We start from the raw sequence: 57,671 nt of genomic DNA, 5'->3' as shown, positions 1-57,671 counted from the left end.
AGGGCCAGACGGACAGCATGGTACCGCAGGGCCTCAATGAAAATCTCTCTGGCTGAGGCCACAGAGGCATTGACTGTCCCGCGAAACAGGCACGATTCCCGTATCAGCATATTTTTCGTATTAAACATCATAAGATGAAGCTCTTCCTGTTCCATATGGCGCATATCTTCCATATAGAAGGCGGCGATGGATTCCGGGCCGTCAAAAGACTTGATTTCTTTCTGCGCAAGGGTTTTCCAGATACGTCTGGAAAGCTCGCCGATGCACAGAAGCTGAAGCCCTTTCACCCTGCCGATTCCCTTCACCGCCGTAAGCTCCGGCAGCGTCAGGTGCAGGAGCCCTAAAATCCCCTGGGGTTCATTTAAGGCCAGAATTCTCTGGGCCAGAGAGAGGGAATGCTCTCCTCTGGCTCCTGTGCGGATAATAATAGAGAGAAGTTCCGCGTCTGTCAGAGCTTCAGGCCCCAGACGCTCGCATCTCTCATAGGGCCTGTCCGGCCCCGGAATTTCTTTCATGGTTTGATAGTCCATATCTGCCACTCCTTTCTGCTCGTGCCTCTCCAGGTACAACGGGACTGACAGAATGCCTCCCGTCAAAGCAGACGGTAGGCTATGATGGCGACTGCTACGCCAATGATGCTGGCCATGGTAATGCGGATCGTAAGGCCGAAGGTGATGACAAGGATGCCGAAGTTCAGCACAATCGGCTCCTTCACTCCAAAGGATTCCCCGAAATTCAGCCAGGCAAGGGCGGGAAAGCCGGACGCCACCTCACCGATAAAGCCTCCCAGCACAATCCCCGCCATTAAAAGTAAAAGAAGAATCCAAAAATTTTTCGCTCTGCCCATAGATAAGCCTCCTGCACACGTACACACCGCAGATACAGCGGCCGGACGAAACAGCATCTCTATCCCACCTATTTTAACATAATCACTGCGGTGTGTATATATGAGAATTTCTATTTTTTTCTAAAACATTTCTTAAAAAAGTGGAAAAATTTTCCCGATTCTCCCGCTAAATTGTCGTAATTCCTGCGTCGATCAGCCTCTGAAGTGACATGAGGATTCCCAGCTTTGCATGGTACCAGGTCAGACCGCCCTGGAAGAATACGGAATACGGCGGCTTAATGGGGCCGTCTGCGGAAAGTTCGATGGAAGAGCCCTGGATAAAGGCTCCGGCAGCCATAATTACCTGGGAATCATATCCCGGCATATCCCACGGCTCCGGCGTCACAAAGCTGTCCACAGGAGCTGCCGCCTGGATGCCCTCACAGAAGGCGATCACGCCCTCCGGCTTTCCGAAGGTAACTGCCTGGATAATGTCATGACGGGACTCAGTGCTGTTTGGAACCACGTCAAAGCCCAGCTTCTCGTAGATGGCCGCAGCAAAAATTGCCCCCTTGAGAGCGCCTGCAGTAACAGTCGGAGCCAGGAAGAGTCCCTGGAACAGAGACTGGTTCACGCCGAGGCTGGCCCCAACCTCTCTTCCAAGTCCAGGTGCCCCCAGACGGTAGGAGGCATTCTCAACACACTCCTTCGTACCCGCAATATAGCCGCCGATAGGAGCCAGGCCGCCTCCTGGATTTTTGATCAGAGAGCCTACCACCATGTCTGCTCCCACATCACTGGGCTCGATGGTCTCCACAAACTCTCCATAGCAGTTGTCAACCATGCAGATAACATCCGGCTTTATGCTCTTCACAAAAGAGATTAGCTCCCCGATGCGGGCTACAGACAGCGTGGGTCTGGTCGCATATCCCTTGGAGCGCTGGATGGTCACCAGCTTCGTCCTGTCATTTATGGCCTCGCGGATGCCCTCAAAGTCAAAGCTGCCGTCCGGCAGGAGATCTACCTGTCTGTAGGTGATGCCGTATTCCCGGAGAGAGCCGTTGGATTTTCTGATCCCAATTACTTCCTCCAGGGTGTCGTAGGGCTTTCCCACAGGGGAGAGCAGCTCATCGCCTGGGCGAAGGTTTCCTGCCAGCGCAGTGTAAAGAGCATGGGTTCCGCAGGTAATCTGCGGGCGCACCAGAGCATCCTCTGTATGGAATACGCTGGCGTATACCTTTTCCAGCGTTTCCCTTCCCAGATCATTGTAGCCGTATCCCGTAGTTCCCGAAAAGTGGATATCGCTCAGCCTGTTCTCCTGCATGGCGGAAATTACCTTGAGCTGGTTAAACTCCGCATTCTCGTCGATCGCCCTGAACCGCTCTCTTAAGCTCTCCTCTATCTTTTTTCCGAACTCAAGCACCTCTCTGCTGATTCCGAGTTTTTCATACATTCCCGTTAATTCCATTTTGTATTCCTTTCTGCCTTATCTTATTCTATCTTTCCCTTGTCCTGCTCTGTTCCTTCCTCATTTTTCCTGTCAGCAGAACGGATCTGCCTGTGTGGAAAGGTCCTGCGGCAGTCGTCAAGCACCGCTTTAAGCATTCGCTCCCTGTCGTTTCCAAAGGCCTCCAGATTCAGCCATCTCACGTCCCTCTCTCTCTTAAACCAGGTAATCTGCCGTTTGGCGAAGTGGCGGGTATCCCGCTTTATAATATAAACGGCCTCGTCAAGAGAGCACTCTCCGTTCAGATAGTCCAGAATTTCCTTGTACCCCAGTCCCTGCATGGAAACCATATCCCTGGTATAGCCCATGTCTCTGAGAGTTTTTACTTCCTCCACCAGTCCTGCTTCAAGCATCCGGCTTACCCGCTCGTCGATCCGGCTGTAGAGAACTGGGCGGGGCAGGTCAATTACATAATATAAAAACTCATAGGGCGAAAACTTTTGCCTTTCTTCCCTGTTGTGTTCCGAGATCTTCCGCCCGGTCTGCCGGTAAAATTCGATGGCCCGGATCACCCTTTTTACATTATTTTCATGTATCGCATCTGCAGACTCGGGATCCACCTCCCGCAGCAGTTCATGGAGAGCCCTGGGTCCCTTCTCCCTGGCGGTCTGCTCCAGCTCTCTCCTGATTTCTGTGCTCTCGTCTGTCTCTGTGAAGTCGATGTCATAGAGGAGAGCCTGAATGTAAAATCCGGTTCCTCCTGCCACAATAGGAATATGCCCGCGGCTGTAAATTTCTTCCATGGCCTTTTTCGCCATGGACTGAAACTTCACTACATTGAAGTCCTCCGACGGCTCCAGCACATCGATCAGATGATGGGGAACTCCATCCATCTCCTCCTCTGTCACTTTGGCGGATCCGATGTCCATATGGCGGTAGACCTGCATGGAATCTGCGCTTATAATCTCTCCCCCGATTCTCTTGGCCAGCTCAATGGAGAGAGCCGTCTTTCCCGACGCCGTAGGACCTGTGATAATAATAAGAGGACGTTTCTGTTCCATGTCTTAAATCTCCTTTCCCGCCTGCGCCGCAGGCAGGCTCATTCACTGTCTCACTCAATACCCTATACTATCCGCTTAAATTTCTTTTCCAGCTCATAGCGGCTCATAGAGATGATCGTGGGCCGGCCGTGAGGGCAGGCATAGGGATTTTCCAGCTCCAGAAGCTCGTCGATCAGGGCCCTGGCCTCCGCCTCAGATAAACGGTGGTTTCCCTTGACAGCCGCCTTGCAGCTCATGCTGGCGATCTTCTCATTGAGCAGATCGGAATTTCCCCTGTCCATCTCGTCAGACAGTCCGTCTATCATCTCCATGAGAAGCTCCTTTTTGGCGATGGAAAAGAGGTTTGCAGGGACCGCCCGCACTGCATACTCCCTGCCGCCAAAAGGTTCTATCTCAAAGCCGATTCCCGTAAAATGCTCCATATATTTTTCTAAGAGGAGTTTCTCACTGCTGTTCAGGGTGAGAATGATAGGAGGGTTAATCATCTGGGAGGTGTATTCCCGGCTCTTCAGAGAGGCCACTGTCTTTTCGTACAGAACCTTCTCGTGGGCCGCATGCTGGTCGATAATATACAGGCTGTCCCTGTACTCTACCAGCCAGTAGGTGTCAAACAGCTGGCCGATGATCCGGTGTTCCTCCCTGGCCTCCCGGCTCAGAAGCTTAGGCTCAAACAGGCTGAGCTGCCCCTTAGCCTTAGCAGCCTGCACCCTGGCAGCTCTCCCGCTTTCATCCTCATCAGAAGCCCCCGGGGAACGCACCCCAAGCGATTCCTGCTCTTTTGCAGGAGCATGGATCATTCCCATCCCGGGGCCTTTTCCTGCCTCTGAAAGGTGAGAACCGTATGCTGAAGTATTTTCCCTGAGAAGTCCGCTTCCCGGAAGGGGCCGTGCCTTTTCTGTATCCCTTTCCATATTCTTTTCCGTATTTTTTTCCATATCCTTTTGGGGCACATCTTCCCTTGCGGGCCCTCCAGACTCTGTCCCTGGGTTTTTATCCGGCTGACTGTCCTGCCGGAGCGCTTCCCTTTCTATTGGAATTTCCGGAGAGAGAAGGGCCTTTCTCTTCCTCTCAAAGGGCTCCGGCCGGTCAAAGCGCACCGGCTTCAGAGCCGGACGGTTTTCTCCGTATCCTGCCGGACCTGAACCGGTCTTCCCGGACAGCTCCTGCGACCTGTTCTCTCCCCTCTCTGTCCTCTCAGAGCCAATCCCTACCTCCGGGATCAGCTCCCTTCCTGCCAGGGCCATAGACACCGTGTGGTAGACCATTTTGTAGATCATCTCCCCGTCGCGGAAGCGAAGCTCCATTTTGGCCGGATGTACGTTGACATCCAGGAAGGAGGACTCGATGGCAAAATGCAGCATGGTAAAAGGATACTTATGCTGCATCATAAACGGCTTATAGGCATCCTCGATGGCCTTGTTTATAAGGCTGCTCTTAATGTACCTGCCGTTGATAAAATAATTTTCAAAATTTCTGTTTCCCCTGGCAATCAGCGGCTTTCCGATAAAGCCTGTCACACGCACCGGATCCTCCCCCATATCTACAGGGAGTAGATTTGAGGCGATCTCCCTTCCGTAGATGGTATAGATAATGTCTCTCAGGCTGTGGTTTCCCGAGGTATGCAGGCGGCTCTGCCCGTTCTGGATAAAACGGATGGAAACCTCCGGGTGGGAGAGGGAAATCTTCTCTACCAGATCCGCAATGTGGGCCCCTTCCGTGGCCGGCGTTTTTAAAAACTTCCTTCTGGCCGGCGTATTGTAGAAAAGGTTTCTCACCAAAAAGGTTGTTCCCTCCGGTGCCCCCACCTCCTCAATGCTCTTCTCCTCCCCTCCGTCGATGCAGTACCTTGTCCCGGACATGCTGTCCTCTGTCTTTGTGATCAGCTCCACCTGAGCCACGGAGGCGATGCTGGACAGCGCCTCGCCCCGAAAGCCCAGGGAGGCCACGGTAAACAGATCCTCCACCGTCCTGATTTTGCTGGTGGCGTGGCGCAGAAAGGCGGTGGGAATCTCCTCCCTTGGAATGCCGCAGCCGTTGTCTGTCACCCGGATCAGGCCGATTCCCCCTTCCTTGATTTCAATGGTCACCGCCGTAGCCCTGGCGTCAATGGCGTTTTCCAAAAGCTCCTTCACCACAGAGGCAGGCCGCTCAATCACCTCTCCCGCCGCAATCTGGTTGATCGTATTCTGGTCAAGTACCCTGATATTTGCCAATCCCTCTTCCTCCTTGCTCGCAACTGACAGACGGCCGGCCGCCGGCCTCCTGCCTATTTATCTGCTTCCCATCGGTTTTTAAGCCGTGACTGGAACTTGTCAAGAGTCACCAGAGCCTCCACCGGAGACAGGCGGCTGATATCGATCTCCATCAGCTCCCTGATGATATCCTCCTCCCGCACGGTGTCAAAGATGGACATCTGCTGAAGATCCACTTCGTCCGGCCTCTCCACGCTCTTTTTCGGCTGTACGGTACGGCTGCCGGACGCAATCTCCTTGGCCCTCGCCGTAATATCCGCGTCAGACAGCTCCTCCACCAGCTCCTTGGCCCTTGTGATCACCTGTTCCGGAACACCGGCCAGCTTGGCCACCTGGATGCCGTAGCTCTTGTCTGCCCCTCCCTTTACGATCTTTCGCAGGAACACAATATTGTCCCCTTGCTCCTTCACTGCGATGCAGTAATTGTTGACGCCGCTTATGGCGCCCTCCAGCTCCGTCAGCTCATGGTAGTGGGTGGCGAACAGTGTCTTGGCACCCAGCGTCTTCGTGTTGCTGATATACTCCACCACCGCCCAGGCGATGGACAGGCCGTCGAAGGTGCTGGTTCCCCTTCCGATCTCATCCAGGATCAGAAGGCTGTTTCTCGTGGCATTGCGGAGGATGTTGGCCACTTCCGTCATCTCCACCATAAAGGTACTCTGTCCCGAAGCCAGATCGTCTGAGGCTCCGACTCTGGTGAAAATCCGGTCGCAGAGACCGATGTTGGCCTCGTCTGCAGGCACAAAGCTGCCAATCTGAGCCATCAGTGTGATCAGGGCAGTCTGCCTCATATAGGTGGACTTTCCGGCCATATTTGGCCCGGTGATAATGGAAATGCGGTTCTTCCCGTTGTCCAGATAGGTGTCATTGGACACAAACATGTCATCCCGCATCATCTGCTCCACCACCGGATGGCGGCCGTTCTTAATGTGGATGACTCCCCTCTCGTTGATCTTTGGCTTCACATAATTATGCCTGGTGGCCACTGTGGACAGAGAGATCAGCACATCCAGAAGGGCGATGGCCTTGGCCGTCTGCTGAATCTTTTCCACCTGGGCTCCTGCCGTGTCCCTGACCTGGCAGAACAGATCGTATTCCAGGGAAAACAGCCTGTCTTCCGCTCCCAGAATGGTCCCCTCCAGCTCCTTCAGCCGGTCTGTGGTAAAGCGCTCCGCATTGGTGAGGGTCTGCCGGCGCACAAAGTAGTCAGGCACCTGGTCCTTAAAGGAGTTCGTCACCTCGAAATAGTAGCCGAACACCTTGTTGAACTTGATTTTCAGATTTTTAATTCCCGTCTTCTCCCTCTCCTCGGCCTCCAGAGCAGCCAGCCAGTCCTTCCCCTCTGTCTTGGCATGGCGCAGGCGGTCAGCCTCCTCGCTGTAGCCGTCCTTGATGATGCCTCCATCCCGGACAGAGATCGGCGGATCGTCCACAATTGCATGTTCAATCAGCGCCGTCAGCTCCTCCAGGGTGTCCATGCCGGAATCCACCTCCCGCAGCAGGTCTGCTCCAAACTCCCCTAAAATTTTCTTGATGTGCGGCAGCATGGCAAGGGAATTTTTAAAGGCAATCAGGTCCCTCGGGTTGGCCGTCTTGTAGCTGATCCGGCCAATCAGCCGTTCCAGGTCGTAAATGGCGTTCAGGTACTCTGCCATCTCCTCCCTGGAAATATAATTCATATTCAGCTCCTCAATGGCATTCTGCCTTGCAAGGATTCCTTCCCTGTCAATCAGCGGCTGCTCCACGAAGGAGCGCAGCATCCTGGCTCCCATGGCCGTCTTCGTCTTATCCAGCACCCAGAGCAGCGTCCCTCTCTTCTGCTTCTCCCGGAGGGTCTCCGTCAGCTCCAGATTTCTTCTGGTGGAGGTGTCAAGCATCATATACTGCCCTGTGGTGTAAGGTGTGATGGCAGTCAGATGATCGAGGGTGCTCTTCTGGGTTTCATAGAGATAGGAGAGCACGGCTCCGGCTGCGATAGTCCCGGCCTCGTACTCGGAAAGCCCCAGTCCGTCCAGGTGGTTTACATGGAAGTGCTCCCTGAGGAGTCTCCGGCAGGAATCATCAGAAAAGAACCTGTTTTCAAGGGCCGTCACCACCACATGCAGGCGGTTCTTCAGCTCCTCCAGGTCGACACCGGACATATAAAACGCTTCATTGCAGATAATCTCCGACGGGGCAAACTTGAATATCTCGTCGAGAAGCGTCCGCTCCGACTTTACCTCTGTCACCAGATAATCTCCTGTACTGATGTCAACAGATGAGATGCCGAACATCCCGTCCATATACACAATTCCCATCAGGTAATTATTCTTTGACTCCTCAAGGGCCTGGGAATTCGTGATCGTTCCGGGCGTCACCACGCGGATAACCTCCCGCTTTACAAGGCCCTTGGCTGTCTTTGGATCCTCCACCTGCTCGGCGATGGCCACCTTATACCCCTTCTGCACCAGCTTGTTCAGGTAGCTTTCCACCGCGTGATAGGGAACTCCGCACATGGGGGCGCGCTCCTCCAGACCGCACTCCTTGCCGGTCAGGGTGATCTCAAGCTCCCTTGAGGCCGTCTTGGCGTCCTCGAAGAACATCTCGTAGAAATCGCCCAGCCTGTAAAAAAGGATGCAGTCGGGATACTGTTTTTTCGTTTCCAGATAATGAGTCATCATTGGTGATAATTGTGCCACTGTCTGTCCTCTCTTCTATCTTCTCTATAGTATAACGGCCGCCGCCCGGCCGTCCCTTACAGGGAGGCCGGGCCGCAGCTTTTCTTATTTCATTCTCTTTATGGTTTCTCTGTCTAATCTTCCGCACAGATGGGCTAGCGCTGAATGGACGGGTCCGTCGGATCCCAGTTCTGGCTGTTTGAGATAGGAATCAGATCCGGCTTGTCAAATGGAGAAGCCACATTTGAATCCTCGTAAATCTCAACTGTAGTTCCAAGTGCGCAGTTGTCATACACCCACTTGGCATTTTCGCAGGTCAGGCGCACGCATCCCAGAGAACGGGAAACGCCCAGCCCATTGTATCCTTCTGTGTTGAGCTTGTAAATATCCGGCTCCGCATAGGTGATGGAGTGGAACAGGAAGCCCTGGGTAATTCTTGTAGCCCACTGAGTGTAGGTGTCATTTACCATAAGTCTCCATCTGTACTTCTCCGGTGTCTTGAAGGTTCCAAGCGGCGTGTCATCGCCCACAGAGGTCAGCATAGCCTTAACCGGGATAATATAGCCGTTGTCTCCATCCTTTGCATAGATGGTAGAGCAGTTGAGCGCTTTATTTACCTTGATCACATAGCTGCTCTGCTTGCCGATCAGGCTGTCCACATCCTGCACCAGACGGCCGGACGGCTCAAAGTAGAATTTCAGGCCGTCGATATACTGCCAGCCGGAAACTGATTTTCCATCCTTAAAATAGAACTTTTCATGGTCGTAGGAAACCCAGCCATTGTACGGCGTTCCATTATGGTTTGTCATCGTGCTGCCCTCAGGCGCAATCCTGATGTAATTGGTCAGTTCATTTAAGTAACGGCCTGCAACAGAGACAGGTCCCGGCTGTCCCTTCGGCACAAGCATCACCTCAATGCTGACCAGGTGCTCGCCCAGATTGCTGGTACCTGCTATCTCCCCGTTCTTGGCCCAGCCCATCTTTCCCTGTCCGCTGGAAATAACGCAGTAGTAAATATCATAGTCTCTCTCTGCGTCTCCGGTGAGGACAATCTCGACGGCCTCCACGTAAGTAGAAGCCTCTGTGCCGCCGGAGGGGCCTCCGTCGTGATTCCACCAGATAAATCCGCCGTTGTTTACATATGGGCGGTAGGATACCCCGCCGATTCCGTTGTAGTTATTGAGGGTCATGGACAGATTTGTCACCTCTGTGCCCACTCCCTGAGTGTAGGATACGCTGACATAGGGGGCTGTGGAGGCCTGCTCCTCCTGCTGCGTCTCTTGGCCCGTATCGGAAGGTGCCGTCCCGTCTGTCCCCGTCTGCCCCTGATCGGCAGGAGTTTCTGCACCCTGTCCGCCGGCATTCTGGCCGCCTTCCTCTGCTCCCGACGGCGCACCCTGATTCTGCTGCTCTTTCTGCTCGATTTCCAGTCCTGGACCGGTAGCAGTCTCCTCTGCGGCAAAGGCTGTGCTTCCTCCCCCTACTGTCATGGCTGCTGCCAGAAGAAGCGCGGCGGCTCTTAAGTTTCGCTTTTTCATATGTATATCCTCCTTAACGGTTACATAATTTTCCCATATAATAAAAACCCTTTGATTCTTCCAAATAGACATCCACGATTTTTCCAATCAGCTCCCTGCTGCCCTCAAAATGGACAGTAATGTTGTTGGACAGTCTTCCGGTCACCATCCCTTCCGCGTGGGTGTCAGGCTCCTCCACGAGAACTTTCTGAACGGTGTGGACATCCCTTCCGCTGATCTCATTTGAGATTCTCTGCACCTCACTTAACAGACGGTCAAACCGCTCCTTAATCACGTCCTCCGGCACCTGGTTTTCCATCACTGCCGCCGGAGTTCCCGTGCGCTTTGAGTAGATGAAGGTAAAGGCGCTGTCATAGCGCACCTTTCTCACCACATCCAGGGTTTCCTCGAAGTCCTCTTTCGTTTCCCCGGGAAATCCCACAATAATATCCGTGGTCAGGGAGATGTCAGGGATAGCTGTCTTAATCTTTTCTGCCAGCGCCAGATACTGCTCCTTTGTGTATCGCCGGTTCATCTGTCCCAGGATCCGGCTGCTGCCCGACTGAAGCGGCAGATGAAGGTGGCGGCAGATCTTTTTGGAATCACGCATCACCTCTATCAGCTCATCTGACAGATCCTTGGGATGGGACGTCATAAAGCGGATTCGCTCAAGCCCTTCGATCTGCTCCACCCGGCGCAGAAGCTCTGCAAAGGTAATGGGCTCCGGCAGATTCTTCCCGTAGGAATTCACATTCTGGCCAAGGAGCATCACCTCCACCACGCCGTCTGCCACCAGGCCTTCAATCTCCTTTATGATATCCTCCGGCCTTCTGCTGCGCTCCCTGCCTCTCACATAGGGAACAATACAGTAGCTGCAGAAGTTGTTGCAGCCGAACATGATGTTGACTCCCGATTTAAACGGATATTTTCTCTCGCTGGGAAGATCCTCCACAATCTTGTCTGTATCCTTCCAGATGTCGATAACCATCTTTCCCGTGTGCAGGCGGGCAAACAGAAGCTCTGCCAGCTTGTAGATATTGTGGGTTCCGAAAATCACATCCACAAAGCGGTACGTCTTCTTGATTTTTTCAACCACCTGATCTTCCTGCATCATGCAGCCGCAAAGGCCGATGAGCATGCGGGGATTTTTCTTTTTCAGGCTGTTCAGATAGCCCAGACGGCCATATACCCTCTGATTTGCATTTTCGCGGACTGTACAGGTATTATAGAGGACCAGATCGGCCTCCTCCGTATCTGTCTTTACAAAGCCCGCCTCCAGAAGAATCCCCTCCAGCTTTTCTGAATCGTGAGCGTTCATCTGGCAGCCGAAAGTCTCAATGTGGAAGGTGACAGCTTCCTTTCCCTCCTCCGCCTTCCAGGCTTCCACAGCCTCCCGGCAGCGCTCCATAAAATAATTCTGGCGCTCCGGCTCCGCAGACGGGGCAAGGTTCCATCCCTCCGTGTATGTTATATTTTTTAAATCCATTCACAGGTTCCTTTCCGTATCAAAGTTCCGCCCCTTATCCTGGGGCGTCCTGGCAGCAGAATGGACGTTTTCCTCCAGACCTGGCCAGCATCTACAGATTATAACATAAATGCCTGCCAATGGAAATACCAAAAAATCTGTTAATTTCTTACAGAATTATAACAGATCGGCTGTTCCTTTGCAAAAAGACAGCAAAACGGCCGGTAATCCTTTCTGCCTTTTTTGCAAAGGCAGAAGCGCTCCGGCCGTTTCAAATACTGTTCGGATTTCTGATCGTCTGTCTCCCGTTTTTTGTTCCTACTCCCTGATCTGTCCGTTCCCGTAGATGATATACTTTGTCGTCGTAAGTTCCTTAAGCCCCATGGGCCCTCTGGCGTGGAGTTTCTGGGTGCTGATTCCAATCTCTGCTCCAAAGCCGAATTCAAAGCCGTCCGTAAACCGGGTGGAGGCATTCACATACACGGCCGCCGCATCGATCTCATTTAAAAACCGCTGAGCATGTTCATAGTCCCTTGTGACAATCGCTTCAGAGTGTCCTGTATTATACGTGTTGATGTGTTCAATGGCCTCGTCTAAGGAATCTACCAGCTTCAGAGAGAGGATGTAATCCAGATACTCCCTGCCCCAGTCCTCCGGCTCAGCCTCCTTCCACTCCGGCATAATGGCCCTGGCCTCCCGGTCTGCCCGGATTTCTACCTGCTTCCTGTCCAGCCTCTCCTTCAGCCTCGGCAGAAACTCCTCTGCGATCCCCTTGTGTACCACCAGCGACTCGCAGGCGTTGCACACGCCGATCCGCTGCGTCTTTGCATTAAAAATAATATCCAGAGCCATATTAAGATCCGCACTCTCATCCACATAGATGTGGCAGTTGCCCGTCCCGGTCTCGATAACAGGAACCGTGCTGTTCTCCACCACAGTCCGTATTAATCCTGCCCCGCCTCTGGGAATCAGGACGTCCACATACTCATTCAGACGCATAAACTGCCTTGTGACCTCCCTGTCGGTGTCTGTGATAAGCTGAACCGCGTCCGCGGGAAGTCCGGCCTCTGAAAGTCCCTTTCTCAGCCATTTTACGATGGCCTGGTTGGAACAGAGGGCATCACTGCCGCCTTTGAGAATCACCGCGTTTCCCGTCTTAAAGCACAGCCCGAAGGCATCGGCCGTCACATTCGGCCTCGCCTCATAGATGATTCCCACAACGCCCAGGGGAACTCTCTTCTGTCCGATTAAAAGTCCGTTTGGACGGGGCTTCATGGAGATTACCTCCCCGATTGGATCCTCCAGCCCTGCAATCTGGCGGATTCCCTCCACCATAGCCGACAGGCGGGCCGGATTCAGTTCCAGACGATCGATCAGGCCCTGGCTCATACCGTTTTCCGCCGCGCGGATCACATCGTCCTGGTTGGCCGCAAGGATCTCCTCCTCTCCCTCCAAAAGAGACTGGGCCGCCGCCAGAAGTCCTCTGTTTTTTTCCGTTGAGCCCAGATTATTTAAAAGCCTCGCGGCCGCCTTTGCCTTCTTTCCAGTTTCAATCAGCATCCTTTGCCTCTCCTTTCTCTTTCCGTCCCCCTATTTTCTTTTCAGGCATCTGTCCGGTGTGACGATGCAGTCCATCCTCACATCGTGTTCCTCGGATAAAACCGCATCTGTCAGCTGAAACTCATAGCAGATGGCTGCCTTCCAGTGCACAGGCTCCCTCTCGAAAAACCGGTCGTAGAAGCCTCCGCCATAGCCAATCCTGAAAAAATCTCTTCCAAAAACAAGTCCCGGAACAATAACCGGCGCAGTCTGCTTCTCTGCCGGACGGCAGGCAGGGCCCGGTTCCGGGATATTCATAAAGCCAGGCTCTATATCATCAGGCCCCCCGATATAGTAAAAGAACATTTCCTTCCCTTCCACTCTCGGAAGCGCCACGCGGACTCCCCTTGAAAGGAGGTCTCTGATGAGAAGCTCAGTGCCCGCTTCATTCCTCACATCCGCATAGCAGTATACGGTATCCGCCTCCAGAATCTCCGGCAGAGCCAACAGGCGCTCCCGGATCCTGCTGTCCCAGACAAGGCGCTCCTCCCCGTTCAGTGCTTTCCGGGCAGACAGTATCCTGCTTCGCAGTTCCCCCTTTGAAAGCCCTGAAAGAGCGGGCAGGTGAACAGATAGTTTCCGTCTTTCCATAGCCTTTCCCTGTGTTCTTTTCCCGTTTTCTCAGCTCTTTACCGTTCCCACATTTCCGTATTTCCTGCCGAGATCGGTGATGCTTCCGTCCTTTTCCTTAACCTGAATGCTGTTTAAGGTTCCGCGAAGATTTTTCCGAATCGCCTCTATATACTCTTTTCTCAGAGCGGCCTGCTCCTCCTGCTCCTCCGGTGAAAGCCCTACAGACTGGCTTTTGTGGTAGAGGGCATTAATCCTGTCTATTTTTTCCTGATTCATCTTTGTCATCTCCTGCTGTTATTGCATTTTATCTTCCGCCTGTTACCTGTTTTCCAGGTAGTCACTCAGGCTGAAATTTTCATCTTTTTTTTCTACAAACAGAGTTCCCCTGTCTTCTCCGTCCAGGATCTCATAGATCACATCCAGGCGTTCCGCATTGGCAATCACCATGTCTGAACCGCTTCCCATGGCAATCTGGGCTGCCATGAGCTTGGCGGACATTCCTCCGGTGCCTACGCTGCTGCCCGCGCCCTTTCCCATGGCTAGAAGCTCCGGAGTCAGTTCCCTCACGACCGGGATAAACTGGGCCTTTGGATTCTTGTTGGGATCGTCTGTGTAAAGTCCGTCAATATCGGACAGAAGAAGGAGAACATCTGCTCCTATCAGCGCCGAAACAAGGGCTGATAGGCGGTCGTTGTCTCCGAACTGAATCTCATAGGTGGATACCGTGTCATTCTCATTGACAATCGGCACAGTCCCCAGCTTTAAAAGCTCGTCAAACGTATTTCTCGCGTTAAAGCGGGATTCCTCGTTGGTCATGGTGTTCTTCGTCATAAGGATCTGAGCTGCCGTCTGGTTGTACTCGGCGAAGAGCTTCTGATAAACCATCATCAGCCTGGCCTGACCCACAGCCGCAAAGGCCTGCTTTTCAGAAATCTTCCTTGGCCGCTCCGTAAAACCCAGGGCCTGCCGTCCCGCTGCAATCGCACCTGAGGAAACCAGAACTACCTCCTTTCCCTGTCCCCGCAGATCACTGATTACCCGAACCAGCTTTTCAATTTTCTGAAGGTTCAGATCTCCAGTCTCCGGGTGCGTCAGGGACGATGATCCAATCTTAATCACAATCCTCTTTTTCTCTCTCAGTGCTTCTCTCTCTGCCGTCATCCTCTTATCCCCTTTCTGCGCTGCTCCATCCTGCGTTTCGAAATATGCCGAAGCATTTTCTGAAAGTTTACACCAAACGGCGCGGTTCGTCAAATTCTTTTTCAGAGCCCATCAGTTCTCGGGCCTCTGAAAGCGCCTGACAATGGCTTCCGCCACCTTAATTCCGTCCATAGCCGCCGAAGTGATGCCTCCCGCATATCCGGCCCCCTCCCCGCAGGGATAGAGCCCTCCAATGCTTCCCTCCAGAGTTTCCCCTCTGCCGATGCGCAGCGGGGAGGAGGTTCTGCTCTCTACGCCTGCCAGAATAGCGTCCGGCCGGTCAAAGCCGCGGATCATTTTTCCGAAGGCCTCCATGCCCTCCCTGAGGGAGGCACAGAGGGCGGCAGGAAGCACCTGATTGAGGTCTGCAAAGGCGGTTCCTCCCATAAAGGCCGGCTCTACATCCCCAAAAGATCGGCTTACCCTGCCGTCCCTGAAATCGCCGTAAAGCTGTACCGGAATATTTCCGCCTCCGGCCCTGAAGGCCGCCTCTTCCAGCTGCCTCTGGAAGGCGATTCCCCCCATGGCCGTGGCCTCCGGGAAATCATCCGCCGTAACGGTCACAATCAGAGCGCTGTTTGCATTCACTCCCTCCCTGCTGTGATAGCTCATGCCGTTGACTGCAAGCCTTCCCGGCTCCGAGGACGCGTTGACCACATAGCCGCCGGGGCACATACAGAAGGAGTAGACGCCGCGGCCGTTTGATGTCTGTCTCGTCACCTTGTAGGGAGCGGCTCCGAGCTCTCCCGGCTCCTCCATGCCGTACTGGGCGAGATTGATCTGCTTTTGGGGGTGCTGGATGCGAAGTCCCACAGCAAAGGCTTTGGCTTCCATCTCAATCCCCTTCTTATACAGAACCTCAAAGGTGTCACGGGCGCTGTGCCCCACTGCCAGGACAACCGCCTCGGCCGGAATCACCTCTCTTCCCCGCACAGGATGTTCTGTCTCAACGAAAGCAGCCTTTCCTCCGCGGATGCCAATATCTGCTGCCTTCGTCTGAAAGCGCACCTCCCCTCCCAGGGATGTGATCTCCGTCCGGATATGCTTCACCACCCGGGCCAGCACATCAGTTCCCACATGGGGCTTGCTGGAGTAGAGTATGGAAGGGTCTGCCCCTGCCTCAGTCAGAATTCTGAGCACCTCCCCATTTCTGCCGGAAACATCCTTTACCAGAGTATTCAGCTTTCCGTCAGAAAATGTTCCTGCTCCTCCCTCTCCAAACTGTACGTTGGATTCAGGGTCGAGAATTCCCTCCTCCCAGAACCGTTTCACCTGGGCCGTCCTTGTGTCCACGTCGGCTCCCCTCTCTAAAATCACAGGGCAGTAGCCGGCCCTGGCAAGCATCAGGCCGCAGAACAGTCCCGCAGGGCCGCAGCCGATAATCACCGGGCGCTCCTTCAGCCTCGGTGCCTCCCTGCCCGCCTCCGGAAACTGGTAGCGTTTCTCCTTTGATATGGCAATATTGACATTTTTTGCCCGCCTCACAGCAGACTCCTCATCTCCCTCAAACTCCACGTCCACCGCGTAGATATAGAAGAGTTCTCCCTTCTTTCTCGCATCAATGGACTGGCGCCGGATATGGAGAGAGCGAATCCTTGTCTCCGGCTGACGCAGCAGCTTTGCCGCTTTCTTCTGCAGATCCTGTCTTTTGTGATTCACCGGCAGCTTTAACTGATTGATCCGTATCATCCCATTGTCCCTGCGTGGATTCCGGCCACCGCACCGGTGCTCCACGCCCATTGCAGATTATATCCTCCGCAGATACCATCTACATCCAACAGCTCTCCTGTCAGATAAAGGCCTTTCTTTATTTTTGATTCCATCGTGTAAGGGTTTATGTCCCGCACATCCACTCCCCCGCAGCACACCTGGGCGTTTTCAAAGGGATTGGTGGACACAACCTCTGTTTCAAATTCTTTAAGAAGCCGGGCCAGAGCCGAAAGCTCCCGCTCCGTAAAGCTCTCCGTCTGGCGCTCAGGACGGATACCTGCCATGCGCAGAAACAGAAGGGCCAGCTTCTTATTTAACCACCCGTTAAAAAAGCCTTCCCCGCTCCGCTCTGCCAGAAGCTCTCTCCTCTCCCTGAGGAAACGGCCTGTTTCTTTTTTTCCCATATCCGGACAGAAATCGATCACTGCCGTAACCTGCTTTTTTTCGTAAAGCGCCCGGGCGGCGAACCGGCTCACCTGAAACACAGGGATTCCGGAAATTCCGTAGTCCGTCAGCTGAAGCTCCCCGCAGTCAGAGGCCAGCTCCTCCCCCTCTGCCAGAATTTTCACCTGGACGTCGGTTCTGACCCCCGCTATCTGCTTAAAAAACGGCTCCCTGCACCGAAGCTGCACCAGTGCCGGCAGAGGAGTGAGGATCCTGTGTCCCAGCTTTTTTGCCAGCTTATATCCGCTTCCGTCTGATCCGGTGGCCGGCGCCGCTTTAGAGCCGGCGGCAAGAATCAGGGCATCCGAAAAAAATGTCCCTCTCTCGCAGGTCACTCTCCACTTTTCTGCCGGACCTTTCGGCGCCTCTATATGTACGGGTCCGCATTCTGTGACCACAGCCACACCCCGAAGAGAAAGTTCCGCCCTCAGGGCATCCAGCACCGACGAGGCCTGTCCGGAAGCCGGATAGAGATACCCGTTTCTGTCCTTCAGCACAATGCCGAGATCTTCAAAAAAAGCCTCCGTGTCCTCTTCCCCAAACCGGCTGAGCACCTCCATGGGAAATTTCGGCACGCTGCAGCGATAGCAGCCAGGTTCCATACGGCGGTTGGTCAGATTGCATTTTCCATTGCCTGTAGAAAGAATTTTCTTTCCAACCCGATCCATGTGTTCCAGAATCGTTACCTCAGCGCCCTGCCTGGCTCCAAAAATCGCAGCCGCCATCCCGGAGGCTCCGCCGCCTATGATAAGTACGTGTTTCTTCATGACAATTCTCCTGTCCTTGTTTCCCTTCCCGGCTAAAAAGCCGCAGAACCGGAACGCCAAACCGGAGATAACTTTCTCCGGCCGCTTTTTCCTCCGGGGCTGCCCGGCCGTGGCGGGATAATGGTTAAGTATACATGAACCTGTAAAAAAGTGCAATCCGGCAGTTCAGACTTCTCTGTTCGTACTCCTGTCACCCTCCGCGCTCTGTTCTGCCGCATACGGCACCGGCAGGGCCTTCAGAAGCTTCAATCCTCAGGCCCAAGCGCCCATGCATGCGGAAAAGACCGCGCCCGTTCCGGCTGTATTCTCCTAGCTCGTAAAAGATTCCAGGTAGTTGAGTACCTCGATCATGGATGAGAACCAGATTCCGTCTAAAAGACGCTCCTGCTCTGCCAGCGGAAATTCTGCCAGAGGCATATGGGTATCCAGAAAGACGGAGCTTCTGTCCTTGGCAAATACCAGGAGAAATCCATTTTCAGACACCAGACAGTATTCCTCTCCTGTCTCCCTCTCCATTCCAGGCGTCCCCGCCTGGCTTAAACTGTCTTCCGATATCCGGCCCTCTGCCTGCTGCGCCTTTACAAGACTTCCGGGCAGTCCGGCTGCCATCCCGCCCCCGGACTGGTCCCCGTAAGCCTTTCCGGCTCCTGTCTGATCTTTTTCTGACTCCCGCCCGCTGCTGTCCGCCTCATGCTCCTGCGTCACAGTTTCCGATTCCAGAACTGCTCCGGGAACCGGGCTGACCGGCTCAGGCCTTTTAGAGAGCAGGAACACTCCCGCGCCGATTCCGCCGATGAGAAGCGCGGCAGCAGCAATTACAGCTATATAATAATACCGTTTCATGGAAAAAGTCCCTCCTTAACGAATAGTATCGTCAAGAGGGACTTTTTTAAACGCCTGCAGGCGAAAAATGCCGGAAAATTGTTTTCTCACAGTAAAAGAAGATAAGACGTCCCTGATTTTACTGGAGAATTCTGAGCTTCCTGGCGGTTTTCAGAATCCTGGTGCCTCCGGGCATTGTCTGAAGTTCCTGCGCATCCACCCCGCCAATTTTTAACAGCAGGATGCCGTAGACTAAGACACCCGCCAAAACAGCTCCCACAGTTGCAATTCCACTGCCTCCAAAAAGGCGGGAAAGCCCCTGGTAGCAGCCATAGGCCGCAGCACCCATGACGGCAGAGGCGGCCAATGGAATGATGAAAGTTCTCTTAAGCTCCTGGCGGTAATGGAGAATCCTCCGGATAGAGAGCCAGTTGAGCAGGCAGATAATCACTGCAAACAGAATATTGGCAAAAAGGACGCTGTAAATTCCCCAGTGAAGGCCCATCAGCATCACATAGAGGGCCGCCACATGGAGCACCAGGGCTGCTGCCGCATGTCTGACCGGAAGATTCATATGACCCAGTCCCTGCAGAATCGCATTCATCACAGTGGAGAGAGACAGGAAGACGATGGCGGAGGACCCCCACACCATCATTCTCACCGCCTCGGCCGTATCACCGCTGTGAAACAGCAGGCGGTTTACCGGCTCTGCCAGTACCGTAAGGCCCACAGCCGCCGGAATGGCAATCACCATGGAAAAACGGATAGCCATTCCCGTCTTTCTGGCCGCTTCCCCCCTCTGCTTTCTGGCCACTGCCGCCGCCAGAGAAGGAATCAGGGAGGAGGACAGGGCATTTGCCATGGCTAACGGCACATGCACCAGGAGAAGGTACTTGTTGTTGTAGATGCCCCAGAGAGCCAGGAACTCCTCTCCCCTTCCCAGGGCGTCCATCCCGTAAGCCATAATGCTGTTGTCCAGCACCGCATTGATATTGTAGACGGCGGAGCTCAGAATAACAGGCATCACTGTCATAAAAAAGACACCTGAAATATGTCCGTAGGATTCTCTGCTGCCCTGCCTGTCCCTGCGGATCTTTTTCTTCATAAAGGGACGGTATACGGCGAAGAGAAACAGCATAAACAAAAGCGCAGTCAGGGCTCCTGCTCCGGTTCCTATGGTGCCTCCTGCAGCCCCGAAAGCCTCCGGGTAGCCGGTTGTCTCAAATACCCGGTTGGAATCCAGGCCCACCTTAAAGAGTACGCCTGCCGCTGTCACGCTGATAGCAGCGTTTACAATCTGCTCAAATATCTGGGAAACAGCAGTGGGAATCATAGTGCCGTGGCCCTGAAAATATCCCCTCAGAACCCCCAGATAGGCCATAATCCAGATCGTCGGGGCCAGCGTCCTGAGGGCATAGACGCAGAACGGCGTTTTAAAGACTGTACCCGCAAAAAAGCTGCCGAAATGCCAGACCACGCCGCAGGCCACGCCGCCGGCGCAAGTGGCGTAGACCAGAGCGGCACAGAGTACCCTTGACGCATTCCTGAACTCTCCCTTTGCAAGCCTCGCCGACACCAGCTTGGAGACAGCTAACGGAAGACTGTAGGAGGACAGGATCAGCACAATATTGTAGACATTAAAGGCAGTGGAATAGTAGCCCATTCCCTCATCGCCTATGATATTCGTCATCGGGATCCGGTAGAGAAGACCGATCAGGCGCACAATGATTCCGGCAGCTGCCAGAATAGTTCCCTGAACTACAAAGCTTCCGGTGCGGGACTTCGGGCGGGCAGCCGCCATTCTGGAAGCCTCTCTCCCCCTCTTTTCTCCCGTCTCCGGCCGTCTTCGCAAGCCCTCTGCCTGCCTGGCCCGCTCAGAGGGTCTTAGTTCCCGCTCACTTCTGTCCTCTGAAGACATCGGACGCCCTGCGTGGGCCTGCCCCTTTCCGCGGCTGCGGCGCGGCTCTGAAAAGAGGCGGCTTCGCCCCTCCTCCATGGAGAAGCCATCTTCCCCCTGCCTGGCAGCCGGCCCGGCCTTCTGCCGCCTCTCCTGCATGGGACCGCCCGAAGGTTCTCTCCTTCCCCTGGAGCTGCCTGTCCCATAGGCGCCTGAGCCGGGGCGCCGCATATCCCCGTTTCCCCGAAGGGCAGCTGTTCCCTGCTCCGGCCGGCTGTGCTGTACTTTCTGCCGGCTGCTGCCAGACTGGCTTTCGAGGACAGCCTGAATATCCTCCACTGTGAGGACGGTCTTTTCCGGCCTGTGATCTTTCTGCCTTTTCCCTGCGTTTTTCCTTCTCATAAACAGGCCCGCCTATCTCGTGTAGCCTTTAAGGCTGAGGATCGCTTCCTGCTTCTTCTCCATCACCAGGCGCTCTTCCTCCTCCATGTGATCATACCCGAACAGGTGCAGCATGCTGTGGGCAGTCAGGAAGGCCAGCTCCCTGGCCTCTGAGTGGCCGTATTTTTCTGCCTGCTCCTCCACCTTATCTACTGAGATGACAATATCGCCTAAAAGCAGCTCTCCCGTTTCCGGGTTGAAGTAATCCTCCGGCCGTTCTTCCAGCTTCTCAAACTCTGCCGGCTGTTCATAGTCAGCCATGGGAAACGACAGCACATCCGTGGCCCGGTCGATGCCCCTGAACTCCCGGTTGATCCGGTGAATCTCCTCATCATCTGTCAGGAGCACATTGACCTCCGCCTCATAGGGACAGGCCTCATAGTCCAGCGCGGCAAGCACAACCTCCCTGATAATCGTCTCATATGGCAGGTTCAGCTTTTTCTCTGCCTCGTACTCAATTTGAATCGTCATGGTATATCCTCTCTTCCTCGTCCGTATCCGCCCCTACTTTTTTCTGCCTTTTTTCACTTCGGCAAGCCTGCCCCTGTTTAAGGTAAGACGGCCGGACTTTTTCTCCCTCTCTTTTTCCTTCTGGCGGTCAGCCCTCTGCTCTTTTTTCTCATAGGCATCATAGGCCTCCACAATCTTCTGCACCAGAGGATGGCGCACCACGTCACCGCTGGTCAGGTAGCAGAAGCCGATATCGTCAATCCCCTTCAGGACGCGGATCGCTGTGTCAAGACCTGACGCGGCCCCGGCCGGAAGATCCTTCTGGGACTGATCTCCCGTCACAATGACCTTGGAACCAAAGCCAATACGGGTCAGAAACATTTTCATCTGAGCCGGCGTCGTGTTCTGTGCCTCATCCAGGATAATAAAGGCATTATCAAGGGTGCGGCCTCTCATGTAGGCTAAGGGAGCCACCTCAATGAGCCCCTTTTCTGAATTGTGCATGTAGCTTTCCGCTCCCATAATCTGATACAGGGCGTCGTAAAGGGGGCGCAGGTACGGGTCGATCTTGCTCTGCAGATCCCCTGGCAGAAATCCCAGCCGCTCTCCCGCCTCGATGGCAGGGCGGGTCAGGATGATCCGGTTTACCTCCCCGTTTTTAAAGGCCTGGATCGCCATGGCCATGGCCAGATACGTCTTTCCCGTTCCGGCAGGGCCGATGCCGAATACGATCATCTTCTTCCGAATCAGGTCCACATACTGCTTCTGCCCCAGGGTTTTTGGCTTTACGGGTTTTCCGTTGATCGTACGGCAGATAATATCCTTATCAATTTCCAGAATTTTATCATCATTCTCCGTAAAGGACAGAGAGAGTGCATAGTCTACATTCTGCTCTGTGATCGCATTCCCCCGCCTTGAAAGCTCCAGCAGGTTGTTAAACACGCTCTTTGCCTGCCGGATGGCGTGCTCCGGCCCGATGATCTTCAGGGCTCCGTCCCTGGCTATCATCGTCACATGGAGGGTACGCTCTATTTTTTTCAGGTATACGTCAAACTGTCCGCAGACATTCCGCTCATGCTCCATGGGGATATCGATAATGGTTTCCATCACACTCATTTTCTGTCTCTCTTCTCCTTTAGCCATATTTCACCTTCCCCCGCCGGGCAGGAAGAGCAGAAAGCAGAGGGCCGCCTGATTATTAAGACTCCCCTTCTGAGGGCTGCTCCTGCTCCATTCCCATCTCAACCGGCGCGGGACTGCCTGCCGGTTCCTCCGTGATCATTTCCAGGCGAAACAGACAGGCTGAATCATTATCTAGTATTGTAACATTATTTTCAATAATTTGTACCCCCTTTTCTATTAATTTTGCCTCCGTCTCCCTCCTGTATTCCTCGGCCATAGCCGAGAGCTCTTCCTCCGTATATTTTGTCCAGTAGCTGACCTGCTCATCTGCCCTGATCGTCCCGCCAAAAAACGGCAGGTAAAAATTCTTCCCGATCCTGGCCTGAAAGGTCTGGGCGGTATAGCTCCATTCCCTCTCCTCAAAATCCGGCATCAGAAGCGTAAAATCCTTCCCAAACGCCTGGACAAACAGCCCCCTTCTCTGTCTGCCGGTAAATACCCGTTTTTTATGCCACAGGGAGATCTCCTTCTCCTCTGTCCTCTCTCTTCTCAGAATAATATCAGCGTCTGACCGCACCATCCGCTCCGATACCACCTGTCCGGAGTCGTCGGTGATGGACAGCCTGCCGCTCACAAGCACCTGCCCCGGTTCCACCACGTCGCCGGGCCTTGCCGCAGGCGTCCCGCTTCTCACTACCATGGAAAGAATCTCTCCCCCTGCATCTGCCACCAGATCGCAGGGCGTTTCATCTTTTTTTGGAACCGTCAGCACCACCTGGTTTTCCTTCACATGGATGTAGAGCCTGGTCCCCTCCACCCGGGCAGAAACCCAGGTAATGTCGGGAAAATTGTTCCGAATCTGGCCTTCCAGCCACTCGCAGTCCACCTGTTTTTTTCGCATTCCGCAGCGGATCTCCTCTGTTTCCAGATAGTGCATCAGCTCATTGTCCGAGTGGCGCAGATTTCCCTGGAAATCAATCTCCCACACAAACAGGGAGAGGAGATAGAGTAGCAGAAAAAACAATAGAAAGCCAAGGGCCCACAGCCCTCTTTTCCTGTTTCTGTATAAAAAAAAGGGAAGTCCCGTTTTTTCAAGGATTTTAAGCCTCACACCAGACTTCCTCACAAAGGGGCGGCAGGAGAAAAATCCCCTGACAGTCATATAAAATTCATATTCCGCGCCAGCGCATGAAATCTTCCAGATCTCCACCTCTCCCTGGCCGCAGAGGTTAAAAAAGCGCTCCGGCGAAAGCCCCTGCAGCCTCACCTTCACCGCCCCTTCCCGGTAATGCCTCCACGCATTCATCTGCTCCCTCCCTTACAGCGGTTCAAATACTGCCGACCGGATCGCCCCGGACAGAAGAAGCTGCTCCCTGTCAAAGTAGGTAATCCGAAGGCGCTTTCCCTCTATGGTGAGGCGGCCGTTTTTCCCCTGGAGCTTCAGTACCGTATCTGTATACAGAATAATGCTCCTGTAGTTCTCTACCAGAGCGCCTCTGCTGCCTGTAAAGGTCAGAAGCATGTCGCCGAGCATGACATCCTCCGGCAGGCTCAGCGCCGACACCACAGCCCGTTTCTGCCTGTCAAACAAGCAAACGCCGCCTTTCCCGATCTTCATACCCAATATATGAAAAAAGCCAGGCTTCTTATGCCTGACCCGGTTCAAAGGCGGAGGGGAGCCGGAAGGAATTCCTCTCGTCTTCCCTCATTCTTTGCGCATAAAAAAGTGTGCGCCAAGGCGCACACTCGCGCGGGGCGCAGAAGCGGCATTTTCCTCTCCAACCCAGTGCGATCCCCTCGGAGCGTTTTTATACAACAGGAAACTTCGTTTCCTGTTGTATAAAAAATTCCCGGCCGATAGACAGCCGGGAATTTTGTCTTGATTAATTGTATTTGCGTTTTCTAGCAGCTTCGGATTTCTTCTTACGTCTAACGCTTGGTTTCTCGTAATGCTCTCTCTTGCGAATCTCCTGCTGAATGCCAGCCTTTGCACAGTTTCTTTTGAATCTGCGTAAAGCGCTGTCTAAGCTTTCGTTATCTTTAACGATTACATTTGACATAGCTCACACCTAACCTCCCTTCAGTTGTGTAATAAGTGCATATTAATACAACTGTTTGGGCATTTTTTTAGCACTGTTATGATTATACCACAAATCCCGTATTCGTCAACAGGATTTTTACAAAATTTGAAAATTTATTTATATTTTGTCGGTTCGGCGCCAGAAGCATCTCCTGCAGAGCGGCTATTTCACCTGCTCTGCGATTACCTCCTCAGCCTTTCTGAGGGCATCCTCCACGCCGGCCGGGTTCTTTCCGCCGGCCTGAGCCATGTTGGGACGTCCGCCGCCGCCGCCGCCCACCAGAGAAGCGATGGCTTTGATCAGGTTTCCTGCATGAGCGCCCTTCTTCTGGGCTCCCTCCGTAGCGGAGGCCATCAGGTTCACCTTTCCGTCCTGGACGGAGGCAATGACAACCATGCCCTCGCCCAGCTTCTCCTTGAGCTGATCGCCCAAATTTCTCAGACCGTTCATGTCAACGCCGTCCACCCTGACTGCCAGGAGCTTCACGCCGTTTATCTCCTTTACCTGGTTTAAAACGTCGCCGAGGGAGTCATTGGCCAGCCTGCTCTTTAACTTCTCGTTCTCAGAGTGAAGGGCCTTCAGCTCATCGAGCATCGCCTGCAGCTTGTCGTGAAGGGCGGTCGGTGTGCTCTTCACAAGCTTGGCAGCCTCGTGAAGCTCCTGCTCCATCTCATGATAGTAATCCATAAGCCCTGTGCTGGTCAGCGCCTCAATACGCCTTACGCCGGCTGCAATCCCCGCCTCGGATACGATCTTGAATGCAGAGATTGTGCTGGTGTTCGGCACATGAGTTCCGCCGCACAGCTCGGTGGAGAAGTCTCCCATCCTTACCACGCGCACACTCTCGCCGTACTTTTCTCCGAACAGCGCCATAGCCCCTGTCTTTTTCGCTTCCTCAAGGCTCATAATATCCGTTACAACCGGAAGGGAAGCCGCAATCTCATCATTTACCATTTTTTCAACTGCCGCAATCTCATCAGGAGTCATAGCGGAGAAATGGGTAAAGTCAAAACGGAGTCTGTCTTTTGTCACAAGGGAGCCCGCCTGCTCTACGTGAGTGCCGAGAACCGTGCGCAGGGCCTTGTGAAGCAGGTGTGTGGCAGAGTGGTTTCTGGCCGTGAGCTCTCTGTTCTCCTTATTCACGGTGAGCGTCACCTGATCGCCTACCTTGAACATTCCCTTTGTGACAGTTCCCACATGGCCTACCTTGCCTCCCTGGAGCTTGATTGTATCCTTTACCTCAAAGGTGCCGTTCTCTGTGGAGATCACGCCGATATCTGCCTGCTGTCCGCCCATGGTGGCGTAGAAGGGGGTTTCCTTCACAATAATCGTTCCGTTCTGTCCGTCCGTCAGAGCCTCCACCAGCTCGTCCTCCGTGGTGAGTACGGTGATCTCAGACTCATGCACCAGCCTGTCGTACCCCACAAACTCTGTGGTGACAGCCGGATCGATGGACTGGTAAACCGTCACGTCTGCTCCCATATAGTTTGTGGTCTTTCTGGCTGCCCTGGCCGCATCCTTCTGCTTCTTCATGCAGGCAGCAAAGCCCTCCTCGTCTACGGAGAGGTCTCTCTCCTCCAGAATCTCCTTGGTCAGATCCACCGGGAAGCCGTAGGTGTCATAGAGCTTGAACGCGTTCTCGCCGGAGAGTACTTTCTCGCCCTTCTTTGCCATCTCAGACTCCATCTCATTTAAAATGGAGAGTCCCTGGTCGATGGTCTTGTTGAACTTATCTTCCTCCTCAGTAAGGACTTTGAAGATCATAGCCTTTTTTTCATCCAGCTCCGGGTATCCGTCCTTGGAAAGCTCGATGACGGTTCTGGAAAGCTCTGCCAGGAACTTGCCCTCGATTCCTAACTTTCTTCCGTGACGGGCCGCACGTCTTAACAGCCTTCTGAGTACATAGCCCCGTCCCTCGTTGGAAGGCATGATTCCGTCGGAGATCATGAAGGTGCAGGACTTGATATGATCCGTCACGATTCTCAGAGACACATCTGTCTCGTGATCCTTCTGATACTCCTTTCCTGCCAGGGCGCAGACGCGGTCAAGGAGAGCCTTGTTTGTATCAATCGTAAACAGGGAGTCCACGTCCTGAACGATAACTGCCAGACGCTCCAGGCCCATTCCGGTATCGATATTCTTGTGCTCCAGCTCTGTGTAATGGCCATGGCCGTCATTGTCAAACTGGGTGAATACGTTGTTCCACACCTCGATGTAGCGGTCACAGTCGCATCCTACGGTACATCCCGGCTTTCCGCAGCCGTATTTCTCGCCGCGGTCGTAATAGATCTCAGAACATGGACCGCAGGGGCCTGCGCCGTGCTCCCAGAAGTTGTCCTCCTTGCCGAAGCGGAAAATGCGCTCTGCCGGAATTCCCATCTCCTTGTTCCAGATATCGAAGGCCTCATCGTCATCCTGGTATACAGATGGGTAGAGGCGGTCAGGATCCAGTCCTACAACCTCTGTCAGGAATTCCCAGGACCAGTGAATCGCCTCTGTCTTAAAGTAATCTCCGAAGGAGAAGTTTCCGAGCATCTCGAAAAACGTGCCGTGGCGGGCTGTCTTTCCGATATTCTCAATATCTCCTGTACGGATGCATTTCTGACATGTCGTCACACGTTTTCTCGGCGGAATTTCCTGGCCTGTAAAGTATGGCTTAAGGGGCGCCATACCGGAATTGATGAGCAGCAAGCTGTTATCATTATGCGGAACCAGAGAAAAGCTCTTCATCGCCAGATGTCCCTTGCTCTCAAAGAATTCCAGGAACATCTTTCTCAGTTCGTTTACACCGTATCTTTCCACGTTGTTTCCTCCTGCCTGTTACATTTAAGTAATATTTTTATCCATTGGTATATCCTATCACATGAAGAACGGTTTTTCAAGGTGCAGGTGGGAGAAAGGGGCGGCGTTCATGAAAAAAGATGTTAAGCAGAACGGCACAGGCAAAGCTGCTCTGTTTCCTTCTCCAAAACAGCTGTGCCTGTGCCGTTCTGCGGCGTCACTGCGTCTCCTCCTGGGGGAGACAGCTTCCATAGGAGTCTAAAAGAGCATAGGCTCTCTCTCTGGTAGATTTGGCAAGAGATGCCGTGTGCTCCAATCCCTCCAGGGTTCCTCCCTTATACCGGGAAGCCGCCTTTCTGGCATCCTCATCTTTCTGCCGAATCCATGTCCTCTCTTCCTTTTTCAGTTTCTCCGCCTCCTCGGTATCGAGACGGCTCATAATATCCTTATAGATCACATTCAGTTCATCATCCCAGAGCTTCAGCTCATAATCCGCCATATTCAGGTATGACCATGTGCTCGTATCTGCTCTGGAATTTTTCAGCTGCTCCACCAGTACCTCAATATCTGCTAATTCCTGGCGGTAGTCCTGTTCTGTCATCTCCTCCTTTGTTCCCTCGGAGGCTGCCTTTGTATCTGAGGCAGTGCCATCTGCATTTCGGGATGCTGAGCCGGCTGCTTCTGTCTGTCCTCCCGGCTGAGCTGCTGCCTCCGTCCCTTCTCTCCCCGAAAGCGCTGCGGCTTTGGGTACGGATCGAAGCCTGGCGTCAGCCTTATCCGAAGCTGCTCCTCCGGCAGAGCTCTCCTTCCCCCTGGACTGACTGTTATCGGCCTGAAGGGAAAAAGGGGTGCTCCCGGGGCCTGCCTCTGTCTGTCCCGTCTGTCCCTTTGAAGAAGCTTCTGTCTTTTGATTTTTTCCGGGCAGCTCCGTCTGTGCGGAGCTATCTTTCTTTTCATTCTCCTGAACTTTGCCTGCCAAAGGGTTCTCTGTCTGAAGTGTCCCGGCAGATAAGCCGCTCTCCGGCGCCTTCCCGGATTCCTCTTTATATGGCGCTGCACCGTTATTTAACGCGGACTTTGAGTTTCCTTTTTCTGATGTGTTTTTCCCAGTCTCTCCTCCTGCTTGGGCCTGCTCACCGGAAGTCCCGGAAATCTCGCTATTCTTGGCAGCTTGAGTATCCTTTCCTGTCTTATCTCCTGTCTGCTCTTTTCCTTTAGTTCCGGCAGCCTCTGGCTCCGGGGCGCTGTTCTGTGCTTTCGCCGGCCCTATTCCGTCAGAGTAAGATGCAGTGGAAGAAGTATCCGGGCCGTCTGCCTCGTCTGCAGCCCTTCCTGCCGGCGGCAGGCTGTTTTCTGCAGGATCTGCTTCTGCCTCAGCCCCTTCTTTCTGTACCTCAAACTCTTCAGCGGTGTATTCCTGGGCTGTATACTCACCAGGCTGTCCGGTCTCTTCTCCTCCGGATACAAATCGTCTCACATGGAAGGTTACAAAAAAGCCGAACGCGCAGATCAAAAGGACGGTAATGATAAATTCTCTATTTTTCAATCTGAGCCATTCCTTTGCACACTTTGATATAAATACCATATCATAAATGGTGCTGAAAGAAAAGAAGCAGAAGAAAGACGTAATATATTGTAAGATATAATTAATATTTTCCTGCAGCTGACTCAGGCCGGCATCTGCAATGCCGGCCTGCCTTAACTGTAAATTATTCCGCTGTTTCCTGTTCAGAGCCCTCTGGCTCCCGGCACTTTTCAGTCTGTTTTCCCGTCTTTTTCGCCTATAATACCCCTGGATCTGTCAGAAGGTTTTCCCCGTCTGCAGCAGAGGTTGCAAGGAAGTCACACCTTTCATTTTCCGGGTGCCCGTTGTGCCCTTTTACCCAGATAAATGTGATCTTATGGGGACTGGCTGCAGCCAGGAGGCGCTTCCAGAGATCTACATTTTTAACCGGTTCGTTTTTTCCCCTCTTCCAGCCTTTCTTTATCCATCCGTCAATCCAGTGCTGGTTAAAAGCGTCCACCAGGTATTTTGAGTCTGAATAAAGCTCCACCTGGCAGGGACGGTTCAGCGCTTCCAGCCCGGCTATAGCCGCCATCAGTTCCATACGGTTGTTGGTTGTCCGCCTGTACCCTGCCGACAGTTCCTTCACGTGGAGCTGTCCCCTGGTGTCTGTATAGTGAAGGACGGTTCCAAAACCGCCTGGCCCGTCCGGGTTTCCCCTGGCGGCTCCATCTGTGTAAATTTCCACTTTCACATGTCTGTCCTCTCTGTCCGTTTCTTTTTTGGAAGGCTAGCGATCCCACTTGTCGCAGAGGGAATTAATCTGATCTGCAAATTTTGCCAGATCCTTATTTGCCCCGCCCTCATTGTCCATGACAACACGGCGGAGGCGATCCACAGCAGCCAGAAGTCTTCCGAATACACCGGCCGCTCTCTTGGATGTCTCTCTCTCCTCCTCCCTGCGGATCGGAACACCCTCTGTGATTGTCTCAAATTTTCCTTCAGCCAGATTATAGACCGTTCCGCTGAACGGGGCGAAGGCATTGAGCCCGTACTCTTTTTCCAGCTTCTCGGCAAAGTGAGTGCAGACCTCATCATCGCCGTGAACCACAAATACCTGTTTCGGCTTCTCCATAAAACTGTTGATAAATGTAAGAAGGCCTTTCTGATCCGCGTGCCCGCTGATACCCTCAATCTTCTCAATATGGGCCTCCACGTCAATGGTTTCGCCGAACAGTTTAACCTCCTTTTTCCCTTCAATAATGCTGCGCCCCAGAGTTCCCACTGCCTGGTAGCCGGCAAACAGGATCGTACATTCCGGCCTCCAGAGGTTGTGCTTCAGATGGTGGCGGATTCGCCCGGCATCGCACATGCCGGCAGCAGAGATGATAACCTTGGGCTTATCGTCAAAGTTGATGGCGATGGACTCCTGGCTGCTGACAGACAGCTTAAGACCCTTAAAAGCAATGGGATTGATCCCCTTTTTCACAAGAGCTTTTGTCTCCTCATTGTAGCAGTCCAGCATATTTTTCTTGAACACCTGGGTAGCTTCCACAGCCAGAGGGCTGTCCACGTACACGTCAAAATCGCCGTGTCCTGTCACCAGTCCCTCCTCCTTGATCCTCCTGATATAGTAGAGCACCTCCTGGGTACGCCCCACAGCGAAGGCAGGGATTACCACATTTCCTCCCCGGTCCAGAGTCTCCTGAATCACCCTGGCAAATTCCTCGATATGCTCAGCCGAATGGCGGTGGAGCCTGTCCCCGTAGGTGCTCTCCATCACCACATAATCTGCCTGGGCAATGTACTGAGGATTGCGGATCAGAGGCTTGTTCATATTTCCGATGTCGCCGGAAAATACAATCTTTTTGGAGCATCCGTCTTCCGTCAGCCACACCTCAATAAATGCAGAGCCCAGCAGGTGGCCTGCATCCGTAAACCGGATCTCCACCCCCTCCGAAAGTCTTATAATCTCATTGTACTCGCAGGGCACAAAGTGCTTCAGAACTCCCTCTGCATCATTCATCGTGTAGAGAGGCGGCTCCTGAGGACGGCCGGCCCTCTTTGCCTTCCTGTTCTTCCACTCTGCCTCTGACTCCTGGATATGGGCGCAGTCCTTCAGCATAATATTGCACAGATCGCAGGTAGCACGAGAAGCCATAATCTGGCCCGAGAAACCTCTCGCAAAGATAAACGGCAGCATTCCCACATGGTCAATGTGGGAATGCGTTACAAGCACGTAATCAATATCCGCATAGCTGACTGGCAGTTCTTGATTCTGGTACTTGTTGGAGCCCTGCTCCATTCCGCAGTCAATGAGAATATTCAGCCCGCAGGCCTCCAGATAATGGCAGCTCCCTGTAACTTCATGATCGGCTCCGATAAATGTCAGTCTCATATAACCCTCTCCTGTCTTTCTGCCCGCTGCGTTTTGCCAGTACCGCCCCCTCCGGCCGCATACCGCCTTCATTCTGGGCCTTTTCTGCGAAAAATCCAGACAAAAGCCGCCTGTTTTCCTCTTTTACTCAGATACAATACGTCTGTTTGTCCGTCTTTTTTCACATTATCCTGTGTTTTCCTAGATATTATAACTTATTTCAGATAATTATGCAAATCATTCCTCCGTTGCTGTCATTAATTATTTTCTGCAGCGTGTCCTGGAGCTTCATCTGGCAATCCTCGGTCATCTGGGATATCTTAGCCTGAATGCCGTCACTCACGATCTGCTCCACGCTTTTTCCGAAAATATTTGTGTTCCAGAGACCGTCCTCGCTTTCTTTAGCGTTGGCCTTGATATAGTCGATCAGATCCGCCGCCTGCTTTTCACTTCCCACAATGGGAGCAATCTCCGTCTCTATATGAGCCTTGATCAGATTGAGAGACGGGGCCTGGGCTTTCATTTTTACACCGTACTTATTTCCATGGCGGATAATCTGGGGCTCATCAAGCACAATCTCAGAGCGATCCGGCGTCACCACCCCGTATCCCTTCAGCCGCGCCTGGCTCAGTGCGTCCCCTACCTTCTCGTACTCTCTCTCCATGGCGGCCAGGCGCTTTAAGGTCTGCATCAGTCTGTACTCGCCGTCAATGGGCACCCCCACATAGTCGCTTAAAATCTGGTAATAGCACCCGTCATCCACATCGATCTCCACGGAAACACTTCCGTCCGCCATCTTCATACCGGTCACCTTCATGCGCCTGATGGACTCGTCAGGGGCAGTCAGCAGCTCTCCCTGCACATCTTTCATATGGCTGGTCTTTTTAAGAATCTCCTTTACCGCCTGGATGACGTGAGCCTTCAGCCAGTGATCCTGAGGCAGAATTTCCAGCCATTTGGGGATGGAAAAGTCGAGCTCCGACACTGGAAACTCTGTGAGAACCTCCTCCATAATTCTGCGAATGTCCTCTTTTTTCAGCTGTTCGCAGTTGACCGGCATAACCTGCACTCCGTATTTTTTCTCAAGCTCCGAGGCCAGCTGCTTTGTCTCATCTGAGTAGGGGCGCATGGAATTGAGCAGAATCAGGAAGGGCTTATTTAAGTTTTTCAGCTCCTTTACAGTCTTTTCCTCCGCCGCTGTATAGTTCTGCCTTTTTATCTCTCCGAAGGAGCCGTCGGTTGTGATAACAAGTCCGATAGTGGAGTGATCGGTAATGACTTTTCTGGTTCCCAGCTCTGCTGCCTGGGTAAAGGGAATCTCATAATCGAACCAGGGCGTCTTCACCAGACGCTCCGCGTCGTTTTCAATGTGCCCTGCTGCTCCCTCCACCATAAATCCTACACAGTCAATCAGTCTGACTTTGGCGTCAATCCCTTCTCCCAGCGGAATCTGTACCGCCTCCTTGGGAATAAACTTGGGTTCTGTGGTCATAATGGTTTTTCCCGCCGCACTCTGGGGCAGCTCATCCCTGGTGCGTTCTCTCACATGCTCATCCTCCATGCCAGGGAGAACCATCTGCTCCATAAAGCGCTTGATAAACGTGGATTTTCCCGTGCGCACGGGCCCCACCACGCCTATGTAGATTTCTCCGCCCGTGCGGGCCTTAATATCGCTGTATACATTAAAACTGTCCATATTATTACCCCCTTGCTGTGCTGGTACAGTATATGCACCTGGAGGGCGTCATAGACATGACGTTTCAAAGCCCCGTTTCATGCTCCGCCTTTTTCCTGGTTTACCATCGCCCCGGGGCGGTTTCTTTTTTCTGAATATTTTGATGTAGCTGCTTCAAATTTCGGCGCCATACAAAGGCTGGACAGAAAAAACCGCCGCACAGCCATATCTCCTGCTGCCCGGCGGTTTTCAGTATTTTGATTTTTGCTTTCTTTGTTAAACCGCGGACATCCCGTCCCCGGCAGCATCCCTTACAGCCATCTTTTCCAGCACGGATTTTGTCCGCTATTCGCTCAGATACGCCTTCTTCACCTGATCGTTATTCATCAGCTCTTTTGCATCTCCTCTGAGAACGATCTTTCCCGTTTCCAGCACATATGCCTTATTGGCAATGGAGAGAGCTTTCTTTGCGTTCTGCTCCACCAGAAGAACCGTTGTCCCCTCTTTGCTGATTTCCTGGATAATCTCGAAAATCTCATTTACATACAGGGGAGAAAGTCCCATGGAGGGCTCATCCATGACAAGCAGCCTGGGGTGAGACATGAGGGCGCGCCCCATGGCCAGCATCTGCTGCTCACCGCCGGAGAGCGTTCCCGCAAGCTGATTCTTCCTCTCTTCAAGCCTCGGAAAGCGCTGATAGATCCTTTTAATGGTCTCCTCGCTTTCCTGCCTGTTATTTCTCGTAAATGCTCCCATTTTCAGGTTCTGCAGCACTGTCAGCTGGGCAAACACCCGCCGGCCCTCCGGCACATGGGCGATTCCCATGGATACCAGCTTATAGCCCGGTACCTTTGTGATTTCCTTTCCCTCGAATACAATGCTTCCTGATTTCACCGGGATCAGTCCCGTAAGGGCGTGAAGCGTCGTCGTCTTTCCGGCGCCGTTGGCTCCGATCAGGGCGATGACGTCCCCCTCCTCCACCTCAAAGGAGATTCCCTTAAGGGCCTGGATTACGCCGTAATAGACACTTAAATCCTTTACTTCCAGCATTGCCATGACTCTGACCTCCTAATATCTCAAACTTAATCCTATTCTCTTCCAAAGCAGCAAAATCCCTGCTGCAAGCTGAGAGCTTCCCTTCCGCGAAGGCGTCTGCCCTTTTCGCTATTCGCCCAGGTAGGCTTTGATAACCTCGGGGTTATTTAACACCTCTCCCGTCGGCCCTTCTGTAAGCACATGGCCGAAATTCAGCACTGTCAGGCGCTCGCAGATCCCTGATACAAGCTTCATATCATGCTCAATCAGGAGAATTGTCATGTCAAAATTGTCACGGACAAACTGGATGGTATCCATCAGTTCCTTTGTCTCATTGGGGTTCATGCCTGCCGCAGGTTCATCGAGAAGAAGGAGCTTCGGCTCTGTGGCCAGAGCTCTGGCAATCTCCAGCTTTCTCTGCTTTCCATAGGGAAGATTTGAGGCCTTGACTGCGAACTCACCGTCCAGCCCGAATACCTTTAACAGTTCCAGAGCCTGCTCATCCATCTCGCGCTCCACCCTCCTGTACTTGGGAAGGCGGAAAATGCCTGTCAAAGTCCCATATGGGTGGTGGTTGTGAAGCCCGACCTTTACATTGTCAAGCACGCTCAGCTCCTTGAAGAGACGGATGTTCTGAAAAGTTCTGGCAATCCCTGCTCGGTTGATCTCAATATTCTTCTTTCCGGCGATATTCGCCCCATCTAACAGAATGATACCGCCGTCCGGCTTGTACACTCCCGTCAGCAGGTTGAACACGGTTGTCTTTCCAGCTCCGTTTGGGCCGATGAGGCCGTAGAGCTGTCCCTTCTCGATGGTGATGTTAAAGTCATCCACCGCCTTCAGTCCACCGAAGGAGATACTCAAATTTTTCACTTCCAGCATTGCCATAATTACGCCTCCTTCGCCTGCTCTTTTTTCTTCCTGCCCCGGATTGATTCGATGATGCGGCTTCTTATCTCAATCGCTTTCGGACTGGAATTCAAAAGCATCATGACAATCAGGACAATCGCGTAAATCAGCATTCTGTAGCTGCTGAGACCTCTCAGAAGCTCCGGCAGCAGCGTCAGAATCACAGCAGCGATAATGGAGCCGCGGATATTTCCGATTCCGCCAAGCACCACGAACACAAGAATCATAATGGACATGTTGTAGCCGAAGGCCTTTGGCGTGGCAGCCAGAGTAGCCAGGTTATGAGCATAGAGCACTCCTGCCACTCCCGCCAGAGCCGCAGATACGGAGAAAGCCAGAAGCTTATACTTTGTAATATTGATTCCCACAGATTCCGCTGCTATCCTGTTGTCGCGAATCGCCATGATGGCGCGGCCGGTCCGTGAATGAATCAGGTTCTGAACAATGAAGAGCGTGAGCAGCACGAGGATGATTCCGATTGTAAAGGTAGCCGCCTTCGGGGTGCCCGAAATTCCCTGGGCTCCCTTTATGATTACCTCGCCTCCCTCCTCCAGATTCAGGGAAGCTGCATCCTTCAGAGAAAAATGGATTCCCCTGCTGTCGATTCCTACAAACAGAGCGTTGATCAGGTTTTTGATAATCTCTCCGAAGGCAAGGGTGACAATGGCAAGGTAGTCTCCCTTTAAGCGGAGAACCGGAATTCCTATCAGAATGCCGAATACAGCCGCCACAGCCGCCCCGATGACAATGGCAACGATAAACAGGCCGAGAATTGCCATATCATCGTTCTTGGCAATGCCAAATGTCTTCATCATGGCGTTTGTGAAGAAGGCTCCGGAAAAGGCACCCACGCACATAAATCCCGCGTGTCCAAGGCTCAGCTCGCCCAGAATTCCCACCGTCAGGTTCAGGGAAACTGCCAGGATTACATAAGTGCAAAGCGGCACAAGAATTCCCTTTAAGAGGCTTGTCATCCCTCCTGTTGCCGTCAGAATCTGCACCAGAATGAAACAGGCGAGAACAATGCCGTATGTGACGGCATTCTGAACCAGCGTTTTTTTTCTGTATGTTTTGATATTCATGGCCTGCACCTACACTTTCTCACTGATTTTTTTGCCCAGAATTCCCGTCGGACGTACCAAAAGGACGATAATCAGCACGGAGAATACAATGGCATCTGAGAGCTGGGAGGAAATATACGCCTTCGCCAGATTCTCAATCACTCCTAAAAGCACTCCTCCGATCAGAGCGCCCGGTATGGAGCCGATGCCGCCGAATACTGCTGCCACAAAGGCCTTGATACCCGGCATGGAACCGGTGTAGGGAGTCAGGGACGGATAGGCGGAACAGAGCAGTACGCCTGCAATAGCCGCCAGGGCAGAACCGATGGCGAAGGTGACAGCGATCGTTCCGTTTACATTAATACCCATCAGAGTGGCCGCCCCTCTGTCTTCCGATACAGCCAGCATAGCCTGACCGATCTTCGTCTTGTTGATAAAGAGCATCAGGCCGATCATAATGATAATACAGGCAGCAATGGTGACAATGGTGACGCCGGAAATGGAGAGGGCTCCTCCGGCCAGCTTTAACGGCGGCACATTCACAACAGAGGTAAACTGGCGGGCGTTGGAGCCGAAAATTAAGAGCGCCACATTCTGAAGCAGGTAGCTGACGCCGATAGCTGTAATCAGAACTGCCAGCGGAGAGGCCCCGCGCAGAGGCCTGTAAGCCACCCTCTCTACTGTCACACCGAGAACAGTGCAGACTACCACAGCTGCCAGGACTCCCAGAAGCGGGGAGCCGCCCATGGTGCTGACCACCGTAAAGGTTGTAAAGCCGCCCACCATGATGATATCGCCGTGGGCAAAATTCAGCATCTTCGCTATACCGTAAACCATGGTATAGCCCAGGGCGATGATGGCGTAAACACTGCCCAGGCTGATGCCGTTAATCAGATAGGAGAGAAAATTAATCATCTTCCTGCACCTCTTTTTCTTCTATATTTTGTCTGGAGATATACGTGTGAAACGTTTTCTTCGGTTCCATCCCGACTGACATCCCGATGGAACTGCTCGTCAGATGCATGCTCATGCAGGCATGGCATACGCTTTCCTTGCTGTTATACCACAAAACAGGGCTGCCGCATTTTCTGCTGCAGCAGCCCTCTGTTTTATGCGGTCTTTCCGGTGAGCCAAGCCTCTCCGGTTTGATTAGTCCATCATCTCATAAACACCGTTTACAATCTTGGCGGCCTTTGGAGCCTTATCCGGCTCTCCGGCTGCATTCCATGTCATTCCCTCTCCGGTCAGTCCGTCCACCGTGATCTCTGTCATAGCGGTCTTCATAGCCTCACACATATCGGAGATATCCATATCCGGTGTGAGTCCTGCCTTCTCAGCGGCAGCCTTGATTGCGTATACGCTGTCATATGCGCCTGCACCGAACTGAAGAGGCTCAATTCCGTATGCCTCCTCGTAGGCTTTAACGAAATCCTGGCTTCCCTCCTCATCCACGGTGAATGGTGTTAAAAGCATTAAGCCTTCTGCCAGAGCCGGATCAAAATTTTCTACGCTTAAGATTCCATCCATTCCGTCACATCCGAAGAACTGCGGATGGAAGTCCTTGTCATCAGCCTGCTTTAAAATAGTGGAGGCCTCCTGGTAGTAGATCGGAAGGAATACCAGCTCTGCGCCTGCCTCCTTGGCCTTGTCAAGCTGTACGGAAAAGTCCGTGTTGCTGTCTGCGGTAAAGGCCTCGCTGGCCACAATCTCAAGTCCCTTTTCCTCAGCCGTTGTCACGAAGGATTCGCGGATTCCGTCAGAGTACTCGCTGGAGCTGTCGTAGATAATGGCAATCTTTGTGGCGAGGCCATGCTCTGCAATATACTCGGCAGATTTCTTTCCCTGATCCGGGTCAGAGAAGCATACGCGGAATACATTGTCATTCTCCACACACTGAACGGCTGAACCGGACGGAGTGAGCTGGAACATATTATCCACTGCGGACTCTGCTCCTACCGCAATACACGGTTTGGAAGTTACAGTTCCGACCAGCATCTGAATTCCCTTATCCTTTAATGTATTATAGGCATTTACTGCCTTCTCGGCGTCGTTCTCATCATCTTCGAAGTAATACTCTACCTGATATCCATTGATACCGCCTGCCTCATTGATCTCATTGACAGCCAGCTCGATTCCGTTTTTGACAGATTCTCCGTAGGCAGCTGCAGAACCTGTCAGCGGCCCAATGCCGCCGAGGACGAATACTTCTCCCGCCGCTCCCTTTTCCTCTGTCTTGGCCTCCTCTGCACCGGTGCTGTCGGAGCTTCCCGCACTTCCAGAGCCTCCGCATCCTGCCAGTGACAGCGCCATCATGGCTGCCAGTCCTAAACTGAGTAATCGTTTTTTCATACTATCTCCTCCAGACCTTTCATTAACAATTCGCTAATGTTTTTTGATTGACGCCATTATAATTTTCCCTTTTTCAAAAGTCAATACAAAAATGTGATAGTTTTCACGATTTCGTCAAAAAAAGTCGTTTTTTTTGCTGTTTTCCTGAAAATTCATCACTTCAGGTTATAGCTTATATCGGAATAGATTATAATGGTGTCAAATCATCTGTCTGTCCGCAGAATAGCTACAGATGGTTTTTGGAGAAAAACAAACGCGGTCAGAGACCGCGTTAAATTTATCTGCTAATCCCAGGGCAGCAGGCTGTTTTCAATCCGCTTGTCCCTGAGCATCAGATCCCCCACTGCTGCCTTTGCCGCTTTTCCCTCAAACAGCACCTGGTTCACCTGTTCCACAATGGGCATATCCTCGCCGTACTTTTCTGCCAGCGCTCTGGCAGCTCTGGCAGAGTACACGCCCTCCACCACCATCTGCACCTCTTTCATGGCTTCCTCCATGGTATATCCCTTTCCAATCAGGATGCCTGCCCGGCGGTTGCGGCTGTGCATACTGGCACAGGTAACAATCAGATCTCCGATTCCGGAAAGGCCGAAAAAGGTCTGCTCCCTTCCGCCCATCCGCACTCCCAAGCGTGTGATCTCCGCGATTCCCCTGGTTATCAGCGCTGCCTTGGTGTTGTCGCCGTATCCGAGACCGTCGGCAATGCCCGCGGCCAGGGCGATTACATTCTTTAAGGCAGCTCCTATCTCGATGCCCAGGATATCCGGGCTTGTGTAAACGCGAAAGACAGGGCTCATGAAGACGGACTGGAGATACTCCGCCGTTTTTCTCCGGTGGGCGCCTACCACACAGGTCGTCGGAAGTCCCCGGCTTACCTCCTCCGCATGGCTGGGACCGGATAAAATCGCCACCTCGGCCTCCGGGAGTTCCTCCTCAATCACCTGGGAAAGAGTCATCAGGGTAGCGTCCTCAATACCTTTGGCCACGTCCACCACAATCTGCCCCTTTCTCAGAAAAAGCCGCATTCTGGCCGCTGTCTGGCGCACAAACACAGAGGGCACTGCCATGATCAGCACATCCTTCCCTCCCATACCCTGCTCTAAATCAGCAGTCAGAGAAATTTCCTGTGGTATGACAGTCTCCGGGAGGTTTTTGTGGCGGCGCGTCCGCCCCATCTCCTCGATCTCCTCCGGAAGAGCTGACCAGATCTCCACCTGGTGCCCATTGTTATGTAACAGTACGGCCAGCGCAGTTCCCCACGTTCCGGCCCCGATCACGCCGATTGATGTCATTCTTTCTTCCCCTTCCTTTCGGCTGCTGCGCCTGTTTTCTTCTGTCTCTTACTGCTGTCCGGCCTGTTTTTTTGAGGCCCCCAGCTTATTCTCCGTGCCTGTCAGAAGGCGTTTGATATTTGCCCTGTGGCGCCAGATGGCCATCACCATGAGGATGCCTCCCAGAACGCAGAACTCTGGAAAACAGCCTTCCGCCACCCGGTAGCTTCCCTGGCTTCCGAAAATCACAAGCTCTGCAAAAAAGATAACCGCCACCAGAATGGAGCCCAGGGACACATATCTTGTGATGCCCACCGTCACCCCGAACACAACCAGGCAGGTGAGCATAATGCGAAAATCCATAAAGGTGAGAATTCCCGCCATGCAGGCAATTCCCTTGCCGCCTCTGAATTTCAGATAAAACGGGAAATTGTGTCCGAGCGTCACCCCAAGGCCTGCATACAGAGCCCAGAGGGAACTGTTTACGGCCCCGTCTCCGCGGCCGAACAGCAGCTGGGCCAGAGCCATGGCAAACACTGCCTTGAAAAAATCCCCGAAAAATACGATCGCTCCTGCTTTTTTCCCCATGACACGAAGCACATTGGTGGAGCCTGCGTTTCCGCTTCCATACTGGCGGATGTCAAGCCCCTTAGACCTTCCGTACAGGTACCCCGACTGGATCAGCCCGAAGGCATACCCAATTCCCAAACAGACAAGCCGTTCCATCATCTCCTACTGCTCCTTTCCCTTCCTCTCGCGGATAATAAATTTAAGAGCCGTTCCGCGGAAGCCGAAGGCATCCCTTATGCGGTTCTCAAGATATCTGGTGTATGAAAAATGCATCAGCTCCTTGTCATTCACAAACACGACGAAGGTCGGAGGCTTTACAGCCACCTGGGTCATGTAGTAGAGCTTCAGCCTCTTTCCCTTGTCGGACGGCGGCTGCTGGAGAGCCACTGCCTCTGTCATAATCTCATTGAGAACACCTGTCTGGATTCTCATGGTCTGGTTCTCCCTCACCATGTCGATCAGGTCATAGAGCTTATTTAATCTCTGTCCCGTCTGTGCGGAGACAAACACATACTCCGCATAGGGCACAAAGGAGAGAATCGTCTTGATTTTATTCGTATACTCATAGATGGTCTTGTCATTTTTTTCAATGGCATCCCACTTGTTTACCACAATGATAATGCCCTTCCCCCGGTCGTGGGCAATTCCCGCAATCTTTGCATCCTGCTCCGTCACACCCTCCGTGGCGTCAATGACCACCAGAACCACATCGGCCCTCTCCACCGCCGTCACCGTGCGGATGATGCTGTAGCGCTCCAGCTCCTCCTTGATCTTATTCTTCCTTCTGAGTCCTGCGGTGTCGATAAACACATACTCTGTACCGTTGTGGACAATCTCCGTGTCCACGGCGTCCCGGGTGGTTCCGGCGATGTTTGACACAATAACCCGGTTTTCTCCCAGCAGCTTATTGACGATGGATGACTTGCCCACATTGGGTTTTCCCACGATGGCAATTCTCGGCCTGTCGTCATCTTCCTCTTCCCCCGTGTCCTCCGGGAAATGAGCCACCACGGCGTCAAGAAGTTCTCCGAGCCCAAGTCTGGATGCTGCGGAGATCGGAATCGGATCTCCGATTCCCAGGTTATAAAATTCGTACACGTCATTTCCGAATTTTGCAAAGCTGTCCACCTTGTTGACAGCCAGGATCACCGGCTTTCTGGATTTTCTCAGCATGTCCGCCACCTTGGAATCTGAATCCGTGAGCCCCTGGCGCACATCTACGATAAAGATAATCACATCGGCTGTGGCGATGGCAATCTCCGCCTGCTCTCTCATCTGTGCCAGGATAATATCCCTGGAATCCGGCTCAATTCCTCCTGTATCGATCAGCGTAAACGCCTTGTCAAGCCAGGTGCAGTCCGCATAGATGCGATCCCTGGTCACGCCCGGCGTATCCTTTACAATGGAAATCATCTCGCCGGCCAGGACGTTAAACAAGGTGGATTTTCCCACATTCGGACGTCCTACCACGGCTACGACTGGTTTCTTCCTGCTCATATTCATTCCTCCATCAAGGGTTCTGCTCCCGCTTAACGCCTTTTTCGACCGGCAGAAAGCAGTCCCGTACTCTCTGTTCCCTCGGCAGTCTCCTGCCGCCTGTCCTCTTCATGGAGCGTTCCGTCCCTACATCCCTTCCAGCGAGTCCAGCTCATAAGGCCCGTGAGCAGGCAGGTTCTGTTCCTCCTCAACCGGGGCAAGGACAGCATTTACGAAATCGCGCCCGCTTGATTTTACAATATTCACCGGTACTTGTAAAGCGTTTTGTACATCCTCCCTGGTGAGATCATCCAAGAATACCTCCTCGCCGCTTCTGAACATGGCTTCCGGCAGGAGCAGGCGGCTTCCAAGCGCCTTTCCCTTCAGCTGGGCGATGAGATCCCGGGCTGTGATAAGCCCTGCCACCGTAATAAGCTCTCCGAAAAAGTCGTTCCTGATTCCGTAGACATGGACCTTCTTTCCCTTAAATCTGGCCGTTATCTGCTCTGTGTATTCCTTAATATATGGATAGGGCAGAAGTCCTGTGGCAATGGAAATCTCCTCCTCTTTATTGAGCTGGCGCCATTCTTCTGTCCCCTCCTCAGGGAGAGAGGAAAGGGCTTCCCTTACCTCCTCCGTCATCAGGCGGATCATGCCCACGCCGTTTTCCAGCTGAATATAACCGTCATACCGCTCTGCCTCCGGAAGCGGTCTGCCTGCCTGCATGTAGAACTCGTCGCTGGCGTGGATAAAGTGGATTCCGTGCTCCTCATAAATCTTCCTCTGCCAGCTCTCGATCAGATCGATGGCCTGCCCGCACTCCTCCGGCGTAAAGGGCTCCAGCGGATAAAGTCCCTCCCGGTACCGGGAAAGTCCCACTGGCACCACAGACACGCTCTGCATGTAGGGAATATATCTGGTCAGCTCCCGGATGGAAAAATCCAGCTCTCTGCCGTCATTGACCCCCTTGCAGAGCACGATCTGTCCGTTCATGGGGATGCCGGCCTCATAGAGCCGGTCTATCTTTTTCAGTGCCTCCCCTGCAAACCGGTTGTTGAGCATCCGGCAGCGAAGCTTGGGATTCATGGTCTGCACGGAGATATTGATGGGAGCCAGATGGAACCGGATAATCCTCTCGAAATCCTTGTCCTTCATATTCGTCAGTGTAATGTAATTTCCCTGCAGAAAGGAAAGCCTGGAGTCATCATCCTTAAAATACAGGGTCTCCCTCATCCCGGGCGGCATCTGGTCAATGAAGCAGAAAATACATTTATTGTGGCAGGAACGGTACTCGCTCATCAGGCCGTTTTCAAAGTTCAGCCCCAGATCCTCGTAGTTGTTCTCAATATCAAGCTCCCACTCCTCGCCGTTTTTCTTCCTCACCACCATGGTGATGAACTCGCTGTTTATCATGTATTCATAGTCAAAAATATCCTCAATCTCCTCGCCGTCGATGGTGAGAACGCTGTCTCCTGCCTCCAGCTCCAGCTCCTCGGCGATGGAACCCGGATCGACGGATTTGATCAAATGGCCTTTTTTCTTCATTCCTCTGTATCTGCCCTTCCGCATTTATTATAGAATTCATCCTTCAGGATTTTCAGAAAGCGGCAGGTTTTCCGTGCAAACCTGCATCCGTAAAGTCCTGCTGCCGCATCACTTTCTTTATCATATCAATATTGTCTGGGTTTGTAAAGAACCGGCTTGGGCGCCGGGCAGCCTTTTCCTTGTCTTTTTCAGGGAAATTCTTCGTTTCCTATTGACGATTTGTGTCTAAAAATGGTATAAACATGGTGCAAAGATTGCTGACAGGACAACCTGTCTGATAAATGGAGGAATTTTTTATGTCGAATGACTATGTATTTAAGGACCGGCTTCCGGTAGCACCTTTAAAAATCGCTGCTCTGGAGAGCTGCCGTGATCTGGCTGCAAAGGTCAATGACCACATTATCAATTTCCGCCGCAATGATGCCGAGGAGCTGAAAAAAAGGCAGGAAAATCTGCAGTTTCGCGGCTATGATGCAGATTCCTATCTGTTAAGCTGCTCCTGTCCCCGCTTCGGAAGCGGAGAGGCAAAGGGCGCTGTCCATGAATCTGTGCGCGGAACAGACATCTATGCCATGGTGGATGTGACCAACTACAGCCTGACTTACAATATCAGCGGCTTTACCAACCATATGTCCCCGGATGATCACTTCCAGGATCTGAAGCGAATCATCGGCGCCACTGCTTCCACTGCCCACCGCGTCAACGTGGTTATGCCATTTTTATATGAGGGCAGACAGCACAAGAGAACCTCCCGGGAGTCCTTAGACTGTGCTATGATGCTGGAGGAGCTTGTAAACATGGGCGTTGAGAATTTTATCACCTTCGATGCCCACGATCCGAGAGTGCAGAACGCCATCCCGCTCAACGGCTTCGACAATTTCATGCCCACCTACCAGTTTGTGAAGGCAATCTTCAAACACGACAAGACTCTTAAGATTGACAAGGAGCACCTGATGGTCATCAGCCCTGATGAGGGCGCCATGAACCGTGCAGTTTACCTGGCAAACAACCTGGGAGTTGATATGGGTATGTTCTATAAGCGCCGCGACTACTCCAAGATCGTAAACGGAAGAAACCCGATTGTGGCCCACGAATTCCTCGGCTCCTCCGTGGAGGGAAAGACGGTTCTGATCATTGACGATATGATCTCCTCCGGCGAGAGCATGCTCGACACAGCCAAGGCTTTAAAGGACAGAAAGGCAGCCCGCGTGCTCATCTGCTGCACCTTCGGTCTTTTCACCAACGGCCTTGAGAAGTTTGACGATTTCTACAACAAGGAATACATTGACTGCGTTATCACAACCAACTTAAACTACAGAACACCGGAGCTCTTAAAGAGGGAGTGGTATGTAGAGGCTGATATGAGCAAGTTTATCGCAGCTATTATCAATTCCTTAAATCACAATGCTTCCCTTGAGAATGCCCTGACTTCTACAGAGAAGATTCAGAACCTGATCAGAAGATACAACGAGGCAAACAGATAGGGAAACGCCATTTATCAGGCATTGCTTTATACCGGACAGGGGGATGGCGAATCATCCCCCTGTCCGTATTTTTGTGCTCTTTTGCAGATTTTATATCTGAGTCTTACTGTCTTTTCCGCTCTCAGCCATTCTCAGCCGTTCTAATCAGTCCCCCTGTCAGGGCACACCTGGCGTCTGCCCCGTGGCCGATCTCTCTGGTGACTGCCACAGGCAGCTGCCCCGCAAAGGGAAGAACCAGCCTCTCTGCGGCCTGGGGGCCTTCCTCCCGCTCCAGTTCTGAAAAGGTTCCTAAAAGGATTCCCCTGATTTTTTCAAAGGCTCCCATCTGAGAGAGCTGTGCCAGACAGGCCGTGATCCGGTCTGCCCTCCCGCTGTTGGCCTCCAGGATCAGAATCTTCCCTTCCAGATCTGGAAAATAGGGGGTGCCTGAAAGTTTCAGAAAGCATCGGATATTTCCCCCCACAGCAGTCCCCTCCAGGGCGCTTCCCTGCACAAAGCGGCAGGACAGCTCCCACAGGGAGCGGGGCTTCCGGGTCAGGATCGTTTCCTGAAAGCTTTCCCGGGTACTCCCTGCATTTTCCGGCCGCAGGGAAGACACAAGGGCCTCCAGCTGTCCTCTTCCCTCCGGCCGTAGAATGTTTCTTAACTGGTAGAGGCCGCACCTGCGTCCCGTTTTGGTATAGACAGCGTTGAGTACACAGGTCAGATCGCTGTATCCAAACAGGAGCTTATCCTCTTTAGCTCTCTTAATTGCCCCGTAGTCGATCCAGGGCAGGATCTCATTTGCATAGTCTCCGCCGGACAGGTCGAAGACAGCTCTGATGGACGGGTCGCAGTACAGGTCCGTCAGCTCCCCGGCTCTCTCCCTGGCTGTGCCCGCGGCGCCTCCCTTCCGGCCGGCAAACAGGAACTTTCCGCAGACCGGCTCTGCCCCTGCGCCCTTTAGGACAGAGAGAAGCTCCTGAAAAGCAGGCTTAAAGCTCTCCGAAAGGCCGTTGGAGCAGCACACCAGGCCGATTTTTACTGGTTTTCCAGCTTCTCTCTCTTCCTTCTTTTCCATCTTTTCCATCAAATTTACTTTCCCTCCGCTTTCGTTTGTCACCTTTTTCCGGCTACAGGTTCAGCCGGCTGTAGCTCTCCTCCAGGTATTCTCCCAGGCGCTTTCCAAGCTCTCTGTTCTCCTCTCCGGACAGATCCGGATCCGCGTCAAGAATCTCCCTGACCTCCTCCGACACGGTTTTTAACAGATCCGCGTCTGTGAAAATGTCTCCCAGCTTAAATTCCAGCTCTCCGCTCTGGCGGATTCCGAAGATGTCTCCAGGCCCTCTCAGCTTGAGATCCTCGGAGGCAATGAAAAATCCGTCGTTTGACTTGTTTAAGATCTCCAGCCGCTTCTGAATGCCCTCGTCTGAGGAAGCGTTTACCATAATGCAGTAGGACTGCTCTTTTCCCCTTCCCACACGGCCCCTGAGCTGGTGAAGCTGGGCCAGGCCGAACCGCTCTGCATTCTCAATCATCATAACAGTGGCGTTGGGCACGTTGATTCCAACCTCGATGACTGTTGTGGACACCAGCACCTGGATCTCACCTTCGGCAAACTGCTCCATCAGCAGATTTTTCTCCTTGGGCTTCATTTTTCCGTGCAGGTACTCGACCCTCACAGACTCCGGCAGGTTTTCTCTGAGCTTTTTTGTGTAGTCCACCACATTTTCCGCCTCTATCATCTCACTGGGTTCCACCATGGGACAGATGACATAGGCCTGGCGGCCTGCCGCCGCCTCCCTCTCGATAAACCGGTAGGCGTTCTTCCTGTAGTCCGTGCCCACCACGCAGTTTTTGATGGGTTTTCTGTTGGCCGGAAGCTCATCGATAATGGAAATATCCAGATCGCCGTAGATGATGATGGCTAACGTCCTCGGAATGGGAGTTGCGCTCATGACCAGGACGTGGGGTTCCGTTCCCTTGTTCCCCAGCATTTCCCTCTGGGCGACACCGAAGCGGTGCTGCTCATCTGTAATGACGAGAGCCAGCTTGTCATAGATGACCTTCTCCTGGATCAGCGCATGAGTTCCCACAATAATGTCCGCCTCGTGGCTCTCGATTTTCTGGTAGGCCATGCGCTTTTCCTTTGCCGTCATGGAACCGGTCAGAAGGATCGCTTTCTTCTCTATGCCGTGGGCGGCAAACAGTTCCTCCATGGATTCCAGATGCTGCCTTGCCAGCACCTCCGTCGGCACCATCAGCGCTCCCTGATACCCGTTGTATGCCGCCTGCAAAAGAGCCAGGATCGCGATAATCGTCTTTCCGGAGCCCACATCTCCCTGCACCAGCCGGTTCATCACCCGGCCCCCTGACAGATCCGCGTACACCTCTTTTAAAACCTTCTCCTGAGCCTTTGTGAGACTGTAGGGAAGGCTGTCCTTCAGCCTCTGCACCTCAGGCCTGGGCTCCATCACATACAGGCTCTTGGTGTCAGCCTTCTTCTCCTTCAGAAGTCTGACAGAGAGAAGGAACATGAAAAATTCGTCAAATACCAGGCGTTTTCTGGAAAACAAAAGCTCCGCCTCATCTTTCGGGAAGTGGATATGTTCCAGAGCAAAGTTGTACTCTGCAAGCTCGTACTTTTCCCTGAGGCGCTCAGGCATGTAATCCCTCTCCAGCTCTCTCTCAGAGAGGGCCTGGGCCACTGCCTTTGCGATGGTCTTATTTCCAAGCCCCTTTGTCTGGCCGTACACCGGCTGCATGGAATGCACAAGGGCACTGTACTGAGCCGGCCGGTATATCTCCGGCTGCTCCATCACCAGCTTTCCTCTCTTCTTTGCCACCTTTCCCCTGAACACGAACCGCTCCCCCGCCTTCAGGGTGGAGCGCAGAAAGGGCATATTATACCAGTTGAGCTGCACGGTTCCCGTCTCATCCCTCAAATGCACCATAATCACCTGCAGATGGCTGAATCTGACCACGTCTGCTGTTTTTGTGAGGACCCCCTCCACCGCAGCTGTGGTTTCCGGCACAAGGCTTTTAACAGGCTGCGGCTCTCTGAAGGCGTCATACACCCTGGGATAATAGTGCAGCAGTTCCTCCACATTGGTTACATTCAGCTTTGAAAAGAGTCCGGCTGTCTTTTCACCGACTCCCTTAATTGCCGTCAACGGCTGTCTGTCCATATCCTGTCCCCTCACCTTTCCAGCACGCGTTTCCTTCCGGCAGAACAGGCCCCGGCATCTGTTTTCAGACACTGGGGCCTCCCTTGCTTTCTGCTGCCTTTTGCTGTGCAGCATATATCAGGCTGGAAATCTTTTCTCTCTGCCGTTTCCGGCTTTCTCTATTCCACAGAAATTATATAATAGTAGACGGGCTGACCGCCGTAATGAAGCTCTATCTCGCAGTTCCCGAACCGCTCCTTTGCAGATGCCAGCAGGGTGTCCGCATCCTCCTGTTTTACGCTCTCGCCGTAGTAGATGGTGATAAGCTCAGATTCTCCGTCCACCATAGCCTCCAGCGTGTCAAGAGCCGTCTGCGTTACACTTGCGCCCGAGGCGAGAAGCCCGCTGTCGCCAAGCCCTATAATATCCCCCTCGCCGATCTCTTTTCCGTCGATGGAGGTGTTTCTCACCGCATAGGTAATCTGTCCCGTCCTGACCCGGCCCATCTCCTGTCCCATTATTTCCAGGTTCTCCTTTACAGGGAGATCCGGGGCAAAATTAATTAAAGCCGTGATTCCCTGGGGAACCGTCTTCGACGGAACCACCACTGCCTTCCGGTCAGAGACAAGACCTGCGGCCTGCTCCGCTGCCAGAATAATATTTTTGTTGTTGGGGAGAATGTAGACATTTTCTGCATTGACCTGTTCCACAGCTTTCTGAATATCTTCCGTGCTGGGATTCATGGTCTGACCTCCCTCAATCACCCAGTCAGCCCCGATGCCTCTGAAGATTTCAGTCAGCCCTTCTCCGGCGCAGACGGCAACGAATCCCGCCGACCGGCGGGGCTCAGTCTTCTCCTTTTCTTCTCTCTCCTTCTGCTCCTTCGTAAGGCGCTCTGCGTCCCGGATCAGCCGTTCCTCATGCTCTTCCCGCATATTGTCAATCTTAATCCGCGAGAGGGAGCCAAAGGAGAGGCCCTTCTGGACAGCCAGTCCCGGATCGTTCGTGTGCACATGCACCTTCACCAGCTCCTCGTCGGCCACCACCACCAAAGAGTCTCCGATAGATTCCAGATACTGTTTAAAATCTTTCTCCTGTGCCTCTCCAAATTCACCTTCCAGATTGATGATAAACTCCGTACAGTAGCCAAATTTGATGGTGGATTCCTCCTGCACAGGCGCTTCTGAAGTTCCCGAAGCTCCCGGCTTTCTCTCCCTGTAAGAGGCCTCTGAGGCCCCGTAAACACTGCCCCCGTAAACACTGCTCTTCTCTCCTGAGCCATCCCCGAAAGAGTCCTTTAGAGGAACGCTCCCCCTCAGGCCATCCACACATCCCTTGGCAAGCTGCATCAGCCCCTGGCCGCCGGAATCCACTACTCCCGCCTGTTTCAGCACCGGGAGCATCTCCGGCGTCTGGCTCAGCACGTAATCTCCGTGCTCGATGACGCGTCCGGCAAACTCAAGGATATCGTCAATCTGCGGCGCAAGCTCCTGCGCCCTGTCGGCCATCCCTCTGGCCACCGTCAGAATCGTTCCCTCCTTGGGTTTCATAACCGCCTTGTAGGCCGTTTCTGTCCCCCTTCTGAACGCTCTGGCAAGACATTCTGTGTCAATGGTCTCACAGGCCGAGATTTCCCTGGTAAATCCTCTCAAAAGCTGCGACAGAATCACCCCTGAATTTCCTCTGGCCCCCCGAAGGGAACCGGATGAAATAGCCTTCGCCAGAAGCTCCATGTCAGGGTTCTCAATCGCTGCCACCTCTCTGGCAGCCGACAGAATCGTCATTGCCATATTCGTTCCTGTATCGCCGTCCGGCACGGGAAACACATTCAGCTCATTGATCCATTCTTTCCTGGCCTCCAGCGCCTCTGCTCCTGCCAGAAACGCCTGTTTCAAGGCCTCGGCATCCATATAATTCATACCCACAGGCACTATCCTCCTTACAATCAGTCAATCACCCGCACGCCCTCAACGTATACGTTGATCTGCTCTACCGTCATTCCGGTCAGATCCTCTACTTTATATTTCACACTCTCCATCAGATTGTCCGCTACAGCCAGAATGCTGACACCATAGGATACAATTACATGAAAATCAATGCTGATGACATTTTCACGGATTGCCACATTGATGCCCTTAGTCAGGCTCTCTCTTTTTAAAAGCCTTGCAAATCCGTCCTTTACGCTGACAGCCGCCATTCCTACAATACCAAAGCACTCTACAGCCGTTGTACCTGCATACAACGCGATCACTTCCGGTTCAATCTGAATCGAGCCAAATCTGTTGTCAATATGTCCCTTCATAGCCCAGCCTCCATTCTTTTTTGAGGTTCCGCCCCCGGCAGGCATCCTGCCCGGCTATTAGTGATTATAACTTATTTTCAATAAAAAAGAAACAAATTTTTATTTTTCACTTGCAAATTTGGTGTCTTTCTGCTATTATACAGTTGTTGTGGATTTTTACGCAAAATCCGATGAACGGTAGAGGAGGTGCAACCATGGCTAAATGTGCAATCTGTGAAAGAGCTGCTCACTTTGGTAATGCAGTAAGTCATTCCCATAGAAGATCTAACAAAATGTGGAAAGCAAATGTTAAGTCTGTTAAAGTTAAAGTAAACGGCGGAGCTCAGAAGATGTATGTATGTACTTCTTGCTTAAGATCCGGTTTAGTTGAGAGAGCATAATTCCTGTGCGGCTCAGCGTATAAAAGAGGAGATAAAATCACTCGGATTTTATCTCCTCTTTTATATTTTGCGGCGCCTCTCCATGCAGCTGTCCCGGAACAGAGTGTCTCCTGTCTGTCAGACTCCTGCCCTTTCCCTGCAGCCTGCAGGTCCGCCGTTCCGAAAGGGTTCTCCCCCCTCTCATTTTATTTAACCGCAGAACAGATTATAGCCAATAACCAGACATACTACTGTCACACATACCCAGAAAAAGCTCTTGGGAAAGATCAGAATCAGCGTCATTCCGGCTCCCATGGAAAATAAAATTAATCCGCACAAGCGCTTCATGAAAGTCCTCCTGATGCAGAAAAATCCTGCATACTATATAGTATGCAGGTGCGTACGCCATATTCTCTGTTCTTTCTGCGCTTCCTGTGACAGCAGCAGAGGCCGGACGAAAATCTTTCGCCCGGCCTCTGTCTGTCTGAGCTTTTCATTCTCTATGTACAGAACTTCTGCCTGAACTTTTTTCAGCTTTCCTGAGCAGAATCCCGCCTACCTGCTCTCATCCTCAGGATGGTTTGGCAGGAAGTTGGTTCTGTAGTCCTTGTAAGTCTTCTTAACCACTCCTGTCAGGGCGAACAGACCGATCACGTTCGGCACTACCATCAGGGAGTTGAAGCAGTCGGACATGTTCCAGATAGTTGAAACCTTCATCAGGGATCCCAGAACGATGAACAGGCATACAAAAGCAATGTATGGCTTTACCGCCTTCTCGCCAAAGAGGTACTTCACATTCGTTTCACCGAAGAAATACCATCCAAGGATTGTGGAAAATGCGAAAAACAGCATGCAGATAGCAATAAAGATGGAACCGAAGGAACCGAATGCAGAATTAAATGCAGTCTGTGTCAGTGCGATGCCATCCAACAGCTTCCCGTCCACATATGCCGGGGAGCCTGGCTCCAGCATCTTTGTTCCGATAATAACGAATGCAGTCATGTTTAATACAAGGATTGTATCGATAAATACGGAAACGATTGCCACCTGGCCCTGCTGACACGGATGTGCAACATTCGCCTGTGCATGTGCGTTAGGTGTGGAACCCATACCGGCCTCGTTGGAGAAAAGGCCTCTGGCAACCCCCTTCTTCACTGCCTCTTTCATGGCTACACCGAAAGCGCCGCCGCATACTGCACGCGGGTTAAATGCGCCTTCAATAATGGAAGCAAACATGTAAGGAATATTCTGGAAGTTCATGAGAACGATGATCAGTCCGCCTGCTAAGTAGAAGCATGCCATAATCGGAACCAGCTTCTCAGTGATCTGTGCGATACGTGAAATACCGCCGCCGAAGATCATCCATGCAACAATTGCAAGAAGAATTCCCACAATAATCTTGTCATAGGGGATCTGCTGTCCAAATAAGGTGAAGCTGCCTACGCCTGAGAAAAATGCGGTGTGGAAAGCGTCTGTAATGGAATTCGCCTGAACAGCATTTCCGAACAGTCCGAGTGCCAGGGTAATCAGAACCGCAAAGATTCCGGCAAGTACTTTACCAAAGGTTCCTGTAAAGGCTGCTTTGATGTAGTATACCGGACCGCCTGTAGGCTTTCCGTCAGGGCCTGTAGTTCTGTATACCTGTGCAAGAGTGGCCTCGCAGAAAATTGTGGCCATACCGAGAACTGCAGAAACCCACATCCAGAAGATAGCGCCGGGACCTCCGGCTGCAATCGCTGTAGCTGCTCCGGCCAGATTTCCTGTACCTACCTGAGCTGCAATCGCTGTGGTCAGAGCCTGGAAGGAAGAAATACCGTTGTTTCCCTCTGCGCTTTTATCCTTCTTCTTGAAAAGGCCTCCGAACACTCTGCGCCAGCCGTTTCCAAACTCACGGAACTGAACAAAGCCGGTCTGGATGGTAAACCAGATTCCGCCGCCTACCAGTGCCACCAACAGGACATAGCCTGTCAGTATGTCGTTTGTGCCCAAAAGGATTTTGTTAAATAACTCCATACGTTTATCTTTCCCCCTTTTTATAAAATATGAAGTTTATCTCTGATCTATCACCCCGTCATTTTGCTCATGCGGTGTGATACAATCATTAATTTGTTATTATTATATCATACGCGTCATGAATTGTCTTGTTTTTTTTGTGAAACATTGCTATTTTTTGTTATACTTCTGGTTCTATTTTTGTTTTTTCTATATATGTTTTCAGTTTTTTCGAACTCCCCCGATTATACTGTTAAAATTATGAAAAGATTTTATTTTTTCTGCAATTCTCCCTCTGTTTCTACAATTTGGAATGTTTTTTGCTTGAACAGGCAGTTTTCAGTTCAAAGCTTCTCTCTCCTCCCCTCTTTTCTCCGCTGTCTCCTTTGTTTTTTTGACAAAAAAATAACAGGAAACTTTCAAACAGGCGGACACCAGAATTTGAACATTTCCTGTTTTTTCCTTTGTATTTTTCCTTCGCTTCTTTTCCTTCGCCTTTCCTGAGTCTCTACGGCTGCTTCTCCGCACTTTCATCCCCGGTCTCGAAGGAGGAAGCCATCTTCTCTGCCCTCTTCACTGCCTCCTGAGACGGTCCTCCCGCAAAGCGGTTCACAAAGTCAGGAACCATGTCAATGATTTTCGTGACTGCATCCTGATGCTTTACATTGACCAGCTTAGTCACTCCGTTCTGTATCACGAGAACTGCGCTGGGGCTGATCTTTGCGCTCATTCCCCCTGCTCCGTTATTTTTGGACGACTGATTAAACGCTCCTGCAGCCATCCCGCAGGACACATCCACTAACGGCAGAATAATCGCATCATCGATCTTTACTGCCTCGCCTACTACGGTTTTTGTAGTTACAAAACTGTCCATACCCTTAAACAGGGCCTCCACGGTGGACGAAAACTGATTATCTGCCATTCTCTTATATTCCTCCTTCTCTCAGGAACTGTCTTAGCAGACGCCTGAAATTTTTGTCAAGTAATATTCTGAGCCCAAAGGCTGCAAATGAGCCGAGGCGCAGCCCTCCCTTCAGGGAGAACTCTCCCTCCAGCCTGTTTTCATCAAATACAGGCGTCAGTACAAAGGTTTTTCCGTACAGAGGATAGAACACCGCCAGAACCGTCAGGATCTTTCCCATCAGATAGGGATCCTCCACACCGAAGCTCAGCTCTCCTCGGAGTCTTGGCAGAAGACGGCGCAGCAGACGTTTGGCGCTCCTTAGAATCAGCCCCGCTGTCCTCCTGTTTTCCTCGTCCTGCAGCAGAGCTGTCAGCCTCTCTTTCTTTCGGGCCAGCTCATAAAGCCTGCGCCTGAATTTCCGGAGAGCTTTCGCCATCCGGTTCTTCTTCTGTCTCAGCCTGGACACAATCCTGCCGGCCCAGGCGAGCAGGCGGCTTCCGGGGCCGCCTGGGCTGCCGCCTTCCCGCCAGCTGTCCTCTAAATGGTTTTCCGGCTTCTTCTCCGGCGGTTTTGGAGGAACGCTGCCGCGCTCCCGGGAAGCCTTCTTTACGGGAATCTCTGAAGGCGCCTCGAAAATTGGGGATTCCCCGGGCAGGCCTTCCTCCTGGTCTCCAGGTCCAACGGGGTCTATTCTGTCCTCCAGAGCTGTCACAGGTTCTCCGGCATCCATCGCTCTCCTCACTTTTTCCGGCGTTTCTTTTTCCGGAGTCTCATTTTCCGCTGCCTCCGTTTCCCCGCTTTCCTTTTCTTCCGTCTCTTTTTCTTCGTCTTTCCCTTTTTCCTCTTTTCTCTTAAAAAGCCGGAAGCCCAGAAGCCTTACTTCTGTCTTCAGTCCCTCCTCGTCCCCCTCGGGGCGGTTTTGGTATGAAAAAGAGAGGCTGATCAGGCGAAACAGCCAGGAAATACGCCCCCTGGCATGGATTTCCCCATGCAGCGACGCTTCTGCCCGGTAGCGGATGGGAACCAGAAGCACGGCAAGGGCAATGGCTAACAGAAGCCCCAGCACGGCAAGTATGAGAAATAAAATGATTTTCAGGATTAGAAATACAATATGAAGCATGTTTCCCACCTACCGCACATTTTTCAGCAGATACTGCTTTACATCAAAGCCTCCCGTAGCCCTGTAGACCTCATTTACTATCTGACCGGCCAGCAGACAGGCGTCGTCATATCCGAGAGCAATCCCCACGATCAGGAGATCCTCTTTTTCATACCAGGGCCGGAAAATCTCAGAGCAGTGGTAAATATCAAGTAGATTATTTCCGCCTGACGCAGGTGTTATAACATATACACCAAGCTGAATTTTTTTCCGGCGCAGGTTCTGAAGGATTGTGAAACGCTTTCCCTCCGCCCGTTCTCCTGTGTATAAGCGCTCATAAAACTGCATCGTCTTGATTCCTCCCATAGGCTTGTGCCGTTCTCAGTCCAGGACCATTCAGGGAGCCTCGTTTTGCTCCTAGGAAAGCGGCTTCATCGCAGCTTGCAAAATGGACGGGTATGAGAGTCAAAGGGTTTTAGGAAAACGCCAGAATCGATCTTCTCAGCAGATCCAGAGCCTGTACCACCGACTGTTCCCTGATTTTCTGACGGTCGCCCTTAAAATGGAATTCCTCCACCTGCACCTTGTCATTCATATAGCAGGCAATATAGACAAGGCCCACCGGCTTTTCCGGAGTCGCCCCGTCAGGCCCTGCAAGCCCCGTTATGGCCACGCACACGTCCGCATCTGTGGCAAATACGCCTCCCTTGGCCATCTCCTTGGCCGTCTGGGCGCTGACCGCCCCATACTTTCTGAGCGTGCTCTTGCTGACGTCGAGGTGTCTTCGTTTGGCCTTATTGGAATAGGTGACAAAGCCCTCCTTGAATACGTCGGAAACGCCCGGCACACTTACCAGAGTTCCCGCCAGAAGACCGCCTGTACAGGACTCAGCGGTGGTCACTGTAAGCTCGTGCTTCTTCAGAAGCTTTACCACAGCATCCTGAAGTGTCTCATTCTCATCTGTCGTGTAGACTGCATCGCCGAATCTCTTTTTAATCTCCTTCACCACCGGCTTCAGGAGCTTTTTCGCCTCCTCCTCAGAGGCAGCCCTGGCCGTCACCCTCAGATGAACCTCCTTGAGCTTTGCATACGTCGCAAGAGTGGGATTCGTCTGCTTGTCAATTAAGTCGAGGATCATCTCCTCCACCTTGCTCTCCCCGTAGCCGCAGATTTTAATCATCTGAGAGAGGATCACATCTGAGTTCTTATTCTGAAGATAAGGACAGAGCTGCTTTTCCACCATCGGATACAGCTCTCCCGGAGGGCCAGGCAGAAGAATTGCCGTCTTTCCATCCTTTTCAACTACCAGTCCGGGAGCCGTGCCGTTCTCATTGTCAAACACCACTGCCCCCTCGGGGATCAGGGCCTGCTTCCAGTTGCTGTCAGGCAGCTCCTCTTTTTTCCTTCCCCGGTAATACTCCTTTAACCTCTCCTCCGTGTGCGCATCCTTCACGAGGGGAAGTCCCATCACCTTTGCGCAGGTCTCCTTGGTCAGATCATCCTCGGTAGGTCCCAGGCCGCCGTTTAAAACCACAATATCCGAGCGGTTCAGGGCAGTCCTGATGACCTCAGAGAGGCGCTCCTCGTTGTCCCCTACCGTTGTCTGATAGTAGACGTTCAGTCCCAGCATAGCGCATTTCTCGGACAGATACCTGGCATTAGTATTCACGATATTTCCCAGCAGCAGTTCTGTCCCCACAGATACCAGCTCTACAACCATATTTATATGCTCCCTTCTGTCAGAACCTTATGGTTCTTCACAATGTAGTCCACCAGAGAGATGATGGTGAGCGCAAGGGCAATCCACACGCAGAGCGTTGTCAGCAGAGCGAGAGACGGAATGTCCAGAATCAGAAGCACCACCGCAATCATCTGGAAGGTAGTCTTAAACTTGCCCCAGTAGCTTGCCGCAATCACCACTCCGTTGTCGGAAGCCACCAGACGGAAGCCGCTGATGATAAACTCGCGGCTGATAATGATAATGACCATCCAGGCCGGGAGCTCTCCCAGCTCAATCAGGCAGATAAGGGCAGAGCAGACTAACAGCTTGTCCGCCAGCGGATCCATAAATTTGCCAAAATTTGTCACCAGGTTATATTTTCTCGCAATCTTTCCGTCCAGAAGATCCGTCAGGCTGGCCACAATGAAAATAGCCAGGGAGATCAGGCGGAAGGTCTGGTTCTGCCCTCCTTCCCACAGAAGGAAAAATACAAAAAACGGAATCATAATCACACGCAGTACAGTTAATTTATTTGGCAGATTCATAGCACATCTCTCCTATCAAATCATAATCAAGGGCTCCTGTGACTCTGACCTTGCAGAAATCTCCTGACATCAGGGGCTCGTCGGTGTTTACAAAGATAAGTCCGTCCACATTCGGGGCATCCATGTAGGTTCTTCCCACATAGGCGTTTTCATCGGCCACCTTTCCCTCTATCATCACATCGAGAATGCGGCCTACCATGCGCTCTGACTTTTCAAAGGCAATCTCCTGCTGAAGCTCCATGAGAGCGTCCCGCCGTTCCTCCTTTATCTCCTGGGGGACCTGATCGGGGAAGGATGCCGCCGGCGTATCCTCCTCAGCCGAGTAGGCAAACACGCCCAGCCGTTCAAACTCCATCTCGTCCACAAAGTCCATGAGGAGCTCGTGATCCTCTTTGGTCTCTCCCGGGAAGCCTGCGATCAGGGTAGTCCGAAGGGCAATGTCCGGGATCGCCTCTCTTAAACGGGCAATGTTTCGTTTCAGCTCCTCCATCGTGGTTTTGCGGTTCATTCTCTTTAAGATCCGGTCGCTGGCGTGCTGAATCGGAATGTCCAGATAGTGACAGATTTTTTCCTCCGTGCGGATGGTCTCGATAAGCTCCTCTGTAATCTCTTCCGGATAGCAGTACTGGATTCTGATCCAGTAAAGCCCGTCAATCGCTGCCAGCTGCCTTAAAAGCTCGGGAAGCATCTTCTTCCCGTAGAGATCCACACCGTAGAGCGTCGTCTCCTGGGCCACCAGAATCAGCTCCCTCACCCCCTGCTCTGTAAGCTCCCTGGCCTGCTCAATGAGCCGTTCCATGGGAACGCTCCTGTAGGGTCCGCGAAGGGACGGGATAATGCAGTAGGTGCAGTATTTATCGCAGCCCTCCGCAATCTTCAGAAAGGCGTAGTGGCCTCCTGTGGTGACAAGCCGCTTCGCCTTCACATCAGGGAGAGCCGTAAGCTCGTGGAAGCAGGAAATGTGCTCCTCTCCGGAGAGAGCTTTTTTAAGCACATTGGAAATCTCGTCGTAGGTGGAGGTTCCCAGAATTCCATCCACCTCCGGTATCTCCTGCATGATCTCCTCCTTATATCTCTGAGCCATGCATCCTGTGACGATCAGAGCTTTGCATCTGCCCTTCTTTTTAAGCTCCGCCATCTCCAGGATCGTGTTCACGCTTTCCTCCTTGGCGTCGTTGATAAAGCAGCAGGTATTGATGAGGATAACATCCGCCTCATTTTCATCGTCTGTAAAAG

Annotated in this window: 49 protein-coding genes (2 of these 49 only partly in view); 2 read left to right on the top strand and 47 right to left on the bottom strand. The window is 52.6% G+C overall.

Going from position 1 to position 57,671, the window contains the following annotated elements:
- The 35 genes from radC to DW757_RS00870 form a co-directional block, all read right to left on the bottom strand.
- On the bottom strand, positions 1-530 hold the 5' portion of the coding sequence (gene radC / locus DW757_RS01050) for a DNA repair protein RadC (protein ID WP_044931470.1). Its footprint begins 163 nt before the window's first position; the window shows 530 of its 693 coding nt (coding positions 1-530); the start codon lies at positions 528-530; the stop codon falls past the left edge of the window.
- A gap of 62 nt (positions 531-592) precedes the next feature.
- A complete protein-coding gene (locus DW757_RS01045; RefSeq protein ID WP_008398176.1) occupies positions 593-847 on the bottom strand; it encodes a DUF4321 domain-containing protein in 255 nt (84 codons plus the stop codon).
- Between the two features lie 166 nt (positions 848-1,013).
- Complete coding sequence (locus DW757_RS01040; protein ID WP_008398175.1) at positions 1,014-2,294, bottom strand: methionine gamma-lyase family protein; 1,281 nt, start codon at positions 2,292-2,294, stop codon at positions 1,014-1,016.
- 23 nt (positions 2,295-2,317) lie between these two features.
- Complete coding sequence (miaA, locus tag DW757_RS01035) at positions 2,318-3,334, bottom strand: tRNA (adenosine(37)-N6)-dimethylallyltransferase MiaA (RefSeq protein ID WP_118750728.1); 1,017 nt, start codon at positions 3,332-3,334, stop codon at positions 2,318-2,320.
- Positions 3,335-3,396: 62 nt separating this feature from the next.
- Positions 3,397-5,547, bottom strand: coding sequence for a DNA mismatch repair endonuclease MutL (gene mutL, locus DW757_RS01030; RefSeq protein WP_118750727.1), 2,151 nt, complete (start codon positions 5,545-5,547; stop codon positions 3,397-3,399).
- 53 nt (positions 5,548-5,600) lie between these two features.
- Positions 5,601-8,246 (bottom strand): DNA mismatch repair protein MutS, encoded by a 2,646-nt coding sequence (gene mutS / locus DW757_RS01025; RefSeq protein ID WP_182433231.1) that lies wholly within the window; start codon positions 8,244-8,246, stop codon positions 5,601-5,603.
- A gap of 152 nt (positions 8,247-8,398) precedes the next feature.
- A complete protein-coding gene (locus tag DW757_RS01020) occupies positions 8,399-9,781 on the bottom strand; it encodes a L,D-transpeptidase family protein (RefSeq protein ID WP_118750725.1) in 1,383 nt (460 codons plus the stop codon).
- Positions 9,782-9,794: 13 nt separating this feature from the next.
- Positions 9,795-11,246 (bottom strand): tRNA (N6-isopentenyl adenosine(37)-C2)-methylthiotransferase MiaB, encoded by a 1,452-nt coding sequence (miaB, locus tag DW757_RS01015; RefSeq protein ID WP_008398165.1) that lies wholly within the window; start codon positions 11,244-11,246, stop codon positions 9,795-9,797.
- Positions 11,247-11,543: 297 nt separating this feature from the next.
- The gene (locus DW757_RS01005; RefSeq protein ID WP_087381574.1) at positions 11,544-12,785 is read right to left on the bottom strand and encodes a glutamate-5-semialdehyde dehydrogenase; all 1,242 of its coding nucleotides are present in this window, start codon (positions 12,783-12,785) and stop codon (positions 11,544-11,546) included.
- Positions 12,786-12,815: 30 nt separating this feature from the next.
- Positions 12,816-13,415 carry a 5-formyltetrahydrofolate cyclo-ligase gene (locus DW757_RS01000; protein ID WP_087381576.1) on the bottom strand — a complete coding sequence of 200 codons (600 nt, stop codon included), beginning with the start codon at positions 13,413-13,415 and terminating at the stop codon, positions 12,816-12,818.
- 30 nt (positions 13,416-13,445) lie between these two features.
- A complete protein-coding gene (locus DW757_RS00995; protein ID WP_087381579.1) occupies positions 13,446-13,673 on the bottom strand; it encodes a DUF896 domain-containing protein in 228 nt (75 codons plus the stop codon).
- A 42-nt stretch (positions 13,674-13,715) separates the two neighbouring features.
- A complete protein-coding gene (gene proB, locus DW757_RS00990) occupies positions 13,716-14,558 on the bottom strand; it encodes a glutamate 5-kinase (RefSeq protein WP_118750724.1) in 843 nt (280 codons plus the stop codon).
- A gap of 111 nt (positions 14,559-14,669) precedes the next feature.
- Positions 14,670-16,286, bottom strand: coding sequence for an FAD-dependent protein (locus DW757_RS00985; protein WP_118750723.1), 1,617 nt, complete (start codon positions 16,284-16,286; stop codon positions 14,670-14,672).
- Positions 16,283-17,518 carry an NAD(P)/FAD-dependent oxidoreductase gene (locus DW757_RS00980; RefSeq protein ID WP_118750722.1) on the bottom strand — a complete coding sequence of 412 codons (1,236 nt, stop codon included), beginning with the start codon at positions 17,516-17,518 and terminating at the stop codon, positions 16,283-16,285. Before DW757_RS00980 ends, DW757_RS00985 begins: the two co-directional genes overlap by 4 nt.
- 309 nt (positions 17,519-17,827) lie before the next feature.
- The gene (locus DW757_RS00975; RefSeq protein WP_008398153.1) at positions 17,828-18,361 is read right to left on the bottom strand and encodes a hypothetical protein; all 534 of its coding nucleotides are present in this window, start codon (positions 18,359-18,361) and stop codon (positions 17,828-17,830) included.
- 118 nt (positions 18,362-18,479) lie between these two features.
- Positions 18,480-20,639, bottom strand: coding sequence for a polysaccharide biosynthesis C-terminal domain-containing protein (locus DW757_RS00970; protein WP_347559949.1), 2,160 nt, complete (start codon positions 20,637-20,639; stop codon positions 18,480-18,482).
- A 12-nt stretch (positions 20,640-20,651) separates the two neighbouring features.
- Entirely contained in the window at positions 20,652-21,149 is a 498-nt protein-coding gene (gene ybeY, locus DW757_RS00965) for an rRNA maturation RNase YbeY (RefSeq protein ID WP_008398151.1), read from the bottom strand.
- 33 nt (positions 21,150-21,182) lie between these two features.
- Entirely contained in the window at positions 21,183-22,271 is a 1,089-nt protein-coding gene (locus DW757_RS00960; RefSeq protein WP_008398150.1) for a PhoH family protein, read from the bottom strand.
- A 55-nt stretch (positions 22,272-22,326) separates the two neighbouring features.
- Positions 22,327-23,556 carry a sporulation protein YqfD gene (locus DW757_RS00955; protein ID WP_118750721.1) on the bottom strand — a complete coding sequence of 410 codons (1,230 nt, stop codon included), beginning with the start codon at positions 23,554-23,556 and terminating at the stop codon, positions 22,327-22,329.
- 12 nt (positions 23,557-23,568) lie between these two features.
- Entirely contained in the window at positions 23,569-23,841 is a 273-nt protein-coding gene (locus tag DW757_RS00950) for a YabP/YqfC family sporulation protein (protein ID WP_021966797.1), read from the bottom strand.
- Between the two features lie 292 nt (positions 23,842-24,133).
- Positions 24,134-24,310: a 30S ribosomal protein S21 gene (gene rpsU, locus DW757_RS00945; RefSeq protein ID WP_003504099.1), complete on the bottom strand. Its 177-nt coding sequence runs from the start codon at positions 24,308-24,310 to the stop codon at positions 24,134-24,136.
- A 183-nt stretch (positions 24,311-24,493) separates the two neighbouring features.
- Entirely contained in the window at positions 24,494-27,100 is a 2,607-nt protein-coding gene (gene alaS, locus DW757_RS00940) for an alanine--tRNA ligase (protein WP_243033281.1), read from the bottom strand.
- A gap of 229 nt (positions 27,101-27,329) precedes the next feature.
- Positions 27,330-28,658, bottom strand: a complete 1,329-nt coding sequence (locus tag DW757_RS00935; protein WP_021966799.1) for a lysozyme inhibitor LprI family protein — start codon at positions 28,656-28,658, stop codon at positions 27,330-27,332.
- Between the two features lie 235 nt (positions 28,659-28,893).
- Positions 28,894-29,370 (bottom strand): ribonuclease HI, encoded by a 477-nt coding sequence (gene rnhA / locus DW757_RS00930; RefSeq protein ID WP_008398144.1) that lies wholly within the window; start codon positions 29,368-29,370, stop codon positions 28,894-28,896.
- Between the two features lie 36 nt (positions 29,371-29,406).
- Positions 29,407-31,014, bottom strand: coding sequence for an MBL fold metallo-hydrolase (locus tag DW757_RS00925; RefSeq protein WP_008398143.1), 1,608 nt, complete (start codon positions 31,012-31,014; stop codon positions 29,407-29,409).
- A gap of 199 nt (positions 31,015-31,213) precedes the next feature.
- Positions 31,214-32,689 (bottom strand): stage IV sporulation protein A, encoded by a 1,476-nt coding sequence (gene spoIVA / locus DW757_RS00920; protein ID WP_008398141.1) that lies wholly within the window; start codon positions 32,687-32,689, stop codon positions 31,214-31,216.
- 324 nt (positions 32,690-33,013) lie between these two features.
- A complete protein-coding gene (locus DW757_RS00910; RefSeq protein WP_008398139.1) occupies positions 33,014-33,724 on the bottom strand; it encodes an ABC transporter ATP-binding protein in 711 nt (236 codons plus the stop codon).
- Positions 33,725-33,832: 108 nt separating this feature from the next.
- Positions 33,833-34,591 (bottom strand): ABC transporter ATP-binding protein, encoded by a 759-nt coding sequence (locus DW757_RS00905; protein WP_008398138.1) that lies wholly within the window; start codon positions 34,589-34,591, stop codon positions 33,833-33,835.
- 2 nt (positions 34,592-34,593) lie between these two features.
- A complete protein-coding gene (locus DW757_RS00900; RefSeq protein WP_044931461.1) occupies positions 34,594-35,688 on the bottom strand; it encodes a branched-chain amino acid ABC transporter permease in 1,095 nt (364 codons plus the stop codon).
- 15 nt (positions 35,689-35,703) lie between these two features.
- Complete coding sequence (locus tag DW757_RS00895; RefSeq protein ID WP_044931459.1) at positions 35,704-36,585, bottom strand: branched-chain amino acid ABC transporter permease; 882 nt, start codon at positions 36,583-36,585, stop codon at positions 35,704-35,706.
- 237 nt (positions 36,586-36,822) lie between these two features.
- Complete coding sequence (locus DW757_RS00890; protein ID WP_008398134.1) at positions 36,823-38,022, bottom strand: ABC transporter substrate-binding protein; 1,200 nt, start codon at positions 38,020-38,022, stop codon at positions 36,823-36,825.
- Between the two features lie 284 nt (positions 38,023-38,306).
- Complete coding sequence (locus tag DW757_RS00885; RefSeq protein WP_118750719.1) at positions 38,307-39,314, bottom strand: NAD(P)H-dependent glycerol-3-phosphate dehydrogenase; 1,008 nt, start codon at positions 39,312-39,314, stop codon at positions 38,307-38,309.
- Between the two features lie 48 nt (positions 39,315-39,362).
- Complete coding sequence (plsY, locus tag DW757_RS00880; RefSeq protein WP_008398132.1) at positions 39,363-40,022, bottom strand: glycerol-3-phosphate 1-O-acyltransferase PlsY; 660 nt, start codon at positions 40,020-40,022, stop codon at positions 39,363-39,365.
- A gap of 3 nt (positions 40,023-40,025) precedes the next feature.
- Positions 40,026-41,366, bottom strand: coding sequence for a ribosome biogenesis GTPase Der (gene der, locus DW757_RS00875; RefSeq protein ID WP_347559948.1), 1,341 nt, complete (start codon positions 41,364-41,366; stop codon positions 40,026-40,028).
- 120 nt (positions 41,367-41,486) lie between these two features.
- The gene (locus DW757_RS00870) at positions 41,487-42,884 is read right to left on the bottom strand and encodes a DUF512 domain-containing protein (RefSeq protein ID WP_118750718.1); all 1,398 of its coding nucleotides are present in this window, start codon (positions 42,882-42,884) and stop codon (positions 41,487-41,489) included.
- 296 nt (positions 42,885-43,180) lie between these two features.
- Here DW757_RS00870 and DW757_RS00860 point away from each other — a divergent pair, with 296 nt between their 5' ends.
- Positions 43,181-44,368: a ribose-phosphate pyrophosphokinase gene (locus DW757_RS00860; protein ID WP_015574216.1), complete on the top strand. Its 1,188-nt coding sequence runs from the start codon at positions 43,181-43,183 to the stop codon at positions 44,366-44,368.
- A gap of 121 nt (positions 44,369-44,489) precedes the next feature.
- Here DW757_RS00860 and DW757_RS00855 read toward each other — a convergent pair whose 3' ends face one another.
- The 4 genes from DW757_RS00855 to DW757_RS00840 all read right to left on the bottom strand — a co-directional run bounded on the left by DW757_RS00855 (position 44,490) and on the right by DW757_RS00840 (position 49,816).
- Positions 44,490-45,437, bottom strand: a complete 948-nt coding sequence (locus tag DW757_RS00855) for an LD-carboxypeptidase (protein WP_118750812.1) — start codon at positions 45,435-45,437, stop codon at positions 44,490-44,492.
- Between the two features lie 43 nt (positions 45,438-45,480).
- Positions 45,481-47,535 carry an ATP-dependent DNA helicase RecG gene (gene recG, locus DW757_RS00850; protein WP_182433230.1) on the bottom strand — a complete coding sequence of 685 codons (2,055 nt, stop codon included), beginning with the start codon at positions 47,533-47,535 and terminating at the stop codon, positions 45,481-45,483.
- Positions 47,536-47,693: 158 nt separating this feature from the next.
- Positions 47,694-49,433, bottom strand: coding sequence for a DAK2 domain-containing protein (locus tag DW757_RS00845; RefSeq protein WP_347559953.1), 1,740 nt, complete (start codon positions 49,431-49,433; stop codon positions 47,694-47,696).
- A 26-nt stretch (positions 49,434-49,459) separates the two neighbouring features.
- A complete protein-coding gene (locus DW757_RS00840) occupies positions 49,460-49,816 on the bottom strand; it encodes an Asp23/Gls24 family envelope stress response protein (RefSeq protein WP_015574219.1) in 357 nt (118 codons plus the stop codon).
- 194 nt (positions 49,817-50,010) lie between these two features.
- Here DW757_RS00840 and rpmB point away from each other — a divergent pair, with 194 nt between their 5' ends.
- The gene (gene rpmB / locus DW757_RS00835; protein WP_083794769.1) at positions 50,011-50,196 is read left to right on the top strand and encodes a 50S ribosomal protein L28; all 186 of its coding nucleotides are present in this window, start codon (positions 50,011-50,013) and stop codon (positions 50,194-50,196) included.
- A gap of 189 nt (positions 50,197-50,385) precedes the next feature.
- Here the strand turns inward: rpmB and DW757_RS17270 are convergent, their stop codons facing one another.
- The 8 genes from DW757_RS17270 to rimO form a co-directional block, all read right to left on the bottom strand.
- The gene (locus DW757_RS17270) at positions 50,386-50,523 is read right to left on the bottom strand and encodes a hypothetical protein (RefSeq protein WP_008398121.1); all 138 of its coding nucleotides are present in this window, start codon (positions 50,521-50,523) and stop codon (positions 50,386-50,388) included.
- A gap of 207 nt (positions 50,524-50,730) precedes the next feature.
- Positions 50,731-52,188, bottom strand: a complete 1,458-nt coding sequence (locus DW757_RS00830; RefSeq protein ID WP_118750715.1) for a sodium:alanine symporter family protein — start codon at positions 52,186-52,188, stop codon at positions 50,731-50,733.
- A gap of 487 nt (positions 52,189-52,675) precedes the next feature.
- Positions 52,676-53,089: a GerW family sporulation protein gene (locus tag DW757_RS00820; protein WP_008398117.1), complete on the bottom strand. Its 414-nt coding sequence runs from the start codon at positions 53,087-53,089 to the stop codon at positions 52,676-52,678.
- Between the two features lie 4 nt (positions 53,090-53,093).
- Complete coding sequence (locus tag DW757_RS00815) at positions 53,094-54,191, bottom strand: hypothetical protein (protein WP_118750714.1); 1,098 nt, start codon at positions 54,189-54,191, stop codon at positions 53,094-53,096.
- A gap of 9 nt (positions 54,192-54,200) precedes the next feature.
- Complete coding sequence (locus DW757_RS00810; protein ID WP_015574222.1) at positions 54,201-54,518, bottom strand: hypothetical protein; 318 nt, start codon at positions 54,516-54,518, stop codon at positions 54,201-54,203.
- 127 nt (positions 54,519-54,645) lie between these two features.
- Positions 54,646-55,890: a competence/damage-inducible protein A gene (locus tag DW757_RS00805; protein ID WP_118750713.1), complete on the bottom strand. Its 1,245-nt coding sequence runs from the start codon at positions 55,888-55,890 to the stop codon at positions 54,646-54,648.
- Positions 55,891-55,892: 2 nt separating this feature from the next.
- Positions 55,893-56,435, bottom strand: a complete 543-nt coding sequence (pgsA, locus tag DW757_RS00800) for a CDP-diacylglycerol--glycerol-3-phosphate 3-phosphatidyltransferase (protein WP_008398113.1) — start codon at positions 56,433-56,435, stop codon at positions 55,893-55,895.
- Positions 56,419-57,671 carry the 3' portion of a 30S ribosomal protein S12 methylthiotransferase RimO gene (rimO, locus tag DW757_RS00795; RefSeq protein ID WP_118750712.1) on the bottom strand. The gene runs 88 nt beyond the window's last position, so the window shows 1,253 of its 1,341 coding nt (coding positions 89-1,341); its start codon lies beyond the right edge, outside the window; it ends in the stop codon at positions 56,419-56,421. Before rimO ends, pgsA begins: the two co-directional genes overlap by 17 nt.

This window comes from Clostridium sp. AM29-11AC, from assembly GCF_003480545.1.
In the GTDB taxonomy this organism is placed as follows: Bacteria; Bacillota; Clostridia; order Lachnospirales; family Lachnospiraceae; genus Otoolea; species Otoolea saccharolyticum_A.
This window is presented reverse-complemented; position numbering and strand designations above follow the sequence as displayed.

Excerpts from the sequence above, each read along its gene's own strand:
- DW757_RS01045 (WP_008398176.1), bottom strand. The coding sequence starts at position 847 with ATGGGCAGAGCGAAAAATTTTTGGATTCTTCTTTTACTTTTAATGGCG.
- DW757_RS01040 (WP_008398175.1), bottom strand. The coding sequence starts at position 2,294 with ATGGAATTAACGGGAATGTATGAAAAACTCGGAATCAGCAGAGAGGTG.
- miaA (WP_118750728.1), bottom strand. The coding sequence starts at position 3,334 with ATGGAACAGAAACGTCCTCTTATTATTATCACAGGTCCTACGGCGTCG.
- mutS (WP_182433231.1), bottom strand. The coding sequence starts at position 8,246 with ATGATGACTCATTATCTGGAAACGAAAAAACAGTATCCCGACTGCATC.
- DW757_RS01020 (WP_118750725.1), bottom strand. The coding sequence starts at position 9,781 with ATGAAAAAGCGAAACTTAAGAGCCGCCGCGCTTCTTCTGGCAGCAGCC.
- miaB (WP_008398165.1), bottom strand. The coding sequence starts at position 11,246 with ATGGATTTAAAAAATATAACATACACGGAGGGATGGAACCTTGCCCCG.
- DW757_RS01005 (WP_087381574.1), bottom strand. The coding sequence starts at position 12,785 with ATGCTGATTGAAACTGGAAAGAAGGCAAAGGCGGCCGCGAGGCTTTTA.
- DW757_RS01000 (WP_087381576.1), bottom strand. The coding sequence starts at position 13,415 with ATGGAAAGACGGAAACTATCTGTTCACCTGCCCGCTCTTTCAGGGCTT.
- DW757_RS00995 (WP_087381579.1), bottom strand. The coding sequence starts at position 13,673 with ATGAATCAGGAAAAAATAGACAGGATTAATGCCCTCTACCACAAAAGC.
- proB (WP_118750724.1), bottom strand. The coding sequence starts at position 14,558 with ATGACGGCAGAGAGAGAAGCACTGAGAGAGAAAAAGAGGATTGTGATT.
- DW757_RS00985 (WP_118750723.1), bottom strand. The coding sequence starts at position 16,286 with ATGATACGGATCAATCAGTTAAAGCTGCCGGTGAATCACAAAAGACAG.
- DW757_RS00980 (WP_118750722.1), bottom strand. The coding sequence starts at position 17,518 with ATGAAGAAACACGTACTTATCATAGGCGGCGGAGCCTCCGGGATGGCG.
- DW757_RS00975 (WP_008398153.1), bottom strand. The coding sequence starts at position 18,361 with ATGAAACGGTATTATTATATAGCTGTAATTGCTGCTGCCGCGCTTCTC.
- DW757_RS00970 (WP_347559949.1), bottom strand. The coding sequence starts at position 20,639 with ATGAGAAGGAAAAACGCAGGGAAAAGGCAGAAAGATCACAGGCCGGAA.
- ybeY (WP_008398151.1), bottom strand. The coding sequence starts at position 21,149 with ATGACGATTCAAATTGAGTACGAGGCAGAGAAAAAGCTGAACCTGCCA.
- DW757_RS00960 (WP_008398150.1), bottom strand. The coding sequence starts at position 22,271 with ATGGCTAAAGGAGAAGAGAGACAGAAAATGAGTGTGATGGAAACCATT.
- DW757_RS00955 (WP_118750721.1), bottom strand. The coding sequence starts at position 23,556 with ATGAATGCGTGGAGGCATTACCGGGAAGGGGCGGTGAAGGTGAGGCTG.
- rpsU (WP_003504099.1), bottom strand. The coding sequence starts at position 24,310 with ATGTCAAATGTAATCGTTAAAGATAACGAAAGCTTAGACAGCGCTTTA.
- alaS (WP_243033281.1), bottom strand. The coding sequence starts at position 27,100 with ATGTTCCTGGAATTCTTTGAGAGCAAGGGACATCTGGCGATGAAGAGC.
- DW757_RS00925 (WP_008398143.1), bottom strand. The coding sequence starts at position 31,014 with ATGAGACTGACATTTATCGGAGCCGATCATGAAGTTACAGGGAGCTGC.
- spoIVA (WP_008398141.1), bottom strand. The coding sequence starts at position 32,689 with ATGGACAGTTTTAATGTATACAGCGATATTAAGGCCCGCACGGGCGGA.
- DW757_RS00910 (WP_008398139.1), bottom strand. The coding sequence starts at position 33,724 with ATGGCAATGCTGGAAGTAAAGGATTTAAGTGTCTATTACGGCGTAATC.
- DW757_RS00905 (WP_008398138.1), bottom strand. The coding sequence starts at position 34,591 with ATGGCAATGCTGGAAGTGAAAAATTTGAGTATCTCCTTCGGTGGACTG.
- DW757_RS00890 (WP_008398134.1), bottom strand. The coding sequence starts at position 38,022 with ATGAAAAAACGATTACTCAGTTTAGGACTGGCAGCCATGATGGCGCTG.
- DW757_RS00885 (WP_118750719.1), bottom strand. The coding sequence starts at position 39,314 with ATGACATCAATCGGCGTGATCGGGGCCGGAACGTGGGGAACTGCGCTG.
- plsY (WP_008398132.1), bottom strand. The coding sequence starts at position 40,022 with ATGATGGAACGGCTTGTCTGTTTGGGAATTGGGTATGCCTTCGGGCTG.
- der (WP_347559948.1), bottom strand. The coding sequence starts at position 41,366 with ATGAATATGAGCAGGAAGAAACCAGTCGTAGCCGTGGTAGGACGTCCG.
- DW757_RS00870 (WP_118750718.1), bottom strand. The coding sequence starts at position 42,884 with ATGAAGAAAAAAGGCCATTTGATCAAATCCGTCGATCCGGGTTCCATC.
- DW757_RS00860 (WP_015574216.1), top strand. The coding sequence starts at position 43,181 with ATGTCGAATGACTATGTATTTAAGGACCGGCTTCCGGTAGCACCTTTA.
- DW757_RS00855 (WP_118750812.1), bottom strand. The coding sequence starts at position 45,437 with ATGGAAAAGATGGAAAAGAAGGAAGAGAGAGAAGCTGGAAAACCAGTA.
- recG (WP_182433230.1), bottom strand. The coding sequence starts at position 47,535 with ATGGACAGACAGCCGTTGACGGCAATTAAGGGAGTCGGTGAAAAGACA.
- DW757_RS00845 (WP_347559953.1), bottom strand. The coding sequence starts at position 49,433 with ATGAATTATATGGATGCCGAGGCCTTGAAACAGGCGTTTCTGGCAGGA.
- DW757_RS00840 (WP_015574219.1), bottom strand. The coding sequence starts at position 49,816 with ATGAAGGGACATATTGACAACAGATTTGGCTCGATTCAGATTGAACCG.
- rpmB (WP_083794769.1), top strand. The coding sequence starts at position 50,011 with ATGGCTAAATGTGCAATCTGTGAAAGAGCTGCTCACTTTGGTAATGCA.
- DW757_RS17270 (WP_008398121.1), bottom strand. The coding sequence starts at position 50,523 with ATGAAGCGCTTGTGCGGATTAATTTTATTTTCCATGGGAGCCGGAATG.
- DW757_RS00830 (WP_118750715.1), bottom strand. The coding sequence starts at position 52,188 with ATGGAGTTATTTAACAAAATCCTTTTGGGCACAAACGACATACTGACA.
- DW757_RS00820 (WP_008398117.1), bottom strand. The coding sequence starts at position 53,089 with ATGGCAGATAATCAGTTTTCGTCCACCGTGGAGGCCCTGTTTAAGGGT.
- DW757_RS00815 (WP_118750714.1), bottom strand. The coding sequence starts at position 54,191 with ATGCTTCATATTGTATTTCTAATCCTGAAAATCATTTTATTTCTCATA.
- DW757_RS00810 (WP_015574222.1), bottom strand. The coding sequence starts at position 54,518 with ATGCAGTTTTATGAGCGCTTATACACAGGAGAACGGGCGGAGGGAAAG.
- DW757_RS00805 (WP_118750713.1), bottom strand. The coding sequence starts at position 55,890 with ATGGTTGTAGAGCTGGTATCTGTGGGGACAGAACTGCTGCTGGGAAAT.
- pgsA (WP_008398113.1), bottom strand. The coding sequence starts at position 56,435 with ATGAATCTGCCAAATAAATTAACTGTACTGCGTGTGATTATGATTCCG.